The following is a 56,622-nucleotide window of genomic DNA, read 5'->3' on the forward strand; positions in this document are numbered from 1 at the left end:
ATCGACGCGCAGCTCACCGGCTGCGCCGTCGGGGGTCCGCTCGTCGACCCGTGCACGCTCGACGTCGCCTTCCTGACGCCGCTGGGCACCCTCGCCGGCGTGGAGCAGGTGGGCATCCCCGCCGGCACCACCTACCGGGTGAGCCTCACGCTCACCGTGCCGAGTGACCTCACACCTGCCTGGCCGCACCGCAACACCGCCGTCGACAACACGGCCACCGCGGACGCCGCCACCACCATGGTGCACAACGTGCAGGACACCGCCCGGGTGACGGTCGACGTGCCGATCACCGTGGATGTCGCGGCCAGCAAGAGCTGGTCGCCCGGCTCCCAGCTCTACAACCCCGGTCAGCACGCGACCTTCCAGATCGGTGCCCGCAACGTCTCCAACGTCGACGCCGAGACGCTCGTGCTGCAGGATCCCGTCGTCGCCCCCGACAACGCCGCCGGCGAGCTCGATGCGAACAACCCCTTCACCTTCGTCGACTTCGTCGGCCTGTGCACCCTCCGCGCTTCCGGCCGGGGCCGACCAGGTGCAGGTCGACCTCTACGTACGCGACAGCGCGAGCGGCCCGTGGCACTGGATCTCCGGCGTGCCCGCGGCGACCCCCACGCTGCCGACGCTCACCGACGAAGAGGTGGGCGGCATCCGCTTCACCTACTCCTCCAGCGCCACGGGTGCCCACATCGCGGCGAACGGCACCGGGGCCACCGAGTGCGTCGAGGTCGCGCAGCGCACCACCAACCGCAGCACCGGCGATGGCCTGGTGGCCACCGGTGCGACGGTCAACAACACCGTCGGCGCCACCGTGCGGGTTCCGGATGCGGCTCCCGTGAGCCGTACGGCGTCCGCGGCCCTGCAGATCGGGCCGCTCAACGTGCGCGTCACGCCCGGCAAGACCATCACGCCGGGTGAGGTTCCGGCCGGTGGCGAGTTCAGCGTCGCGCTTGCGGCCCGCAACGCCTCGAACGGGCCGCTCACCTCGCTCGTGATCGAGGAGCCGGGCTCCGGCGCGTTCCTCTCCGAGGAGCTGACTTTCGCCGGCTTCACCGGCTGGACCTGGCCGAGCGGCGCCACGGCGGGCACCGTCGTGTGGCACTTCGCCTCGGCATCCGACCAGACCGACCCGATCTCGGCGACCGGTGCACCGACCGCGCCGACCCCCGCATCCGGCGACTGGATCACGGGCTTCACGCTCAGCTACACCGGCGAGATCGCCGAGGGCACCACGGCAGGCGCGACCTTCACGGTGCAGACGGATCCCGGCATGATCGCTGATGCCGCCCCCTTCTATGAGGACGTCGCGAACGTCGTCGGCGTGACCGGCACGAACCCCGCCGGCACCGACACCGAGACGGCCAGCGACGACGTGCGGATCTACTTCCCCGAGGTCGCGCTCGAGCTCGAGAAGACCGTGCGGCCCGCGCTCGTGACGCCGGGGGCACGGTGCTCACCCAGCTCACGACGACGACCTCGTCCCAGTCGTCGCGCGTCGCGCCGACCCGCATCGTCGTCGAGGACGCCTGGGACCCCGCGGATGACGCCACCGCCTTCTGGGACGCCTTCCGCGCGCGCACGATCTCGTTCGTGGACATCCCCGCGGGTGCCACGATGACGGTCGAGTACCGCACCGGCAGCGCCCCGGGCACCTGGACGACGCTCGCGAGCGCCGTGCCGAGCGCGAGCGCCCCTACAGCGCCGACCTCGTCGTGCTGCTGGGTGCGGCCGGTGCCGACGACATCACGGGCCTGCGCTTCAGCTACGACAAGGCAGACGGATTCGCGCAGGGCACGATCGTGCGGCCGAACGTGGTCTTCGAGGCGGCCGGCACCCTGCGCAGCGGCGGCCCGACGACCGTGAGCGAGGAACTCCCGTGGCCTACGACAACACGGCGACCGCCGATGGTGAGGGCGTCTCCGGCGGCCTCACGGTCGAGGCCGACGAGGTCGACGACGCCCGCACCGTCAGCATCGTCGACTACGGCTCGGGACCGGGCACGCTGCTCGGCGGCAAGCGCTGGGTCACCGACAACTGGTCGAGCGACCTCACGACCCTGAACTCCCAGACCGGGTCGACCGCGCGCACGCTGCACAGCTGGGGCGTGACCGTTCCCGGCTATGACCGTGTTCACCTGAGCGACCCGCTGCCGGGTCAGGAGACGACCCCGGCCTCCACTGTCTTCCAGGCGTTCGACCTCACCGGCATCCGCGCGGTGAGCTACGGGCAGGACTCGCTCCTGCGCTGGGACATCGTGTCGCAGATCGAGCTGTTCGTGGGCGGCAGCTGGACCACCGTGCCGGCCCCCGGAGGCGGCTGGATGAACGGAACCGGCTTCGTCGGGTACAACCCGAGCGGCGCCGCCCTCGACACCCTGCGCAGCGCCACGGGCGTGCGCATCACGGTCGAGCCGAACGATGCTGCACGCGCCGCGAGCAGCGAGCCGGGCCGACCCGCCCCCGGCAGCGGCGTCGCCTCGAGTGCGACACCGCGCTCGCTCTGGCTGCAGTGGCAGCTGCGTAACGCCCTGCGGGTTCCGTCGGGTGCGGATGCCTGGGTCACCGGGTCGACGGCGTTCAACGCCGCCGATGACGGCGTCGTACGCAACGCCTTCCGGGTCGACGCCGATGGCACGACGCGCGACGCGAGCGACGACGTGACGCTGCTCGACACCCCGCCGGGCGTCGGCACCGCGAAGACGGTGACGCCGGCTAGCATCGTCGTGCCGTACCCGGGCGACGTCGCCGAGGGCGGCTACCCCAGCATCCGCTACACCGTCGACACCTGGAACACGGCCGCCGCGCGTGCCTCGTACCTGCGGGTCACCGACCCCGTGCCGTGCGGCACCCCGACCGACTGCGTGACGGCGGCGAGCGATCGCGACCCCGACGTGTTCACCGGCAACGCGTATGACGCCGCCTCGAACCCGTTCGAGCGCTTCACCATCACGAATGTCGACTTCACGGTCGCCGGCGGTGTGCCGGTGGACCAGGCGGCGACCCAGGTGGCGCTCTGGCACTACGACGACGCGACCGACACTGCGACGGTGACGACCACCACGATGGCGGCGCTCGCCGCGGCAGACGCCGCGACGCTCGCCGACGTCGTGGGCATCTCGGTCGTCTACCAGAGCACCGACCCCGAGACCACGGGCGGACTCATCCCGCGGGGAAGTGCCACCACCAACACGATCCGCATGACGATCGACGCCCAGCTGCGGATGCACCCCCGCAGTGAACCGCTCGCCCTCGTGGCAGGCGGAGTGCGCGTCGACAATGACACGCTCGCCCAGTCGTACGACCCCGTGCTGAGTGCGACGGCGCGGCCGAACGCGCTCGCATCCGCGGACGTGCAGCTGCGTGCGGCGGGCCTCGACGTCACGGCGTCGAAGGATGCCACGCCCTCGACGATCCTCGAGACCGATCCCGACGTGCCGCTCACGGTGACCCTGGGGGCGACTGACGGCGACTCGACCGCATCCGCCGAGGTCGTGACGATCAGCGACACGACAGCCGAGTTCTGGGACGCGTTCGCGTTCACCTCGCTCGGCACCGTGACACGCCCCGCGGGCGCCGATCGCGCACGGGTCGACGTGCAGCTCGACGGTGTCACCGCCTGGTTACTCGGGGATGCCGTGTCGGCCCCCGCGGCTCCCGCGCTGCCCGCGGCGGCCGCGTCGGAGCCGGAACGCATCACCGGCATCCGCGTGGTGTTCGACAACGCCGACGGTCGGCCGTTCTCGGCGACCGTGCCGGCCGCGGACTGGGCGGCGACCGTCACCTACACCGTGACGCTGCGCGCCGGCGCCGTGTTCCCCGGCGACGTCACCAACCAGGTCGACGTGCTCGCGGAGCACGACGGCCTGCCGGCCTCGGCCGCCGACACGGGCATCACGATCCTGCTCTCCACCGGCACCCCGCGCATCGACGTGCGCAAGGAGGTCGAGGCGGGAGGCATGAAGGAGGTGCAGCCGGGTGAGCCGTACCCGTGGACGCTGCAGGTGACCAACACGGGCACCTCGTTCATCGCGGTGAACGAGATCGTGGACGAGATGGGGCCCTCGCTGCGCTACGACGGCTCGGCGCCCAGCTACGACAACACCGCCGCACCGGGGATGCCCTCGTCGGGCATCACGGTGAGCCAGGCCTCGGCGAGCAACCTCACCTTCGCCTTCCCGGCGGATGCGGTGCTCGCGCCCGGTGACCGCTTCGTCATCACCGTCAACATGACGCTGCTGCCGGGGCTCACCGCGGGCCAGCGCGCCGTGAACACCTTCTGGGTCGACACCGATCAGGTGTTCGCCGCGGGAGCCTGCACGAACGTGTCCGGCAACGGGCAGGGCGTGCTGCCGGACCTCGAGGAGAACCAGTGCGGCACCTCGAACTTCGTGAGCCCGCAGGCCGGCCCGCTGCTGTACGCCGAGAAGGAGGTGCGCGGTGAGATCGACGGCACGCTCGTCGACGGCGCCACCAACATCAGCGACCCCGCCCTGCCGTGTGTCGCGACCGACGGTGGCTTCTACCGCTCGGTGTGTGTGCCCTCCACGGTGATCGGCGCAACCGATGAGTGGCGCCTCGGCGCCGCCAACACGGGCACGACGCCGTACACGCGCCTGACCTTCGTGGAGCCGCTGCCCGCACCGGGTGACCGGCTGCTCGCGACCGGCAGCGCGCGCGGGTCGGACTGGCGGCCGGTGTTCGACCTCGACTACGGAATCCAGGAGACCACGGTCGCCGGGTTCCCGGCCGAGGGTGCCGGCCGGAACGACCGTCACCTACGAGGTGACCACCTCGCCCGCGCCGTGTGTCGGAACCGGGGCCACTTCGAACTGGCCGAGCGACCTCGACTGCAGTGCCGATAGCTGGCAGCCGCTGGCCGACTACGCGGGCGACGCCGCCGAGATCACCGGCATCCGGGTGACGCTCGACTTCACCACCACCGCGGCGGGCACCTTCGCACCGGGGGCGAGCGTGCACTTCCAGTACCGCACGGTCAACGTGCCGTGGCAGCCGGGCGACGTGCCGACCGCCGATGCGGTCGTGCCGCGGCTGAACACGGGCCCGAGCGAGCGCGCCTGGAACCAGGTGGGCGTGACCGCGGTGCTCTCCACGGGTGGTTCGCTGCGGCGAGCACCCGAGAGGGTGGGCGTGCAGCTGCTCGTGGGCTCGGCCGCCGTCGAAAAGACGGTGAGCGGACTGCTCTCGCTCGCACCGAGCGAGGTCACCGCCGATGCGAGCTGCACCGTGCCGGCGGGCGACGGCGCCACACGGGTGCCGGTCGAGCTGGGCGCACTCGCCACGCTGACCGTTCCGCTTCCGGGCACCGCGCGACTCGACGGCATCCCGCTGGGTGCGCAGTGCGAGCTCGCCGAGAGCGGCGACGTGGGCGAGTTCGGCGAGGCGCGGCGTGACCCGGTCGGTGCGCAGCAGGTCGACATCCTGGTCGCCGGGTCGCCGAGCGATGCGGTGCCCGCCGCCCAGCTCGTGACGATGGAGAACCACTACGCGCCGCGGGTGCCGGCCACCGGGTCGCTCTCGTCGACGGGGGTCGACTCCGGTCAGCTCATCGGCTTCGGCTCGCTCGTGCTCGCGGCGTTCGCCGCGGGAGCGGCACTCCTGGCGATCGACCGTCGGCGCCGCGCGCGGGGTTGATCGAGGCGGCCCGGCCGGATTCTTCCCAGGTCCGGCCGGGCGCCGCGGTCGGCGGTCAGTCCGCTGAGCGCTGCAGCAGCACCATGACCTCGTAGTGGTCGGTCTGCGGGAACATGTCGAACACCCGGATGCGGCGCGGCCGCAGGCTCGGCATCGCGGCGAGATCGCGCGCGAGGCTCTCGGTGTTGCAGCTCGAGTAGACGACCGTGCCGACCGACGAGGTCTCGAGGGTCGCGCACAGCTCGGCGCCGAGCCCGCGCCGGGGCGGGTTGACGATCACCGCGTCGGGGGCGTCGATCCCCGTGATGGCGGTCGCGTCGCCCACCTCGAAGGTCGCGTCCACTCCGGCCTCGGTCGCCGACATCCGGGCCGACTCGATCGCGGGGGCGCTCACCTCGATGCCGCGCACTCGACGGCCGGGGGCCGCCACATGCAGCGCGAAGCCGCCGACGCCGCAGTACAGGTCCCACACGGATGCGGAGGCGAGCTCGTCGAGCCACTCGCGCGCCTGCCGGTAGAGACCGGCCGCGATCTCGGTGTTCGTCTGGAAGAAGCTGCCCGGCCGCAAGTGCAGTGTCACGTCGTCGAGCCGCATCGCGAGGGTCTCGTCGGCGGTGAGCGGCACCTCGAGCTCGCCCTCGAGCACGGCCTTGTGCTCCGGCAACAGGTTCGCGGTGACCACGGCGAGCTGCGGCAGCTCGGCGAGCAGGCCGGGCAGGTGCTTGCGGATGCGGGAGAGCGACTCGCTCGAGCGCAGCACGAAGCGCAGCATGAGACGGCCATCGGGCGATTCGGTGAGCAGCACGTTCTTGAGCTCGCCGCGGCGCGCGGGGATGTCGTACGGCGTCAGCTGCGCGCGCGTGATGAACGCCGCGATGGGCGGCAACGCGGCGCGCAGTCCCTCGGACAGCACACCGCATCCGCGTAGGTCGACACCGCGGCGGGCAGCGTCGAGGATGCCGAGGGTGGGGGCGTCGGCCGTGCCGCCGACCACCATCTTCGCCTTGTTGCGGAAGGCCTCGGGTCGGCTCGCGACGGGCGGGAGCCACTGCACCTGGGCCTCGGCGGCATCCGTCCACGGTGCGAGCAGCCGCTCGGCGTGCGCGACCTTGCCGGCGAGCTGGGCGTCGTAGTCGACCCCCATGAGCGTGCACGAGCGGCACACCGCCGCATCGAAGTAGTCGCACTGCACCCGGTCACGATACGCGCTGTGCCGTTGTCGAAAATGCAGGAGTCGCCGGGCGGAGCCGCGGAGGTGGCGGGGCTGTGTGCGCAGACACGCCCGAGTTCTCCTGCATTTTCGACATCGGATGCGGGTGTGCGGCGGGCCGTGCGTCGACCCCTTCGGCCCGCGTTCACGCCGAGACCGCTCATCGAACGCTCAAACGGCCTGTTTCGGCGTCGGATGCGCGGTCTCGCAGGACTTTCGCCCGCCGAATGCGGAGCGTGGGTTCGCTACCCTGGTCGCTTGTGACCACCGAGCCGACCCCCGCATCCGGGCGTCGGTGGATGCGGTGGCTCGTCGTCGGTATCGTGCTCGTGCTGCTCGCGGCCGCGGTCGTGCTGTTCGCGCGGTGGCTGCGCGGACTCGAGCCCGTCGCGGAGTTCATCGAGAGGTTCCCCGGCTCCTACCCCCTGCCGGATGACGCGCCCGTCGGACTGCCCGCGTGGCTCGGCTGGCAGCACTTCTTCAACCTCTTCCTGCTCGTGCTCATCGTGCGCACCGGCCTGACGTCACGCCTCGAAAAGCGGCCGCCCGCCCTCTGGACCTCGAAGCGTAACCGCAAGCGCCGCATGAGCATCACCGTGTGGCTCCACCTGAGCCTCGACGTGTTCTGGATCGCGAACGGCGTGATCTACGTCGTGCTGCTCTTCGCGACGGGGCAGTGGATGCGCATCGTGCCGACCAGCTGGGACGTCATCCCGAACGCCCTCTCGGCGGGGTTGCAGTACGCGTCCCTCGACTGGCCGCTCGAGAACAGCTGGGTGAACTACAACAGCCTGCAGCAGCTGAGCTACTTCACCACCGTGTTCGTGGCGGCTCCCCTCGCGATCGTGACGGGCGCGCGGATGTCGGCCTTCTGGCCGCGGCATGCCGATCGCCTGAACCGCGCCTACCCCTTCGCGGTGGCGCAGGCCGTGCACCTGCCGGTGATGATCTACTTCGTGGCGTTCGTGGTGGCGCACGTGACGCTCGTGCTGCTGACCGGCGCGCTGCGCAACCTCAACTACATGTTCGCCTCGCGGGATGCAGGGGATTGGATCGGGTTCGGCGTCTTCGCGCTGGCGCTGCTGGCGATCGCGGCGGGCTGGGCCCTCATCCGCCCCACGGTCATCGACCGGATCGCGGCCGCCTTCGGCGAGGTCCTGCGCCGCTGAGGCGGCGATGCAGCTGTCCGGCGGCGGCGGGGTGGTGACTCCGGAAGCTGCTGACCCCGGCGGGTCGGTGTGTGGCCTGGTGGGCGGGTGGCGGGACCCCAAGTGACGTCTCGGAGGGGTCGGGATACGCTGGCCGGCATGCACCGGATCTTCAGCAAGAGCGTCGCATCCGTCTACCCGTTCTATGTGGAGAAGGTGGAGAAGAAGGGGCGCACGCGCGCCGAGCTCGACGAGGTGATCGAGTGGCTCACGGGGTTCGATGAGGCCGAGCTGCAGCGGCATCTCGAGTCGGGCACGACGTTCGAGGAGTTCTTCGCACAGGCGCACATCAACCCGAACGCCTCGCTCATCACGGGCGTGATCTGCGGCGTGCGCGTCGAGCAGATCGACGACCCGCTCATGCAGAAGCTGCGCTACCTCGACAAGCTCGTCGACGAGCTCGCCCGCGGCAAGGCGATGGAGAAGGTGCTGCGCACGCCGTGACGGGCAGCGGCAACGGAGGGTCGAGTCGGTCGGCTTTACCGGCACCATGGTCTCGGCGAGCGCTCGGTGGGTCGATCGTCCTCGCCGTGGGTGCCAGTGTCGGAGTAGCGGCCTTCATCGATCTGCCTGCAGGGTGCGGCTCTTCCTCGCCGATGGGTGGGCGAGTCGGAGCAGCGCGGACGATCGTGGGGTGATCACCCTCGCGATCAGTTATGCGGTCCTCTTCGTGTCCGTTCTGGCCGGAAGCATCTGGCTCACCGGACCCTCGAGTGGCGCCGATGCACGGTTGCAGGGCCTACGTTCGGCAGCTGTGACCGCCACACTCGCTGGGCTCATCCTTGGTTTCGGCGTCTACCTCGTGATGGCGCTCGCCGGAGGCTGGCAAGACGGCAGCTGCGGTGGGCACGGCTCGTGGTTCTGGGCGGTCGTCGTGCTCGCGGCGCCGGTGAGTTGGTTCGCGGCGGTGGGGCTATGGGTTGCGTATCTGATCCGCCGCAAAGCGCTGGGGCCGCGTTCGCCAGCAACGGCTCGAGTGACGAGCCCTGTGGGGAGATGAGTTGGGTAGATCTCGATGGACCAGTTGAACGAGCTGGCCACACAGTGGTGGAGGTTTCATCGCCCCGAGCACCGCAAGGAACTCACGGACGCCGACCACGACCTGATGGATGCGGCGGACGAAGAGGTCGAAAGGCTCTCGCGGGAGGTGACGTCGTTGGCGCAGCTTGTCGCGGCGCTAGTTGAGCGTGCGCCCGACATCGAGTCGATCGCCTACGTCGGCACGTGGGTCCTGGAGGACGCTGAGATCTACGTGGGCGCGTCGGGTATCCGCCAGGTGCTGTCCACTCTCGATCCGGTCGCCGCTCAGCGGGTGGCATCCGGCTACCTACCCAATTACGGGCTCCCTGATCACACCTAGCTCGCCAGGGAACACTGACGATCCCTGCGGCCAGCGCGCGGTGATACCGTCGCGCACATGACCGAGCCGATCCTGTTCACCGTCGACCGGGGCCTCGCCCGCATCACCCTCAACCGGCCCGAGCGGCTCAACGCGTTCGACGATGCGACCGCGCACGCCTGGGCAGACATCACCGCCGAGGCGGTCGTGCGGGATGATGTGGCCGCGGTGCTCATCGACGCCAACGGCCCGGCGTTCTGCGCGGGCGGTGACGTGCGGGCGATGGTCGAGCTGGGGTCGGGAGAGGGCCTCACCGAGCTCGCCGGGGTGATCAACCGCGGCATCCTCGCGCTCGTCGAGTCGGAGCTGCCGGTGGCGGTCGCGGCGCACGGAACTACAGCGGGTGGCGGCCTCGGCATCCTGTTGTCGGGCGACTACGCGGTCGTGGGCGAGAGCTCGAAGCTCGGCAGCCTCTACGCCAACATGGGCCTCACGCCCGACTTGTCGGTGTCGGCGCAACTGGCGCGCGCGGTCGGCGAGCGACGGGCACTGCAGCTCGTGCTGACGCCGCGCATGCTGTCGGGTGCCGAGGCCGTCGAGTGGGGTCTTGCGGCAGAGGTCGTTGCGGATGCCGAGGTCGGCACCCGCGCGGAGGCCGTGGCGCGCGCGTGGATCGATGGTGCCGCATCCGCATACGGCCGCGCGAAACGACTCGTGCGGGACGCTGCCCACACGAGCCTGCGCGAGCAGCTCGACGCGGAGGCGCGCTCGATCGGGGCGGCGTACGAGACGCCCGAGGCGCGCCGGCTGACGGCGGCGTTCGCCGGCTCAGCGGGTTGAGGAGCCGCGAAGCGGCGTCTCGAAACCCCCGTCACCGCGGGGTGTCGACGCTGGTTTCGAGACGCGCCTGCGGCGCTCCTCAACCAGCTGAGTGGTGCGGACGGCGCTGAGCCGCCCCTCCCGCGAGCGCTACCGATATCCGCGAGCGCTACCGGTCCACGGGCAGCGCTCGCGGATTCGGGTAGCGCTCGCGGAGGGTCACCAGCGGTTGGCGACGTCCTCCGCGAAGCCGAAGAGGCCGCGCACCTCGATGCGCTCGCCGGCGACGCGCACCCAGCCGGTGAACTTGCCGAACACCTGGTTGCCGCGCGTGCCGATGATGCCGAGGTTGGTGCGGGATGCGTGGTCGTACTCGGGCGTGAGGGTCACGTCGACGTCGGTGCCGCTGATGCGCCACGGCTCGAGCGGCCGGTCGAGGTCGTACTCCCACACGAGCTGCTCTGAGATCTTGGTGACCCGGCCGTCCAGCATGAGCGCGTTCTCGGTCATGCCCGTGCCCTCCGTCCAGCGGGCACCGAACTGCATGCCGAGCAGGTGCCCGTCGGTGTGCCCGACGGCGGCGCCCCAGTTCCAGCGCACATCGTGGAACCACCGGCCGCGGCCGTGGTCGAGCACGGCCCAGGCATCCTGGAACTCGGTCGTGACACCGTCGACCGTCACCTGCCCGCGGGCCGGGCGCGTCACATCCTTCACGGTGTACTGGAAGCGCCGCTCGGTCCACGGAACGACGACCGCGAGCGACTCGTGGCCATCGGGCAGCTCGGCGAACACGTCGACGCTGAGCCCCTCGGCGCTCGCGCGCAGGCGGGTGCCGCCCGCCTCCTCGGTGATCGAGATCTCGAGCCCCCGCATCCGCGCGCTCGCCGGTCCCTCGCCGAGCGAGCCCGGCAGGGTTGCCGTCCACGGTCCGCCGACCCGGCCCCGGTCGATCGTCACCCCCGTGCGGCGGTCGCGCACCCAGAACCCGTGCACGCCCGCGAAGTCGAGCGACGACACCGTGAGCGACACGATGTGGGTGGGCGTGAGTACGGCCCAGTACTCCCAGCGCTTGTTGCGGCCCCGGTCACGGATGCCGCGCCCGATTCCCGAGGTGTCGTGCAGCGGGCGGCGGCTCCAGCCGACCGCCTCGCGGTTGAGGCTGCCGTTCGGCAGGCACAGGGCCACGGGCTCGGTGAGCTCGCGTTCGGTCATCGGGCGTCCTCCTCGGATGCGGGTGGGGGTGGGGGTGCGGATGCGGGCGCGAGCCCTGGCTCGGATGCAGGCGCGGGCCCCTGCTCGGGCACGCCGAGCTCGCCGCCCGTCGCCGCCGCGAACACCCGACGGAACTCGGCGTTGAGAGCCCGCACGACATCCGCGTCCGGCTTGACCGCCGTGCGATCGGCTGTCAGCAGGCCGTTCGACTCGTCTTCGACGTCGGCGAGTTGCGTGTACACGATGCCTGCGAGGCCGCGCGCGATCCCGGGCAGCACCTCGCGACGGTGCAGGCGTTCGTACGCGGCCGTGAGCTGCTCCCGCGTCGCGTAGCGGCGGTAGCCGAACTCCTTCGCCGGGTAGTCGTGCCCCGGCAGCCGCAGGCTGTAGCCGCCGAATTCGCTCACGACGAGGGCGCGCCCGTCGCGCCCCCACCACCTGGCAGGCCGGATCGGCTGGAAGTACACGTGCAGGCTGCGGATGTCGCTCGCGCCCTGGTCGTGCCACCCGCTCGCGTGGTCGATGAGCCGGTCGGGGTCGAGCGCCCGCACCCGCTCGGTGACGGCTGCGGCGTCGAACTGTCCCCAGCCCTCGTTGAACGGCACCCACGTCACGACCGACGGCACGTTGCGCAGCAGCTCGACCGTGGCGTCGACCTCGCGCAGGAACTCGGCGCGCCCCTCCGCATCCGCCCGCCCGAAAGCGCTGTAGCGGTTATCGCGCATGCGGATGTGCGGCGACACGACGGGTGCCGTGATCACCCACGGCCGGTAGCGCTCGCCGCCGTTCACCATGTCCTGCCACACGAGCATGCCGAGCCGGTCGGCGTGGTGGTACCAGCGCAGCGGCTCGATCTTGATGTGCTTGCGCAGCATCGTGAAGCCGAGGTCCTTCATCGCCTGGATGTCGCGCACGAGCGCCGCGTCGTCGGGCGCCGTGTACAGGGCGCCCGGCCAGTAGCCCTGATCGAGCACCCCGATGTGCGGGTAGGGCACGCCGTTGAGGTGCAGCCGTGGCACGCCGTGCGCGTCGGGTGCGAGCTCGACGGAGCGCAGCCCCACGTAGCTCGTCACGCGGTCGTCGCCGAGGCGGATGTCGAGGTCGTAGAGGAACGGATGCTCGGGGGTCCAGGTGCGCGGCTCGCGCAGCTCGATGCGCAGCGCCTCGCCCGTGACCCCCGCGGCCTCGGCAACGGTGACGCCGTCGTCGAGCACGATCACCGACACGGGGTGCGCGACCCCGTCGGCGGCATCGACCCGCAGTTCGAGCACCGCAGCATCCATCCCCTCGCGAACGCCGGGGGTGCGCATGCGCAGCGAGCCCACGTGCGCATCCGGAACCGTCTCGAGCCACACCGTCTGCCAGATGCCCGACTGCGCCGTGTACCAGATGCCGCCGCGCTCGAGGCGCTGCTTGCCTACCGAGTGGTGCGAGGTGTCGCTCACATCGCGCACTTCGACGGCGAGTTCGTGAGTGGTGCCGTCGCCGAGCGCCTCGGTGATGTCGGCCCAGAACGGCAGGTAACCCCCGACGTGGGTTGCCACCTCGATGCCGTTGACGAGCACGCGGCAGCTCTGATCGACGGCGCCGAAGTGCAGGATCGTGCGGAGGCCCGGCTGCGCCGTCACCTCGAGCGTGCGCCGGTAGTGCAGCGTCTCGTCGGGCTGCAGCTGACGGTTCACCCCGGATGCCGGGGTCTCCGGCGAGAACGGCACGAGGATGCGGCCGTCCCACCCGGCGGGCGCCGCGCCGACCGGCGTGATGGCGTAGTCCCACCACCCGTTGAGGATCGTGAAGTTCTTGCGACGCAGCTGCGGGCGCGGGTACTCCGGCAGCGGAATCGGCGCCTCGCTCATCGCGCCCCGCGCTCCACGCGCGCCCGCACGAGCGCCATCACCGGCACGAACACGAGCACGACCGCCGCCGCGATAAACATCTCCGGGCCCGGCACGGGCTTCACGACGCCGAGGTCGACGTAGGTCTGCCCGGCACCTGAGATCACCCAGGCGCCGATGAACGGGCCCACGATCATCGGCACCATGATCGCCGTCACCATGCGCAGTCCCTGCACCATGCCGGCCTCGCCCTCGGGCGTCTCGTCGCGCACGGTTGCCGAGATCGACGCGACGGCGAGCATCATGCCGCCGAGGGCGAGGGATGCGGCCACGATCACCGTCACCATGTCGCGCGCGAAGAACATCACCACGAGCCCGAGTGCGAAGAGTCCCGTGGCGGGCAGCAGCATCCGGCGCTTGCCCACGCGGTCCATGACGCGCCCGCCCAGGATGCTGATGAGCGACGCAGCGATGAGCGACGCGCCCAGCACGATGGCGTACGACTCGATCTGCAGCCAGCGCTGCAGGTAGATGATCACGTACGGCAGGAACACCTGGCTCGAGGTGCCGACGACGAGCCACAGCACGAGCGAGAGGTAGAGCGCCGGGTTCGCGCGCACGGTCGATGGGCGGAAGCCCCGCACCATGCGGGCGAGCGTCGACGGGCCGGATGCCGCTTCCGCTCGCCGGGGGACGTCGCGCACGAGGAACCACGCCACGATGCCCGTGACGCTCGTGACCGCGCCGACGATCGCGAAGAACAGCCGCCACTCGCCGGCCCGCGTGAGTCCGTCGAGGGCACCGAACACGACGAGCATGGCGATGAGGGGCATCACCGCGAGCACCCCGTCGACGCGACCGCGCATCCGCGGCGTCGTGGCATCCGTGACCCACGCGCTGAAGGCGGCGTCGTTCGCGCCGGAGCCGAAGATGCTCATGATGCAGTCGAGCACGATCACGCCGATCATCGCCGCCATCACGTAGGGCGCGGCGACGGCACCCTCGGCGGGCGCGAGCAGGCCGAAGCCCGCCGTGCAGAGGCCCCACGCGAGGTAGCCGAGCGCGACGAACACGCGGCGCTTGCCGATGCGATCCGACCAGGCGCCCACGACGATCGTGGCGAGCGTCGCGGCGATCGCGCTGAGCGCGACCATGGTGGCGATCGCGGCCGGCTCGGGCGTGATCTCCTCGTAGAGGAACACGTTGAGGTACATGTTCTCGACGGTCCAGGCGAGCTGGCCGACGAGGCCGACGATGATGACGGTCCACCAGATTCGCGCTCCCGGGCGTTCGCGGGGGCATCGTCGACGGTGGCCGCCGGGATGGATGCTGAGGGCTTCGGGCTTGACATCGTCGGCAATCCTGATTCGCTAGAGATGTTTCCACGTGGAAAGTACTGACACCATAACTCAGCGCTCGCATGGTGCACGAACGTGCATGACGGGCCGGGAGCGCGTGAGGCCGGAGCAGACTGCGAGCACGTCGTGGCGAGGAAGGAGTGCCCGTGAGGCAGGAGGAGATGCTCATCGGAGGCCGGTGGCGGCCGGCGGCCGATGGCGGCGTCGTCGAGGTCGACGATCCCGCGACGGGACGCGTCGTGGCGACGGTGCCGCGGGCGACGGACGGCGACCTCGACGAGGCGATCGCCGCCGCGGACCAGGGCTTCCGCATGTGGCGCCAGGCGGATGCATGGGAGCGCAGCCGTCGCCTGCGGGACGCGGCTGACCGCATCCGTGACGACCGCGAGGCGATCGCGGCCCTCCTCACCGAGGAGCAGGGCAAGCCGCTCGCCCAGTCGCTGGCCGAGGTCGACACGTGCGTCGACCAGTTCGAGTGGTACGCCGACGAGGCCCGTCGCGTCTACGGGCGCATCGTGCCGGGCATGACGAGCGACGTGCGGATCGAGGTGCGACGCGAGCCGGTGGGCCCCGTCGCGGCCTTCACACCATGGAACTTCCCCATCATGCTCGCGGCGCGCAAGCTGGCGCCGGCGCTCGCGGCGGGATGCAGCGTCGTGCTCAAGCCCGCCGAGGAGGCGCCCTCGGCGTGTCTGCGCATGGTGCGGGCGATCGCCTCGGCGGGCTTCCCCGACGGTGCGATCAACGCGGTGACGGGCGATCCCGCGGCCGTGAGCGAACGGCTCGTCGCCTCGCGCGTGATCCGCAAGATCAGCCTCACGGGCTCGATCCGTGTCGGCTCGCTGCTGCTGCGCCTGGCCGCCGACACCATCAAAGACGTCTCCATGGAGCTCGGGGGCCACGCGCCCGTCGTGGTGTGGTCGGACGTCGATGTCGAGAAGGTCGCGCGACTCGCCGCCGCCACGAAGTACCGCAACGCGGGGCAGGTGTGCATCTCGCCGACGCGGTTCCTCGTGCATGCCGACATCGCGGAGCGCTTCGCCGACGCCTTCGTCGAGGCCGCTCGGCACGTCGTCGTCGGCGACGGGCGCGATCCCTCGACGACGATGGGGCCGCTCGCCAGCAGACGACGTCTCGATGAGGTGAGTGCGCTCGTCGCCGATGCCGTCGACAACCACGGTGCGCGCCTGCTGACCGGCGGCGAGCCTCTTGCCGGCCTCGGGCCGGGCCACTTCTTCGCCCCGACCGTGCTCGCCGACGTGCCCGCCGACGTGCCGATCGCCACGGTCGAGCCCTTCGGACCGGTCGCCCTCATGAGCACGATCACCTCGCTCGACGAGGCCCTCCGTCTCGCCAACGCGACCGACTACGGACTCGCCGCCTACGCCTTCACGAACGACCTCGATCGCGGCCGTCGCCTCACCGAGGGGCTCGAGGCCGGCATGGTGGGCCTCAACAGCTTCGCGGTGAGCACGCCCGTCGCGCCGTTCTCGGGCGTCAAGTCGAGCGGCATCCGGGCGGAGAACGGCACGGAGGCCATGGACGCCTACCTCGTGTCGAAAACGGTCGTGACCGGGATCGGCTAGCGGCGGCAGTGCCGATGTCGGCCTTCCGCATGGCAACATGAGGGCTGCTTCCTACAGTCCGATGTCGAGGAGAGCCGTGGTCACACAGATGGACGTCGCGCGCCGCGCGGGCGTCGGGCGCCGCACGGTGTCGAACGTCGTCACGGGCTTCCCCTACGTGAGCAAGGACGTGCGCGAGCGGGTGCTGCGCGCGATCGAGGAGCTCGGCTACGTGCCCAATCGGGCCGCCCAGCAGCTGCGCACGGGTCGCAGCGGCGTCATCGCGCTGACCGTGCCCGAGGTGGGCGTCGGCTACTTCGGAGAGCTCGGCAATCTCGTGGTCGAGGAGGCTGCCGCGCGCGGGCTCGGCACGGTCGTCGCGCAGACGCGCGGCTCACGCGAGCGAGAGATCACCGAGATCGAGCGGCTGCTCGCTCTGCAACCCGATGGCGTGATCATGAGCCCTCTCGGGCTCACGGCCGAGGATCTCGCCGGCGTCTCCGCGCGCACCGAGGTCGCCCTCATCGGTGAGCACTTCGTCGGCAGCCCGATCCGCACGATCGCGATCGACAACGCGGCCGCCGCGGGCGACATCGTGACGCACCTCGTGCAGTCGGGTCGCGAGCACATCGCCTTCCTCGGGATGTCCGCGGCGTCGCCGAACTTCAACCAGCTGCGTCGACGGGGCTACCTCGAGGCGCTCGAACGCCACGGCATCGCACCCGTCGCCGCCGTCGAGGCGCGCGACTTCACCTCGGCAGACGGATACGACGCGGGCGCCGTGCTCGCCGCGCGGCTCGCCGAGGGTGCGCAGCTCGACGCGGTCTTCTGCGTGACCGACGAGGTGGCGATCGGCGCGATGCGCGCCCTGCACGACGCCGGTCTTCGCGTGCCCGACGACGTGGCCGTCGCGGGCTTCGACGACATCGTCGAGGGGCGGTATGCGAATCCGCGGCTGACGACCGTCTCGCCCGACAAGCGGGAGATCGCACGGCAGGCGGTCGCGGCCGTGCTCGGCGAGCCGGCCGACGACGCGCAGATCGCCTACCGCCTGGAGCTGCGCGAGAGCACGACGGGCATCGTGCAACCCGCCTGAGGGCTCACCAGCGGCGCTGCACCTCTTCCGTGTGGCCCTCGAGGCCGTCGACGCTGTGCCAGTTGCCATCCGCATCGCGCACCCGACCCCGCCAGATGCCGAACACCTGATCGCCGCGGTTGAGCACGATCACCCGGTTGAAGAGGTGATGGTCGTGCTTGTACGGCTCAAGGGTCACCTCGATGTCGCGTCCGCGGATGTGCCACGGCGCCATCCAGTTCTTCGGATCGTACTGCCAATCGAGGTGCTCGCTGATCTTCGTGAGACGCCCGTCGATGCGGATCCAGTTCTCGGTCGACGGTGTGCCGTCCGTCCACTTGCCTCCGAACTGCAGGCCGATCTCGTGGCCGTCGACGACGCCGCATCCGGCCGCCCAGTTCCAGAGTGTGAAGTAGGGCCACTTGCCGCGGCCGCGATCGTGCACGGCATAGGTGGGGTCGTCGGGCGTGATGGTGTGCGCGACGCCGTCGACCGTGAAGGTGCCCCGCACGCGCAGGCAGTTGTCCTTCTTCGTGTACTGGAAGCGGCGACTGCTCCACGGCACGACGACGCCCATCGAGTCGTGATCCTCGGGGATGAGCACCTGCAGGTCGATCTGCAGCCGCTCGCCGTCGCCGTAGAGCGACACGCCCTCCTCGTTCTCGGTGAGGCGCACGGTGAGCGGGCCGCGGCGCCCGACGAGGGCCCCCGGATGTGCCTCGTCCGAGAGGGGGCCGTGCGCGGGAACCAGATGTTGCCACCCTCCTGGATGAGCTCGCCCTCCGAACGCGACTGGTAGGCGATCGCGACGTTGGCCCGATAGTCGTGATGGGAGATGTTGAGCACGACGATGTAGTCGGGCCCGGTGACGGCCCAGTACTCGAAGCGCTTGGTGCGCCCCCATCCGCGCAGGTTCGTGGTGTGGAGCGCGCGACGCGTCCAGCCCACGGCGTCGGGGTTGAGCCGCCCGTTGGGCAGGCAGAGCTCGACGGGCTCTGTGATCTCGCGCTCGGTCATCGTGCGGGTGGTCATCTCGGTCATCCCTTCGTCGCTCCGTCGGCCAGGCCGCGGATGAGCCACTTCTGCACCGCGAGCGCGAGCAGGATCACGGGGAGCACGGAGAGCATCCCCACGGCGCTCAGCGCTCCCCAGTCGGCGCCCGTCTGGGTGTCGCTCGCCATGCCGACGATGGCGATCGAGATCGTCGTCGCATCCCTGCTCGTGAGCACGAGCGCGAACAGAAGCTCCTCCCACGCGAGGATGACGCTGAAGATGAGCGTCGCCGCGAAGCCGGGCAGCGAGATCGGCACGATGATGCGCCAGAACGCCCCGAAGCGGCTGCAGCCGTCGAGCATGGCCGACTCTTCGAGCTCCTTCGGCAGGGCGAGGAAGAAGCCCCGCATGAGCCACATGACGTAGGGGATGAGGAACGAGCAGTACGCGAGGATCACGGTCGCGTGCATGTCGGTCACGCCGATGGCGCGCGCCACGAGGAACATCGGCACCGCGAGGGCGATGGGCGGCACGCCGCGCGAGGCGAGGATGAGGGCACCCATCGTCGCCGCGCCTCGCAGCGGGATGCGCGCGAGCGCGTAGCCGGCCATGCCGCCGAGCAGGATCGAGACGAGGCCGCCGCCGACGGCGATGATCGCCGTGTTGAGCATGCGGGGGCCGATGTCGGCGCGTTGCAGGTTGCCGAGGTAGTTGTCGAGCGTGGGCTCGAAGAAGAAGACCGGCGGCACCGTCATGATGTCGCGTTGCTCCTTGAAGGAGTTCATGAGCATCCACACGATCGGCAGCAGGAAGAGGACGCAGATCACGACACCCGTGATGACGCGGGCACGGTGGGCGGTATGGCGTCGGCGGAGCGATCCGCTCGTCGTGGCGCTCAAAAGCGGTTCTCCAATCTGCGGCTGATCCCGAGGAACGCGAAGGTGAGGATCATGGTGATGATCAGGACGATGACGGCCATCGCGGCCGATTCGGGGAACTTCAGCGACTGGAACGCCTGCTGATAGATGTAGAGGTTCACGACGTTGGTGGACTGCCCCGGGCCGCCCTTGGTCGTGGCGACGACGATGTCGAACATCTTCACGGCGCCGAGCCAGCGCACGATGAAGGTCGCGGCGATGATGGGGGTCAGAAGCGGCAGGCTGATCGACCAGAGCTGCCGCCACCAGTTGGCGCCGTCCACCTGCGCGGCCTCGTAGATGTCCTTCGGCAGCGACAGCAGGGCGGCCGCGGCGATGAGCACGACGAAGGGCGTCGAGCGCCACGTGTCGATGAGGACGATCGACAGCATGGCCCACGCCGGGTCGCCGAACCAGTTGGGCGACGGGAGCCCCACGATGCTGAGCAGCCACGAGACGACGCCGAACAGCGGGTCGAGCAGCATCTTCCACGTGCCGCCCGACACGACGGGGATGATCACCATGGGGATGAGGAACAGGGCGCGCACGATGCCACGTCCGCGCCATTCCGCGTTGAGGAAGAAGGCGATCGCGAACCCCAGGATGATCTGGAGCGGCAGGGCGAGGATCAGGTAGATCCCCGTCGTGACCAGCGAGCGCATGAAGTTCTCGTTGCGGAACGCCTTCTCGTAGTTCTCGAACCCGACGAACTCGCCGGGCCCGAAGGTCGTGAGGTCCAACGTGGAGAAGCTGATCTGCAGCGCATAGAAGATCGGGTAGGCCAGCACGGCTGCGAGCACCAGTCCGGCCGGTGCGATGAACGACCAGCGTGAGACCAGGTCTCGGGCCCGACCGGGCCGCCTTCTCATCGTCGCGACAGGCATCAGCTTCTCCACGTCGGTGTTTCCTTACTTTCCGAGCAGTTCGCGGACCTGGTCCGCTCCCTTCGAGCGCTTCCTGCGCGGTGAGCTCGCCCGTGATGGCCTGCGAGGTCACGTCGGCGAGGATCTCCTGGATGGCGTTCGACTGCGGGTCGCGCGGGCGCCAGCCCTCCTGCTCACCGGCGGCGGCGAAGCCGTCGGCGATGGCCTTGAACACGGGCACGAGCCACTCGTTGCCGGAGTCCGGCGTCGAGCTGAGCGTCGACTGACGGGCGGGGAAGACGCCCAGGTTGTTCGCCGACCAGTGCTCGCCGTCCTTCGAGCTCATCCACTGGAGCAGGGCCCACGCCGCCTCGGCGTGCGCGCTGTTCTTGTTGATGGAGCCGCTCCAGACACCGCGGTGCGAGCTCGGACCCTCGGTGCCCGCCGGCATCGTCATGACGACGACCTGGTCAGGCGTGAGCGTCGTGGTCGAGGGGTCGACCGCACTGCCGTAGTAGACGCTGCCCCACTGGAACATGTTGGCGACCGTGCCGCCACGGAAGGCGGCGAGCGGCTCGTCGAAGTTGTGGGCCTCGGCTCCCGGAGGGGCGATCTGCATGAGGTCCTTGTGCATCTGGAGCGCCTCGACGCCGAGCTCGTCGTTGAACGTCGGGTTCATGTCGTCGTCGAAGAGCGCGCCGCCGTTCGAGTTGAGGATGGTCTGCCACACCGTCGGGGTGAGCGTGCCGCGCACCCACATCGTCGAGAGCGCCCACACATCGGGCGAGCCGTCGGCGTTGGTGTCGCGGACGAGCTTCTCGCCCTCCTCGAGGAACTCCTCCCAGGTCTGGTTCTCGTCGGGAACGGGAAGGCCGGCCTCTTCGTAGAGCGTCTTGTTCACGAACCGTGCGAGCAGGTTCGACCGCAGCGGCACGCCGTACTGAACGCCATCCCACTCGCTCGAGGCGAGGGGGCCGCGTAGAAGTCGTCCCAGTCGTAGTCCTCATCGGTCCAGGCCGCGACGGTGTCGCCCTGGAGGTCGAGGAGCGCCCCGGTCTGTGCGAGCTGGGGTGTCCACGGGTCGTCGGCGATGATGACGTCGTACTCGGGCTTCGCCGTAGTGAGGTCGAGCATCGACTTCGTGAGCAGCTCCTCGTAGGGAACGCCCTCGATCTCGACCTTGATGTTCGGGTACACCTTGTTGAACTCGGGAACGAGCTTCTCTTGCCACTGCTGGGAGAAGGACTGGTTGGCGATCATGGTGATCGTCACCGGGTTCTCCTCCGTGCCGAGTCCACCGCCGTCCGCCTTCTCGCCGCCGGGGGAACCGCAGGCGACGAGACCGACGCCGAGAAGCGCCGCCGTCCCCATCGTCATGCCTCGCTTGAGCCACGTGCTGTGGCCGCGTGAGCGCTTCATTGCAACTCCGATCTCTTGGTTTGCCACGCGGAAATATGTCCACGTGGCAAAGCCAGCGTAGACAGGCTTCCGCGACTGTCAAGTACGGTCGCCCGGCGCAGGGAACGGGTCGTCCGTGCGGCCAAGTCTGCGGATGGCGGGTCGCCATGTCGCGCATGCTGCACGAAATTGCAGCCGCAACACCCCGACGCACCGCACCCTCTCTGGGATGATGACCACGACCCCGCACCCCACACGGCCGAGGAGCCCGCATGCCGACGAACGCACCGCGCCCCACGCGCGTGCCGACGGCATCCGCGGTGCTCGCGGCCGAGCTGCGCTCGCGGATCATCCGCGAACGCCTTCCCGACGGCACCCCCATCGAGAGCGAGGGCGAGCTCATCGCCTCGAGCGGGCTGAGCCGCGCGAGCGTGCGCGAGGCCATCCGTCTGCTCGCGTCCGAGGGACTCATCACGACCCGCCGCGGGCCGGGCGGCGGCATCCGTGTCAGCAGCCCCGACCTGCACCTCTCGACGCGCTCGATCGCCATGATCCTGGCGCGCTCCGGCGCGCCGCTGCGCGAGCTCTTCGAGCTGCGCATCCTGCTCGAGGTGCGCGCCGCCGAGCTGTGTGCCGAGGCGGCCGACGACGAGCAGCTCGCCGCGATCTCGGGTGCGGTCGACGGCCACGGCAGCCGCCTTCCGGGCATGATGGGCTTCCACCCGCTCGTGGCCGCCGGGTCGTGCAACGAGTTCTTCGTCGTGATGCTCGAGATCGTGCATTCCCTCGCCGAATGGCACACACCCGATGAGGCGCTCGACGCCCGCACGCTCGAGCTCGCGGGCCGCGCTCATCGCAAGATCGCCGAGCGCCTGCACGCCCGCGACGCCGCAGGTGCGGGTCAGGCCATGCGGGTGCACCTCGAGGCGTTCCGCGACCGCCTCGAGGCGGCCGGGCGTCTCGACGAGCCCGTCATCCGCGCCGTGGACTGGGATCCTCGCGCGTGAGCGCCCAGACCGCATCGTCGGGGTCGAGGGCGCGCGCCGTCGTCTCGTCGACGATGAGGTCGGTCACGAGCCGTGCGTTGAGGGCGCCGCGCAGGCTTGCCTCCTTGCTCGGATCGGCGACGATGCACACCCGTCGGGGCGTGCCGCGCAGGGAATCGAAGGTCGGGCCGCTCGAGCGCCGGTTGAGCCGGATGCCGTCGGAGCTGCCGTCGCCGCGGTAGAACATCGTCGCGACGTCGCCGACGACCCCCTCCCGCGCGAGCTCGGCGCTGTCGTCTTCGGAGAGGTAGGCGCCGCGGTAGACGTGCCCGGGGACGGACGACAGGGGGTCGCCCACGCTGAAGAACGCCACATCCATGCGGGCCTGCATCTCGCGGATGCGCCGGATGCTGCGCTCGCGCCACATCGCCTCCCGCGTGAGCGGGTCGTCGAAGAACGCCGGCACCGGGAAGTGCTCGATCCGCGCCGAGAACGCGCCCGCGAACCGCTCGAGCAGCTCCGCCGCGTAGCCGATGCCGCTGCTCTCGGTGTAGGCGGCGCCGTTGAGCTGCACGACCGTGAGGTCTGCCACCGGCCGCAGGTGCACATGCCGTCCGACAGCCGACATCGTCGCCCCCCACGCGATGCCGATCGTCATGCCGGGATGCACGAAATGGTTGACGAGCTTGCCCGCGTACCGACCCACGCGCTCGAGCCGCTCGAGCGAGCTGAGGCCCACGGGGCACGGGATGATGTGGGCGTTGACGCCGTACGCGAGCTTCAGCTGCCACTGCAGCTTCGCGATGCCGTCGCTCGGCGCCTTGATGCGGATGTCGACGAGCCCCGATTGCCGCGCATAGCTGATGAGTCGCGACACCGAGGAGCGGCTCACGTGCAGCTGCTGCGCGATCGCATCCATCTTGCGGTCCTCGACGTAGTAGAGGTGCGCCGCGCGGAGGGCGTTGCGTGTGCGTTCGGAGGCGTCGGTCATGGCGGTTCCCGTGCTTCTAGAAGGCGCTGTGCCCTGTGAGCGCGCGCCCGATGATGAGCGCGTGGATGTCGTCGGTGCCCTCGTAGGTGCGCACCGCCTCGAGGTTGGCGAGGTGCCGCATGACGGGGTAGGCGGAGGTGATGCCGTCACCGCCGAGGAGCTGCCGGGCCGCCTGCGCGACGGCGACGGCGTCCTGCACGTTGTTGAGCTTGCCCACGCTGATCTGCACCGGATCGATCGGCCCCGCGGCCTTGAGGCGCGCGAGCTCGAGAGCCAGCAGCACGCTCGTCTCGTAGCGCACGAACATGCGCGCGAGCTTGTCCTGCGTGAGTTGCTTGGCCGCGAGCGCGTCGCCGAAGAGCCGGCGCTCTCGGGTGAACTCGACGGCGAGGTCGATGCACGCGCGTGCGATGCCCGTGACACCCCAGGCGATGCCGTAGCGCGCGTCCGTGAGACACGCGAAGGGGGCGCTCAGCCCGCTCGCCTCGGGAAGCGCCGCATCCGCGGGCAGGCGCACCCCGTCGAGCGTGATGTCGCACTGGATCGACGAGCGCATCGCGAACTTGCCCGTGATCGCGGTGGCCGTGAACCCGGGCGCGTCGGTCGGAACGAGGAAGCCGCGCACCCCCTCGTCGCGCGCCCAGATGACGGCGACGTCGGCGATCGTCGCGAGGCCGATCCACCGCTTCGTGCCGTCGATCACCCAGTCGGAGCCGTCGCGTCGCGCGTTCGTCGTCATCGCCGCCGGGTCGCTGCCGCCGGCAGGCTCCGTGAGGCCGAAGCATCCGATGACCTCGCCACGGGCCATGCGGGGCAGCAGCTCCTGCTTGTGCTGCTCGGAGCCGAACTTGGCGATCGCGCCCATGGCGAGGAGCCCTGCACCGAGAGCAGGGTGCGCCATCCGGAGTCGACCGCCTCGACCTCCTGGCACACGAGGCCGTAGGCGAGCGGGCTCGCTCCGGCACAGCCGTAGCCCGAGATGTGCAGCCCGAGCAGGCCCGCCTCCGCGAAGGCGGCGACGGTCTCGTGACGGAACCGGGCGAGCTCGGCGTCGTCGTCGATCGTGGCGCGCACGTGCTCGTCGACCACGCGGCGCGCACGCAGCGCCCATTCGGCATCCGCGGTCGGCACGCGGTCGAGCAGCGGGAACAGCGTCTCCGTGGGGCGGAGGTCAGACATCGGCGTCCTTTCGGGGAGGGGTGGCGGCGATCCATGCGCGAACGGCGGCGCCGTGCTCGCCGAGCGCGGGGGTGCGAGGCGGTAGCTCGGGGGCGTGCGCGAGTAGCGCACGGGATGTCGCACGGTCGGCTGCGCGTCGGGGCCGACGGTCGTGACGGGGTCGAGGCCGAGGCGGGCGGCGAACTGCACACCGCCGGCGATGTCGTTGAGCGGCGCCGCGGGCACGCCCGCCGCCGTGAGCACCGAGAACCAGTGATCGGCGTCGGCCGTCGCGAGCACGCCCTCCAGCTCGCGCCGCAGCTCGGCACGCGAGCGCGTGCGGTCGACGTTGTGCGCGAAGCGGGGTCGGCCGCGAGCTCGGGGCGGCCGAGCGCGGCGCACAGGCGTGCGAACTGCCGGTCGTTGCCCACCGCGATCACGAGCGGTCGGTCGCGCGCGGCGAACGGTGCGTAGGGGCGAGACTCGGATGCTCGTTGCCCATGCGAGTCGGCACGACATCGCCCGCGACGAAAGCGGTCGTCTGATTGACCATCGACGCGAGCGCGACGCTCATGAGGTCGAGCTCGACCAGCTGGCCCTCGCCGGTGCGGTCACGGTGATGGAGCGCCGCGAGGATGCCCGACACCGCGAACATCCCCGTCAGCACGTCGAACAGCGCGAAGCCCGCGCGCGCCGGCGCCGCATCCGTCTCCCCTTGGAGCGACATGAGACCCGAGAGCGCCTGCGCGCTCAAGTCGTAGCCCGGTATCTCGCGCCCGGCGCCCGTGCCGAACCCCGTGATGGAGGCGTAGATGAGGTCTGGGCGCCGCTCGGCGAGGCTCGCGTGGTCGAGGCCGAAGCGCGCGAGCGATCCCGGTCGGAAGTTCTCGACGACGATGTCGGCGCGGTCGACGATCGCGTGCGCCGTGGCGAGCTGCTCGGCGTCGGCGAAGTCGAGCACGATGCCCTGCTTGTTGCGGTTCGCCGAGAGGAAGTACGTGGCCTCGTCGTCGCGCACCGGGGGCGGAACCCGCGGGTCTCGTCGCCATCCGGATGCTCGACCTTGATGACCGTGGCGCCCAGGTCGCCGAGCAGCATGGCCGCGTAGGGCCCTGCGAGCACGCGCGAGAGATCCGCCACGACGATTCCGGCGAGCGGGCCGGACGAGGGGGCGGGTTCTGCGGCGCTGCGGGTCATGAGGTCTCCCGGGTGAAGAGGGTCAGGGTGACCGCGACGCACGCGGGCGCCTCGGCGCCCTCGAGCTCGAGGCGGTGCGCGAGGTGAGCGAGCACGCCACGGCCGTCGGCGCGCTCTTCGGCGCGCTCGATGCTCACATGGTCGCGCACGCGGCCGCCGGCTCGCACCGCCTGCGGGAATCGCACCCGGTCGATGCCGTAGTTGATGCGGGCCGCGGCGTCGTCGACCGTGAGCACCTCGGCCGCGAGACCGGGCAGCAGGGCGAGCAGCAGCAGCCCGTGCGCCACGGTGGAGCCGTACGGCCCTGCGGCCGCGCGGCCCGCGTCGACGTGGAGCCATTGGGTGTCGCCCGTCGCGTGGGCGAAGGCGTCGATGCGCGCCTGGTCGAGCGTCGTCCAGGCGCTCGTGCCCGCGACGAGCCCGGCGTGCGCGGGGAGGAGTCGAGCGCGAGTCGTCGCACGGGGGCTCCTTTCGCGCCGTCGCCAAATTTAGTATAAGAATTATGCCCTATGTGGTCACCTGATGCCTACCGTCTCGAGGAGCGCCTCTCCGACGCCGATCGCGCCCTCGTCGAGCGCGTGCGCGGCTTCGTCGAGCACGAGGTGCTGCCGGTCATCAACGACGCGTGGGAGGCCGCCCGCTTCCCCGAGCAGCTCATCCCCGCGATGGCACGGCTCGGCGTCGTCGGCGGCATGATCTCGGGGCACGACTGCCCCGGCTTCTCGGCCCTGCAGTACGGCCTCGTCTCGATGGAGCTCGCCCGCGGCGACGGAAGCGTCAACACCTTCCTCGGCGTGCACTCCGGGCTGGCGATGGGCACGATCGACCTCCTGGGCGACGAGCACCAGCGGGCTCGCTGGCTGCCCCCATGGCGCGCCTCGAACGCCTCGGCGCCTTCGCCCTCACCGAGGCCGCGCACGGCTCGGACGCCGTCGCGCTCGAGACCACGGCCGAGCGCGTCGGTGATCACTGGGTGCTCGAGGGGAGAAGCGCTGGATCGGCAACGCCCATCGCGCCGACGTCGTCGTCGTGTGGGCCCGCGACGTCGCGGATGCCGGCGTCAAGGCGTTCGTCGTCGAGCGCGACGCCGAGGGCGAGCTGCCGCGCGGATTCGAGCCGCGCGTCATCCGCGGCAAGGTCGGCAAGCGCGCGATCGAGCAGTCCGACATCCGCATCGACCGCGTGAGCATCCCCGCCGACAACCACCTCGCCCGATCCAGCTCGTTCCGCGACGCGGGGCGCGTGCTCGCCCGCACGCGCGGCGGCGCCGCGTGGGAGGCGCTCGGCCACGCGATGGCCGCCTACGAGATCGCCGCGGGCTATGTGCGAGAGCGCCGCCAGTTCGGACGTCCCGTCGCGGAGTACCAGCTCGTGCAGCATCGCCTCGCGAAGATGCTCGCCGAGATCACGGCGATGCAGCTCTACTGCCTGCGCATGGCGGAGCTCGCCGACGCGGGTCGCCTGGAAGGCGCGATGTCGTCGCTCGCGAAGATGTACACCGCCGAGCGCGCCCGCTGGGTGTGCACCGAGGCCCGCGAGCTGCTCGGCGGCAACGGGCTCCTGCTCGAGAACCACGTGGCCCGGCACCTCACCGACATGGAGGTCGTCTCGACGTACGAGGGCACCGACGCCATCCAGTCGCTCATCGTCGGCCGCGACATCGTCGGCGTGCAGGCCTTCTCGAGGGGGCCTGAGATGGATCGGCGCTTCACCGGCCGCACGGCCATCGTCACGGGAGCCGCCCGGGGTATCGGCGCGGCGACCGCGACCCGCCTCGCGAGAGAGGGCGCCGCGGTCGTCATCGTCGATCTCGACGAGGCGGCCGCTGCGGAGCAGGCGGCACTCGTCGCCGCGGATGCCGAGGTACGCGCTGCGGGAGGCGCGGCAGAGGCCGCGGTCGCCGACATGACCGACGCCGACGCAGTCGAGCGGCTCGTCGACAGGATCGCGGCAGCCCACGGCGGCATCCACGTGCTCGTCAACAACGCGGGGGCGACGCGCGACGACCTCATCCATCGCATGACGCCCGAGAGCTGGCGGCTCGTACTCGAGACCAACCTCACGACCGCCTTCGCGGGCATCCGCGCCGTGCAGCGGCACATGGTGCCCGCCCGCACGGGCAGCGTCGTGAACCTCAGCAGCCGCTCGGCGCTCGGCAATCGCGGCCAGGCCAACTACGCCGCGGCGAAGGCGGGCATCCAGGCGCTCACGGCCACGGCCGCACTCGAGCTCGGGCCCTTCGGCATCCGCGTGAACGCCGTGGCGCCCGGCTATATCGCGACCGCCATGACCGCGGCGACCGCCGAGCGCCTCGGCCTCACCCCGAGGAGCATCAGGCGATGGTCGCCGAGCGCACTCCGCTCGCACGCGTCGGGCGTGCGGAGGAGGTCGCCGCCGCGATCGCCTTCCTCGCGAGCGATGACGCCTCGTACGTCTCGGGCCAGACCCTCCACATCAACGGCGGCGCCCGCTGAGCCCGCGGCATCCGTTCGCGGGCTGAACGGATGTGCGCCGCGATTGCCTGCCTCCGAGCCTCCCTCGCACAATCGGTGGCGCCGGGCCTCAGCCGCGGCAGCGGAGGAGGGACCGAGTGGAGACCAGCGCGATCCGGGAGACGGTGGACGCCCTACGGACGCGTCCGACGGCGGATGTGCTCGTGATCGGGGGCGGGGTCAACGGTCTCGCGGTGCTGCGCGACCTCGCCCTGCAGGGTGTCGACGCCGCGCTCGTCGAGGCCGACGACTTCGCATCGGGTGCGTCGGGCGCCTCCAGCCACATGATCCACGGCGGCATCCGCTACCTCGAGAACGGCGAGTTCCGCCTCGTGCGCGAGTCGGTGCAGGAGCGCAACAGGCTGCTGCGCACCGCACCGCACCTCGTGACGCCGCTGCGCACGGTCGTGCCGATCGCGTCGTTCTGGTCGGGCCTCCTCGCGGCACCGATGCGGATGCTGACGCACGTGCAGCGCCGCCCGCGCGAACGCGGCGCCCTGCTGATCAAGGTGGGCCTCACGATCTACGACACCTTCTCGCGTGGCAACGGACTCGTTCCGCGTCACCGCTTCGCCGGCCGCGCCCGCACCCGCACCGAGTTCCCCGCGTTCCATGAGCGCGTGCGCTACTCGGCCCGCTACTTCGACGCGTCGATCCCCGATCCGGAGCGGCTGTGCCTCGACCTCGCGCACGACGCGATCGAGGCGGGTGCGCGGGCCGTCAACCACGTGCGCGCCGTCGGCTTCCGCGACGGCGAGGTCATGCTGCGCGACGAGGTGTCGGGTGCCGAGTTCGGCTTCACCGCACGTGTCGTGCTCAACGCCTCGGGGCCGTGGACCGACCTCACGAACGCCGCACTGGGCGCGCCATCGCGGCACATGGGCGGCACGAAGGGCTCGCACATCGTGCTCGACGACCCCGAGCTGCTCGCAGCGACCGACGGCTCAGAGATCTTCTTCGAGAACAGCGACGGCCGCGTCGTGCTCATCTACCCGCTCAAGGGTCGCGTCATGGTGGGCACGACCGACCTGGACGCCGATCCTCGGAGCCCGCCGTGTGCACGGAGGAGGAGATCGACTACTTCGCCGATCTCGTGGGCCTCGTGTTCCCCGGCATCCCGCTGCGCCGTGAGCGCATCGTCTACCGCTTCGCGGGCATCCGTCCCCTGCCGCGCCACGACGACCTCGAGCCGGGCTTCGTCTCGCGCGACTACCGAGTCGTCGCGGAGCAACGAGCGGGGGTCGTCGTGCTGAGCCTCGTCGGGGGCAAGCTCACGACCTTCCGGGCGCTCGCAGAGACGCTCGCGGGCGACATCATCCGGCGGCTCGGACGCAGCCGCGGCGTCGACATTCGCGACCGCCCGATCGGCGGCGGACGCGGCTATCCCGGCGACGCGCGGGCGCGCGAGAGGTGGGTGCGCGAGAACGCACACGGGCACGACGAGCGGCGTGTCGAGGAGCTCCTGGGGCGCTACGGAACGCGGTGCGCGCAGCTCCTGGTGGCGACCGCCGCGGAGACGCCGCTGCGGGGGCACCCGACTACAGCGTCGAGGAGCTCGGCTGGCTCGTGCGCACGGAGCAGGTCGTGTACCTCGCCGACCTCGTGCAGCGGCGCACGAGCCTCGCGCTCGAGGGCCGACTCACCCGCGCCGTGCTCGCTGAGCTCGCCGACGTCGCCGCCTCGGTGCTCGGCTGGATGGACGCCGAACGCGCCCAGCAGGTCGACCGCCTCGCCGCACTCCTGCGCGATCGGCATGGTGTCGCCGACCTCGTGGACGCGCGATGACGGGTGCGCCTGGGCGAGCCGCGATACTCGCCCTCGACCAGGGCACGACCTCGACCCGGGCCCTCGTCGTCGACGAGGCGGGGAGCATCGTGGCCGGTGCGCGGCGCGAGCACGCCCAGCATTTCCCGCGTCCGGGGTGGGTCGAGCATGATGCGCTCGAGATCTGGACGTGCGCTCGCGAGGTGCTCGCCGAGGCCGCACGGGCGGCATCCGACTTCGACATCGTCGCCCTCGGGGTGACCAACCAGCGCGAGACCACGGTGGTGTGGGATCCGACGACGGGCGAGCCCGTCGGCCCCGCGATCGTCTGGCAGGACGTGCGCGCGACCGCCGAGGTGGGCGAGGTCGCCGACCGTATCGCGCCCGAGCGGCTCAGGCTCATCACAGGGCTCCCGATGGACCCGTACTTCTCCGCCTACAAGCTGCGCTGGCTGCTGCGCCGCGATCCCGGGCTGAGCGTGCGCGCCGAGCGGGGCGAAGTGTGCGTCGGCACCATCGACTCCTGGCTGGTCTGGCGCCTCACGGGAGCGAACGCCGCCGGGATCCACGTGACGGACGTCACCAATGCCTCGCGTACAGGGCTCATGGACCTGCGCACGCTCGAGTGGTCGGAGGAGGCGCTCGAGGCCTTCGGCGTGCCCGCCGCGGTGCTGCCGCGGATCGTGCCGTCATCCGGCGTCGTCGGGCGTCTCGCTGCCGATGCCGTGCCCGAGCTCGCCGGCCTGCCCGTCGCGGGCATCCTCGGCGATCAGCAGGCGGCCGCGTTCGGCCAGGCCGTGTTCGCACCCGGGCAGTCGAAGTGCACCTACGGCACCGGCAGCTTCCTGCTGGCCAACACGGGCACCGAGCCCGTGCCCTCGACGAGCGGCCTCATCACGACGGTTGCCTATCAGCTGCGGGGTGAGCCGGCGCGTTACGCCCTCGAAGGCGCCGTCTCGGTCGCGGGATCGCTCGTGCAGTGGATGCGCGACACCCTCGGCATCATCGACCGCGCCGAGCAGATCGAGGCGCTCGCGGCATCCGTGCCCGACAACGGCGGAGTCGTGATCGTGCCCGCGTTCCAGGGGCTGCTCGCACCGCATTGGAGCCCGGACGCGACGGGCGCGATCATGGGCCTCACCCGGCACTCGGCGCGTGGCCACCTGGCACGCGCGGCGCTCGAGGCCGTCGCCCTCCAGACCTGCGACGTCGTCGCAGCCATGGCGAGGACCTCGCGGCCGACTCGCCCGCGCCGCGCATGCGCGAGCTGCGCGTCGACGGCGGCATGGCGCACAACCGGCTTCTGCTGCAGGTGCAGGCCGACCTGCTCGGGCATCCCGTCGTGCGCCCGCGCGAGGTCGAGACGACGGCGCTCGGAGCCGCCTTCGCCGCGGGACTCGCCGTGGGCCTATGGGGTTCCCTCGACCAGCTGGCGGCGCTGTGGCAGGCAGGCGAGCGGTTCGTGCCCGCCCTTGAGGAGGGCGAGCGGCAGGCGACGCATACGCTCTGGTCCTCGGCGATCTCGCGCATCGTCGAAAGACCGCTCGTCCACCGCGCGCCCTGAGGCGGATCAGCGCTCCAGCACGATTGCGAGGCCCTGGCCCACACCCACGCAGATCGCCACGACCGCGACGCCGCCGCCGCGTCGGCGCAGCTCGTGGGCGGCCCGGGCCACGAGCCGGCCACCTGAGGCACCGAGCGGATGCCCGATCGCGATCGCGCCGCCGTGCACGTTGACGATCGCCGGGTCGAGCTCGGGCCACAGGCGCAGGCACGCAAGGGCCTGCGCCGCGAACGCCTCGTTGAGCTCGACGAGGTCGACATCGGCCCAGCTGCGCCCCGCGCGTGCGAGCGCGCGCTCGGCCGCCACGACGGGCGCCACGCCGAAGAGCTCCGGATCGTTGCCGACGACGCCGCGCCCCGCGATGCGCGAGGGGCTCCGCATCGACGGCCGCTTCCGACGCCAGCAGGATCGCGGAGGCACCATCGTTGAGGGACGACGAGTTGCCCGCCGTGACGCTGCCGTCCGTGGCGAACAGCGAGGGAGCGCGGCGAGCCGCTCGAGCGAGGTGTCGTCGCGGATGCCCTCGTCACGGGCGAGCTCCACGCCCGCAACCTGCACGATCTCGTCGGCGAACACGCCGTCGGCCCACGCCGCGGCGGCGAGCTCGTGACTGCGCAGGGCGAAGACATCCTGCTCCTCGCGGGGGATGCCGTGGAGGCGGGCGAGTCGCTCGGTGACCTCGCCGTTCGACGCGGTCCACCGACCCGGCAGCGACGGATGCGTCATCCGCCAGCCGATCGCGGTGTTCCACATGGTCGGGTTGCCCGAGGCGGGCCACGCCCTCGCGGGCTTCTCGACCACGTACGGCGCGCGGCTCATCGACTCGACGCCGCCCGCCAGCACGATGCGAGCGTCCCCCGACTCGATCGCTCTCGACCCCTGCACGACGGCCTCGACCGAGGAACCGCACAGGCGGTTGACGGTCACACCCGACGGCGTGCGGACGGCGTCGACGACGAAGCTGTGCATGCAGCCGTTCTACGGGCTCGCAGGCGGGAGCGTGAGCTGCCTGGGAAAGCGTGCAGCCTAGGCGAGCGCGGCCGCGACGCGCGCGCGCAACGCCGGCACGACATCCGCTTCGAACCACGGGTTCTTGGCCTGCCAGCGGAAGTTGAGCGGCGAGGGGTGCACGATCGGCAGGAACTCGGGCAGGTAGTCCTCATAGGCACGCACCGTCTCGGTGAGCGAGCCGCGGCGGCCGCGCCCGAGGTAGTACGCCTGGGCATAGGTGCCGATGAGCAGCTTGAGCCGGATGTCGGGCATGAGCGCGAAGAGCGGCGGATGCCAGCGCGCCGCGAAGCCGCGCCGCGGGGGCAGGTCGCCTCCCGTGCCCCGGCCCGGGTAGTAGAAGTCCATCGGCACGAGGGCGAAGAGCGCGGGGTCGCGGAACTGCTGCTCGGTCACCCCGAGCCAGTCGCGCAGGCGCACGCCGCTCGCGTCGTCCCACGGCACGCCGCTCGCCTGCGCGAGGCGGCCGGGCGCCTGGCCGATCACGGCGATGCGTGCCGTGGCACCCGCCGTGTACAGGGGCGCGTAGCCGAGTTCGCGCATGGCCGCGTTCTCGGGGTCGTCGGCGATCGCGGCGCGGATCTGCTCGAAGCTCGCCAGTTCGGTCACGATGCGGGTGCCTCCTCGGGCGGGTAGGTGAGCACACCGTCGACGAGCACCATGGCGGGGTTCAGCTCGGCGCGTTCGACGTGGGTGGGCGACATGATGTGGAAGACCTCCGCGCCCGCGACGATCGCGGCATCCGTGATGAGCCGCCGGTGGCAGCGCCACGGCACGGCCTCGCTGCACATGATGGCGGGCACGGCGCTGTCGGCCAGTTCGAGCAGCGTCTCGAGCCCCGCGGCGAACTCGGGCGTGGCCATGTAGTCGGCGTAGTCGCGGAACGCGCGCACCCGCCACCAGCCGTTGGGGCTCTCGACGCCGGCGCGCGTGCGCCGCCTGCCGCCGAGGTCCTTCGCCCAGCGGTAGCCGATGCGCTCGGGCAGCTCGACCTCGATCGCCTCGCGGTCCCACTGCGGGAAGGCGCGTGAGCCGGGCAGCGAGCGCACGTCGACGAGCTCGGTCACGCCGTTTCGCTCGAGCATGTCGAGCACCTCGTCGAAGTCGCGCGTGGAATGCCCGATCGTGAAGATGCGGCGGCGGGCGGTGGTCATCTGAGCTTCGTGAGGGCTGCGCCCTTGTGCATGGCGACGTGGTCGGTCGTGTCGCTCTGGATCTCGTACTGCGGGTCGTCGGGTGTGCACCGCCGCATGTGGCCCTTGTACTCGGTGTCGCTCGTGTGCACGCGCGTGATCACGCCGGAGACGCGCCCAGCCTCGGAGTTCCAGCTCACGTGGTCGCCCACCGAGAACGTGGTCATGATCGCCGCCCTTCGTTCTCCGGTCTACCGGGTGGGCGGGCGGGTCGCAAGCCGGTTGTGTCGCAGATACAGGCTGAAACTGCCCGTCACGGCAGGTTGCGACACCTCAGGCTCGGGTTCGGCCTGTTTCTGCCACACGCAGCCGCCGTGACCTCAGGCCAGCACGACCTCGACGCCCGCGTCGCGCAGGCGCTGCAGCTCGTCGGGGTCGGCGGAGTCGTCGGTGATGAGGGTCGTGATGTCGGAGATCTCGGCCATCTTCGCGAGCGCCGCCCGTCCGATCTTCGAGCCGTCGGCCACCACGATCGTGCGCTGCGCCTTCGACACCATGGCGTGGTTGGTGCGCGCCTCGGTCTCGTCGTGCGTCGTGACGCCCGCGGATGCCGAAACCCCGTCGGCACCCAGGATGGCCGTGCCGACGTTGACGGCGCTGAAGGTGCCCTCGGCGAGCACCCCGACGAGCTCGAGCGACTGAGGCCGCAGGATGCCGCCCGTCATCACGACCTTGAGCCTCGGGTACGACGCCACGAGCGAGGCGATCGAGAGCGAGTTGGTGACGATCGTCAGGTCGGCGTGGTTCACGAGCTCGCGTGCGACGCCCGCGGTCGTCGTGCCGCCCGAGAGGGCGACGGCGTGCCGCTCGCGGGGGATGCGGATGGCGGCCGCGCGCGCGATGCGGCGCTTCGCATCCTGGAACCGGGTGTCGCGCAGCGCCACCGGCAGTTCGGCGAGCGAGCCGGCGGCCTTCGCGCCGCCGTGGGTGCGCACGATGAGCCCCTGGTCGGCGAGCACCGTGAGGTCGCGCCGCAGGGTCGCGGCGGAGCTCTGGAACAGCTCGGCGAGCTCGGTGAGCGACACCTCGCCGCGCTCGGCGATGGCGTCGAGGATGTCGGCCATGCGGCGGGAGCGTTTGGGGGAGCCGCCGAGCTCGGCGACGGTACTGGTGCTGTAGGCGGTGGCCATGGAAAGCGAGCATGACAGATGAGCGAATGCACGTCAATCCGCTCATTTGGTTGCGCGAGTCGCGCAGTCTCTCGACAATCGGAGCATGCCGACGATCGTCTTCCTGGGGGCCGGCAGTGTCGTGTTCACGCGCCAGCTGCTCACCGACCTGCTGCGCTTTCCCGACCTGCCCGTGCTCGACATCGCCCTGCACGACATCGACCCCGAGCGTCTCGAGGTCGCCCGCGGCACCGCCCTGAACGTCGCCAAGCAGCTGGGGCGCGAGGTGCGGGTCACCGCATCCGCCGACCGGCGCGAAGCGCTCGCCGGCGCCGACTTCGTGATCAACATGATCCAGGTGGGCGGCATCGCGGCCACCAAGATCGACCTCGAACTGCCCGCCCGCAAGGGCCTGCGCCAGACCATCGGCGACACGACCGGCGTCGGCGGCGTCTTCCGGGCGCTGCGCACCTTCCCGGTGCTCACCGGCATCGCGCGCGACATGCGCGAGCTCTGCCCCGACGCGTGGTTCCTCAACTACACGAACCCGATGGCCATGAACATCTGGTGGATGTCGCACGTCGCCCCCGAGATCAAGGCCGTCGGCCTCTGCCACAGCGTGTACTGGACCGTCAACGACCTGTGCGAGCTCGTGGGCGTGCCGCTCGAAGGCACCCACTACCGCGCGGCCGGCGTCAACCATCAGGCCTGGCTCACCGAGTGGAGCCGCGACGGCGAAGACCTCTACCCGCGCCTGCGCGAGAAGATCGCATCCGACCCCGAGCTGGAACGCCGGGTACGGGTCGAGATCTTCCGCCGCATCGGCTACTACCCCACCGAGACGAGCGAGCACTCCTCCGAGTACCTCGACTGGTTCCTGCGGGATGACGCCCAGATCGAGCGGTTCCGTCTCGAACCGCTGCAGTACATCGGCATCTCGGAAGAGAACGTGCACGAGTTCGACCAGGCCCGCGCGACGCTCGCCGCGGGCGGCGACGTGCCGCTGCACGAGGAGGGGATGCGGCCGAGTACGCGCCGCAGATCATCCACTCGATGCTCACCGGCACGGCGCGCGAGATCCATGTGAACGTGCCGAACCACGGCCTCATCGACAACCTGCAACAGGGCGCCGTCGTCGAGGTGCCCGCCACGGTCGACGGCTCGGGCGTGCACCCGATCGCCTGGGGCGAGGTGTGGCCGGCCGGGGCCGCGCTGGGCCGCACCTATCTCTCGGTCGCCGAGCTCACCATCCGTGCTGCCGCCGAGGGCGACCCCGAACTCGTGCGCCGCGCGGTGCTCGTCGACCCGAACGCGAGCTCGACGCTCACCCCGGCCGAGATCTGGCAGCTGTGCGACGAACTCACCGAGGCGCACGCCGCGCTGCTGCCCGTGGCGCTCGGCGGCACGCTCGACGAGGGCCGATGAGCCTCGTCGCCGCCGCGTCCCTCGTCGCGGGTGCCGCGGCCCGCGGGCGCGCGGTGCCCGCCTTCAACGTCATCACTCTCGAACAGGCGGAGGCCGTGGTCGGTGGGGCCGCGGATGCGGGCGTCGGCGCGCTGGTGCAGGTGAGTGAGAACGCGATCGGCTTCCGGGGCGGCTTCGCGCCCCTGCTCGCCGCCTGCCGCGAATTGGCACGCGAGGCGACGGTGCCCATCGGCATCCACCTCGACCATCTCGAAGATTCCGAACTGGCTGCGGCTCTCGTCGCTCGCGCTCCCGAACTCGGGGTCGGCTCGCTCATGTTCGATCGCGCGACCCTGCCCTATGACGAGAACGTGGCTCTGACGGCACGCGTGGCGGCGGACGCGCACGCGGCGGGGCTCTGGGTCGAGGGCGAGCTCGGCGAGGTGGGCGGCAAGAACGGCGCGCATGCGCCCGGCGTGCGCACCCATCCGGAGGAGGCCGTCGCGTTCGTCGCGGCCACCGGTGTCGACCTGCTCGCCGTCGCGGTCGGCTCGAGCCACGCGATGCGCGAGCGCACAGCCGCGATCGACCTCGACCTCGTGGCCCGGTTGGCATCCGCGGTTCCCGTGCCGCTCGTGCTGCACGGCAGCTCGGGCGTGGCGGATGCGGTGCTCGCGGACGCGGTCGCCGCCGGCATCCGCAAGGTCAACGTGGGCACCGTGCTCGGTGTCGTCGGAACGACGCGGCTGCGCGAGGAGCTCGCCGCGAACCCGGATGCCGTCGACCCGCGAAAGTACCTGCGCGGTGTGCGTGCGGCGACGCGCGACGAGGTCGCGCGCCTGGCGGCGCTCGTCGGCTGAGGCGCCTGCGGTGGCAGCGCGGCGCAGCGGTGATGCCCGCTTCTCCTGAGTTGCGAATCCGAGGCGTGACGTAAGTCAGGAACATCGCTGTGCTGCGGGCCGGATGGGGCGCGGATCGCCCGATGCTCCCGAGATGCGTAATGGAGGGGCGGCGGTTTCGAGACGCCCGCTGCGCGGGCTCCTCAACCACCTGGGTGCGCCCGCTGCGCGGACTCCTCCCCCATCGGTGTGCCTGTCGAGCTGGTTGAGGAGCGCCGGGCCGCAGGCCCGACGCGTCTCGAAACCAGCGGCCCCTACAGTCCCAGCACCCGCAGTGCGTTGGTGCGGTACACGCGCTCGAGCACGTCGGCGGGCAGGCCGAGGGCCGAGACGGTCCAGCGGCCCTGCGGCGGCACGGGCTCGCCCGGCGCGTACTCGAAGGCCTCGTCGCGCGTCTCGAGGAAGCGGAAGTGCAGGCGGAACTGCTCCGCGGATGCGGGGTAGATGTCGGTGCCGAACAGCACGCGGTCGGGGTGCCGCTCGAGCAGCCGGGTGAAGCGTCGCGGCTGGCGGCCGAGCTCGGCCATCCGTCCGCCGATGTCGACCGTGTAGTTCGGGCAGTCATCCAGCAGCGCCTCGACGAGGTAGAGGTCCTCGGCCGCGCCCCCGACGTGCGCCCCGATGAACCGCGTGCCGGGGCACGCCTCCACGAGCCGCCGATGGGTGAGCATGAGGCGGTCGAAGCTCGGGTGCACCGAGCGGTCGCCGAACCACCACTCCTTCATCTGCATGAGCTCGTCGATGCGCTCGTTGTGCGCGTCGAGCGGCTCGAAGAAGGCCTTCGGGTCGGCCGTGTGGATGAGCACCGGCAGCCCGAGCGAGCCCGCGTGCTGCAGCACCGCGATCACGCGCGGGTCGTCGGGCAGGATGAGCGCCCCGTCCGAGTCGCGGATGGTGAGGCCCAGGTTCTTCCACACCTTCACGCCTCGTGCGCCCCGCGTGGCGCTGTCGTCGAGCGAGGCACGCAGCCGCTCCACGCCGTCGTCGGATGCGAGCTCCGCCCAGTCGAGCTGGCAGAAGGTCAGAAAGCGTCCGGGGTACGCGCGGTCGTAGCGCTCGACGTTCGCGGTGACCTCCTCGCCCCACATGCCGTCGAGGTTGACGATCGTCTCGACGCCGCACGCGTCCATGATCGCGATTAGGGCATCCGGATCCTCGATCATCCACTCACCGTCGCTCAGCCAACGGCCGAGGTGGTTGTGCACGTCGATCGCCGGGAACGCGGCCCGCTCGACCTCGGTGGCCGGCAGCCGCAGCTGCGAGACGGGATGCCAGTCGAGCACCGGCAGGCGGCGCAACTGCTCCCAGGAGAGGGGCGGGGTGGCGTTCTCGGTCACGGGCGGCTCCTGTGCTCATCCGACGGGGTGCGCTCAGGTTATGGCGAGAATGCGCGTACGCAACGCAAGTGCACATCAGTAATGAGCGAATTGAGCAGTTTGCTTGGCAAACGATCATTCCGTCGTTCACCATTGAGCCACCCGCACGAGAGGACACAGCAATGCAACGACGCATCCCCTTGATCGCCCTCGCCGCCGCGACCACCATGGCCGCCGCAGCCCTCACCGGCTGCACCAGCGGTGGCGCGACCGAACTCGACACCGACGCCGACGTCACCATCACGTGGTGGACCGGTCAGAGCGACGAGGCCGAGAGCATCCTCGAAGGCCTCGCGGCCGAGTTCGAGGACCTGCACCCGAACGTCACGGTCGCCATCTCATCCGGCGCCTCCTCCACCGAGGAGCTGCTGCAGAAGCTGTCGGCCGGCTTCGCGAGCGACACCTATCCGAACATCTCCTACTCCTTCGGCTCGTGGGCCAGCGAGCTCGAGTCGTCGGGTCGCACGCTCGACCTGCGCGATCAGGTCGACGACCCGTCGTTCGGCTGGGACGAGTTCTCGGAGGCCGCCCGCGCGACGGTGCAGCCCACCGGCGAGAAGATCATCGGCTTCCCCGCCCTCGTCGACAACCTCTCGCTCATCTACAACAAGACGGTCTTCGACGCGGCCGGCCTCGACTACCCGACCGAGGAGTGGAGCTGGGACGACTTCCGCGACGCCGCAAAGCAGCTCACCGATCCCGCGACCGAGACCTACGGCTACGCCTACTCGGTGTCGGGCTCGGAGGAGACCACCTGGCAGTTCTGGCCGCACCTGTGGCAGAACGGCGGCGAGATCCTGAACGACGACGGCACCGCTGCCTTCGCGAGCGACGCGGGCGTGGAGGCCCTCGAGTTCCTGCGCCAGATGGCGGTGGACGACAAGAGCATCTACCTCGATCAGACCGACACGAAGTTCGCGCAGCTCTTCGCGGCCGACCGCATCGGCATGATGACCTCCGGTCCGTGGCAGCTGTACGACCTGAACACGGCGGGCACCCAGTACGGCGTGACTGTGCTGCCGGGCACCGACGGCGACCACCAGACCGTCTCGGGTCCCGACATCTGGGCGCTCTTCGATACGCAGGACGTCAACGAGAACTACTGGTCGGTCGAACTGCTCAAGTGGCTCACCGCGCCCGAGCAGGACCTGCGCTGGAACGTCGAGTTCGGCAACCTGCCGCTGCGCGCGAGCGAGATCGATAGCCCCGAGTTCCAGGCCCAGGTCGAGGCGCTTCCCGGCATCGACATCATGGCCGCCAACAACGAGAACGCGATCAAGTCGCGTCCCACGGTGGCGGGCTATGTCGGGCTCTCCGAGGCCATCGGGTCGGCCATCTCGAAGGTGCTGCAGGGTCAAGGCGACCCGAAGGACGCCCTCGAGGGTGCCGCCCAGAAGGCCGACGAAGCACTCTCCGACAACTGAACCACTCAGGTGGGGCGGTCACCCGACCGCCCCACCTCCACCCCGCAGCAGGAGCGCAGTCCCACATGAACATCACCTCCTCGAGATCGAGAGCCAGCCCGAGGTCTGGCGCCGGTCGCTCGAGCTCCTCGACGACGCCACCCGGGTGCTCACCCGGAGCGGTGAGCGCGTGCTCGTCATCGGATGCGGCACCTCCGCGTTCGTGGCCGAGTCGTTCGCCCTGCTGCGGGAGACCGCGGGCTTCGGCGAGACGGATGCGGCCTACGCATCCGAGCCGCGGCCGTGGCGGCCGTACGACGCGGTGATCGGCATCACGCGCTCGGGCACCACGACCGAGGTGCTGCAGGCGCTGCGCGCACTGCCCGAGGGAGTGCGCAAGGTCGTGGTGACGGGCGTCGCCGACTCGCCGGCGGCGGAACTCGCCGACGAAGTGCTCGTGCTCGACTTCGCCGACGAGAACTCGGTCGTGCAGACCCGGTTCCCGACGACCTTCCTCTTCCTCGCGCGTGCCGCGTTCGGCGAAGACGTCTCGGCGCTTCCCGAGCTCGCGGAACAGGCCATCGCGGCCGGTCCGCCCGAGGCGCCCGAGGGCTTCGACCACGTCGTGTACCTCGGTCGCGGCTGGACTTACGGTCTGGCGCAGGAGGCGGCCCTCAAGATCCGCGAGGCGGCGCAGGCGTGGGCGGAGTCGTATCCGCTGCTCGACTTCCGTCACGGCCCCCTCGCCGTGGCCCACCCCGGCTCGCTCGTCTGGCTGCTCGGCGTGCGCGACGACGAGCTCGCGCGCGACATCGAGGTGACGGGCGCGCGCGTCGTGCAGTCGGACGCCGACCCGCTCGTGCAGCTCGCCGTCGCGCAGCAGCTCGCGGTGCGCACCGCGGTCGCCCGCGGGCTCGACCCCGACCACCCCCGACACCTGACGCGGTCCATCGTTCTCGGCTGACGCCGAGAATGGTCGAGGAGGCGACGATGGCGACGATCACCGAGACACCGAGAACCCGAGGAGCGGAGGCCGGCGGCACCCCGCGCGGCTCGTCTCCCGACACCCGAGCGGGATCGCGCAAGCGCCGCGGCCTCGGCAACCTCACGGGGTGGGCCTTCGTAGCGCCCGCGATGGTCATCATCCTGGGGCTGTCGATCTTCCCCGCCGTGTGGGCGTTCATCCTGTCGCTGCAGAAATGGAACGGGTTCGCGCCGCCCAAGTTCGTGGGCGGCAACAACTACGGCAAGCTGCTGAGCGACGAGGAGTTCTGGGCGGCGGTATCGCACACCGGTCTCTACGTGCTGCTGTTCGTACCGGCCTCGGTGCTGCTCGGCCTGTTCCTCGCTGTCGCGCTCAACCGCGACATCCCACTCATCGGGCTCTACCGCACGGCCATCTTCGTGCCGTTCGTGGCGTCGGCGGCGGCCACCGGCATCCTCTCTACCTATCTGTTCAGCCCGCAGTTCGGCCTCGCCAACAATGTGCTGCGCTCGCTCGGGCTGCCAGCCCAGCACTGGCTCGAGGATCCGAACCAGGCCATGCTCGTGATCGCGATCATGTCGCTGTGGGGCCAGGCGGCGTTCACGACGGTTATCTACCTCGCGGCCCTGCAAGACGTGCCCACCGATCTGCTCGAGGCGGCGCGCATCGACGGAGCCAACCGCTGGCAGACCTTCTGGCGGATCGTGTGGCCGCAGCTGAGCCCGGTGACCGTGTTCGTGACGATCTGGCAGGTGATCGGCGCGCTGCAGCTCTTCGACCTCGTCTACACGACGACGCGCGGCGGCCCCCTGGATGCCACCAAGACGATCGTCTACTACCTGTGGGAGAAGGCGTTCAAGGCGCTCGACTTCGGCGGCGGGTCGGCGGCGGCCTATGTGCTGTTCGCGGTGACCCTGGTGATCACGATCGGCATGGTGCTCTACGCCCGCAGCCGGAAACTGGAGGCCTTCTGATGGCGATGACGGCCACTCGCGCCCTGCACACGGCGGGCACGCCCCAGCCCAAGCGGCGCTTCAGCATGTGGCACCTCGTGCTCGCACCGATCGCGCTGCTGTTCGTGATCCCGTTCGCGCAGATGCTCATGGCATCCCTGTCGCCGGCCGAGGAGCTCGTGAAGTTCCCGCCGCCGTTCATCCCCTCGCGCATCACCTTCGACGGCTTCGTGGCGCTCTTCACGACGACGGATGCGGTGCGCTGGCTCATGAACTCGACGATCGTCTCGGTCGTGTCGATCGTGGCGCACGTCGTGCTGTGCTCGCTCGCGGGCTACGGCTTCGCGCGCTTGCAGTTCCGAGGGCGCAATGTGGGCTTCTTCCTGATCGTCGCGACGATCATGATCCCGACGCAGCTGCTCATGATCCCGACCTACATCATGTTCTCCAAGCTCGGGCTCGTGAACACGCTGGCCGCGGCGTTCGTGCCGTGGCTGGCATCCGCGTTCGGCATCTTCCTGATGCGGCAGTTCTTCCTCTCGATCCCCGCCGAGGTGGAGGAGGCGGCGTCGCTGGACGGCGCGAACCGTCTGCAGATCTTCCTGCGGGTCGTGCTGCCGCTGGCCCGCCCCGCGATGGCGACGCTCGCGATCTTCACGCTCCTGAGCTCGTGGAACGACCTCATCTGGCCGCTCATCGCGATCAACGACGACAACTGGTTCACGGTGCAGCTCGGCATCGCCAACTTCCAGGGCACCCGGCGCACGCAGTGGAGCTGCTGATGGCCGGTAACGTCGTGGCGACGGCACCGCTCGTGCTGTTCTTCCTCTTCGCTCAGAAGCAGTTCGTGCAGACCATGACCATGTCGGGACTCAAGGGATGACGCGGGTGCTCGTCGCGGGCGACGCCAACCTCGATCTCGTGCTGCGTGGTGACGTCGTGCCGCGCTTCGGTCAGGCGGAGCAGCTTCTCAACGGCGCCGACCTCGTGCTCGGTTCGAGCGCCGGCATCTGCGCGGCCGGGCTCGCCCGGCTCGGCGTCGACACGGCGCTCGTCGCGCGCGTCGGGTCGGATGTCTTCGGCGATCGCACGCGCGAGCTGCTCGCCGATGCGGGGGTCGACACCGCGCCCCTCGCGGTCACCGAGGAGCCCACCGGTGTCTCGGTGATCCTCTCGGCGCCCGACGACCGGGCGATCCTCACCCTCACCGGCGCCCTCGCCTCGCTCACGGGGAGGACGTGCGCGCCGCCCTCGAGAGCACGGGCGCGACGCACCTGCACGTCGCCTCCTTCTTCCTCGTGCCGCAGCTCGCCCGCGAGCTGCCCGAGGTGCTGGCCCGGGCGCGCGAGCGCGGCGTCACGACGAGTCTCGACACCAATTGGGATCCCGCGGAGAGCTGGCACGGAGTTGCGGAGTGCCTGCCGCACCTCGACGTGCTGCTGCCGAACGCACAGGAGGCCGTCGCGCTCGCGCGCTCGCTCGGGGAGGATCCCGCGGATGCCGTGGCGGCATCCGTCGCGCTCGCCCGGCGCGGCCCGCTCGTCGTGGTGAAGGACGGCGTCGAGGGCGGCTTCGCCGTGCGCCCCGACGGTGCCGTGGTGCGCGCCGCGGGTCTCGTGCTCGACGTCCTCGACACGACGGGCGCGGGCGACAGCTTCGACGCCGGGTTCCTCGCGGCGTGGCTCGACGGGCTCTCGCTCGAGGAGGCTGTGCGCTGGGCCGCCGTCGCCGGATCGCTCTCCACGCGCGCCGCGGGGGCACGGGCGGCCAGGCCACGCACGCCGAGGTCGAGGCGCGGATCGCTGCGGAGCGCCGCGCGTGATCACCTGCCTCGGGCTCTCCCCGGCGCTCGATGTGACCTACGGCGTCGACGCGCTCGAACCGGGTGCCATCCACCGCCCCGCCTGGAAGGTCGCGCTTCCGGGCGGCAAGGCGCTCAACGTCGCGCGTGCCGTGCACGTGCTCGGCGGCCGGGTGCGCGCGATCGCACCACTCGGCGGCGCGATCGGCGACGGCATCCGGGCGGCCCTCGACGAGGCCGGCGTGCTCGTCGAGCCGGTGGTCGTGGCCGAGCCGACGCGCACGTGCGTGAGCGTCGTCGACGCGCGCGACGGCAGCATCACCGAGTTCTACGAGAACGTGCCCGAGCTCGACGACGCCGGCTGGGCGGCCGTCGCCGCGGGGCTCGCGCGCGTGCACACGGGCTGGCTCTCGGTGTCGGGCTCGGTGCCTGCCGCGCGAGCCGACGAACTCGCGGACGCGCTCGCCCAGGCGGCGGATCGCGGCGTGCGCCTCGCGCTCGACCTGCGCGGCGAGGCGCTCGCGGCGTGCCTCGCGCGCACGCGCCCTGCGCTCGTCAAGGTCAACCGGGTCGAGGCCGAGGAGACGGTCGGCCCGGGTGAGCTCACCGAGCTCGCGCGCGGGCTGCGAGAGCGCGGCGCCGCGATCGCGGTCGTGACGGATGGTGCGGCCGGTTCGCTCGGGATGGATGCCGAGGGTGCGTGGCGGGTGAGCTCGCCGCGCGTCGGCAGGTACACGGTCGGTGCGGGCGACTCGTTCCTGGCCGGCCTGCTGCTGAGTCTCGACAGCGGTGTGGCGCTGCCCGAGGCGCTGCGCACGGCATCCGCGGTCGCCGCCGCCAACACCCTGCAGCCCGGCGCCGCCGTGTTCGACCCGACCGAGATCGACGCGCTCGCGGCCCGCATCGAGGTGCGGTACGTGCCGGGCGTCGAGGTCGCCGCATCCGCCGACCCGGAGCCCGCGGATGCGTCGTGAGCGTGTGTGGCGGTTTCGGCGCGATGTGTGGGGCGCGCAGCCCACATCTCGCCGAAACCGCCACATTGCGCGGGCAGCGGCCGCGGTGCTCGCGCTCGCAGCCCTCGCGGGGTGCACGATGACGACACCCGAGCCGCTGCCGACGGCGGGCGGCGACGGCATCGACCTCGACGTAGGACCCCGACATCCCTTCGTCGATGCCGGGCCGACGGGCGTCACGATCACCGAGGGCGACGACTGGTCGCTGCCCGAGTGGGTGCGGCCCGCCGCGAACTCCGGCTACTTCTCGGAGGAGGCCGACCCATCCGAGCTCGTCGCCGTGCGCTCGATCGACGTGAGCTGGCGGCAGCTGCGCCCAACCGCCGAGAAGAGTCTCGACCGCACCTCATCGGGCAGCGCGCAGGGCATGAGCTTCGAGGCGCTCGACGCGCAACTCGCCCAGCCCGGCGACTTCTGGATGCGCATCTTCGCGAGCGGCGTCGACTGGGCGCCCGAGTGGGTCGCCGAGGACTGCGGCGTCACGAGCTTCGGCCCCGACTACGACGGCCAGCGGCACCTGCCGATCTGGAACGCCTGCGTGTGGGGCCACCTCATGGACACCTACCGGATGCTGTTCGTCGATCTCGGGCTCGCATCCGATCCGCGCCTGCGCTTCGTGTACGTGCCGGGCGCCTTCACGTGGGCCGAGTACGACTACGAGATGATCGCGGCGGCCGTGGATGCCGGCGAGCTGGACGAGGAGGCGTATCTCGCCTGGTACGACCACGCGTGGAGCGACCTCGTGGCCCTGTTCGGCGAGAACGCCGACAAGCTCGTCTTCACGGGCGAGGACTACCCGTGGGGGCCGTTCGGCGCCTCCGACGACCTGCTTGCGAAGCAGGCGGTCGATGCGGGCATAGGGATCCGTACCGGCATCACCGAGCTCTCGAACTTCCATCTGAGCGAGGCGCCCGCCTATGGCTCGCACATCCAGCCGAATGGGCACATGGTGGTCGACGAGTCGCTGCCCGTGCACTCGGGCCGCTTCGTCGTGGCCACCGAGAACGAGTGCTTCACCGACTGCGGCTACACGACCCCCGACGCCTACTACGCGGTGCGGCAGGCGAACCTCAAGGCGCTGCAGTTGCGCATGAACTGGATGTACGTCGTGCCGGGGCCCTCGTACATGGCCGAGTACCCCGAGCAGTGGGACTGGCTGCGGCTCTCGCTCGGCCAGACCGCGGCGAGCTCGGCGGATGCCTGGGCCGCCTTCCGCGACGCGGAGGACACCTTCTGGACCGACCCGGAATCGGGGCCGTTCGGCGACGAGGCCTCGTGGCCGACGCGCCCGTGGGTGCGCAACCTCGAGCGCTGGCTCGTGCAGCTCGACGAGCCGGGCTCCGTCGCGCATCGCAGCGACGCGGATGTGCACGCGCACGTCTTCGAGGAGGACAACGGCATCGCGCACGAGGGGCTCACCACGGATGTCGCATCCGGCGACACGGGATTCGTGCTCGAGGTGGATCCCCGGTTCGCGGCGGCCGCTGCCGACGGCACCGCGGTGCTCAAGGTGACCTACCTCGACGCGGGGTCGGGCGCGTTCGCGATCGACACCGCCGCCGGTTCCTCAGCGACGGTCGAGCGCACGGGATCGAACGCGTGGCGCACCGCGACGATCGCGCTGCCCGACGGGGCCCTCACCGCATCCGGTGCCGACGCCGTGCGGCTGCGCATCACCCTCGCGGACGGCGCCGACGACCTCGTCGTGCGTTTCGTAAGGCTCGTGCGGGGGAGGATGAACGGGGCGGCACTTAGCCGGCGTCGTACCGCTCGGTGCCTCTAGCGTTCGATCGTTCGCCGCTGGAAGCTGCGCATCGTTGACAAGCGCGAACTCCAAGCGATGCCCTGACGACCGTCAACACGAATCCCTTTGGTCGACAGCACAGGTTATGTGTACGAGGGCCAGCCGAGGGAAATGGAATGGGCGTTCGTGGGTGGCTCCACCGATGGCCAATGGGTGACCATGCGTGTCGACTTTGTTGTCACCGACGGGGGTCATGCGATGGCCGGGATGTCCCCAAGCCTGAGGGGCGCACGATCGGCAACACCCGATCGCGTCAACTGCTCGAGCCGAGCGAGCTGTCTACCGGTGAGGTAGCGGAAGCTCTGGGCCGGTTCAACGCCCAGCACCCGACGAAGTTCGTGAAGGTCCACTGGGCGTCGCCACAGCGCAGGTGTGTCGAGTTCGAGCACGGAGCAATCCCGCGCGCCATGTAAGTAGTCGGTGAGTTCCGACTGCTCCAGGCCGATTACGCCGCCATAGTTCCGCCAGATGTCTTCTGCGTTGCTACGGATGAGCCTCCGTGCGCGCATGGTTCCGAGGATCGCCTTCTCGGGTGAACTTGAGTAGATAACGACCGTCATGCTCTCGGGGACGTCGGGGAAACGACGTCGGATCTCGGCCGTCTTCGTACCGGCGAGGAGTGCGCGTGCGAAACGTGGACGAACAGAGAGGAGCAGTGCGCGGCTCATTCCGTAGGCCCACTGTCGGTCTGCAGGGACATGACATCATCGAACATTTGCGAGTCAACCTGCCGCATGCTCTGCACCCTGTCCTTCACATATCGCTTGAAGATCTCGTCGTGGCGCGACACCGATCGCCGGAGAAGTTCAGTGTCTTGGAAGCGTATGACATTGACCTTGCCGGCCTTGCCAGCGGCACCCTGTATCTCCGACTTTCGGAGAACCCCGACTCTGCCGAAGCGCTCGAGCGCTTCCTGCGCTGGCAAACGCGCGGCGTCAACCAGCATCGATCTCGCGACGATTCTCCTGGTCACGGTCGTCTTATCGCCGGTAACGTACCAAAGGATGCGTGCCGGAAGCTGCTTTGGCTCGATCTGTGATCCCGAGAAGTACACGAGCTCTCGCGAGAGACCAAGCCCTCGTCGCCTCAGCGAAATGAGCCCATCGTTCATGCCCAGCAAGTTCGCCGCCCATCGGGGCTGGATCGGAATGATGTACGTCGGCAGCTTGGCTCCGCGAACGAAGAGCGGCCACTGACGTCTCTCAGCGAGTGCGACTTCCGCTCCTGACGCGAGGCCGAGCGCTTCCGATGTTGCTTCCTCCGGGCCGAGCATCGCAGTGGGAGGTGATTCCCCGCCAAAACCGTCCGCTGCCATCGCGTCGGCGAGAGTCTCGGATATCGCCGTATCCGTGACTTGGAGGCGTGTGGCGCCATGATCCCAGGCGGTTCGCCTAAGGTGCCGCAAGAGTTGGAAAGCGATGGTGCCCCCACGTTCACCTCGAATTGCGCGGATGAGGGGGAGCCTGAGCGTTTCACCCTCGAGCTCCAATGCGATGAGGGCCCACAGGCCGCCTTGCTTGTCGACAAGCTTCTGCACTGTGGTGGTCTTGCGCTTCGCGAGAAGGTCACGAATCCTCTGGATGAAGACGCTCGGCTTCGCCTCGGTGCTGTAGACCCTGAACGCGGGCTCTAGCTCCGCTTCAGCGCTCGTGACCTCAAGCCATTCGAGGTCGCCGTCATCGACGAGGTTCGAACGGAAGTCAGTCAGAAAGGATTCGGGGCTAAGAGCAGAGATCAGTTCGTGAGGTCGGACTATTCGGATGCCGTGGTCCATCAAGTCCCATCCGGCGGCGGCCAGATGGATATTGCTGTCATTGGTCACGAAGTAGTCGGCGCCCGCGTGGATGGCGTCAGCCACATGAAGCACGTCGTGCTGGAGGCTGGGGTCCCGCCCCAGCAAGGAGGAGTCGGTTGCGGCGATCAGGGTTTCCTCGAGCGAACGATCGCCGGGCCGTAGCGTGCTCAAACGCGTCAAGTGTTGACTCGCCGCGCGGATGTGCGTGCGCGTCGCTTGATCCTTGTTCTTGCTGATCTCGTTGTCGACTTCGCCCGATACTGCGAAGCTCACAAGCGGTTGCAGCCAGTCCGACTGCAGTTCGGCGGTCTCTTCGCGGTGGCTACGAGGAATCTCGGACGGTGCGAAGAGATCCCCGATTATGTTCGTGTCCAACACGGCAATCGGTAGGCCGGATTCGAGTGATGCAGTTTCGAAGAGGTCCAGTCCTCCTCGACATTCACTCGCTTCACCCAGTTGACGAGGATCGACCCGCTGAGTGCCCTCCCTGGGCGCTCGGATGCGACGTGCATGCCCAGTGATTGCCAGAAACCGTCGATGCCGTAGTCGCTTCGGCAGGAGGCCGCGATCAAAGACCTCCGGGGGTGCAGGCTTACGGCAGTTTCGACCATCGCGCGGGCCAGTCCCGTGCCGCGCGCTGCTTGGTCCACGCATACATGGACCAGCTTGATCAGACTGCTTCGCGGAACGTCGTAGAGAACGTAACCGGCGAGGCCGCTATCGACGAAGCCGAGAAGTAAGCCTCGATGCTTTGCGCGATCACGAAAGGCGGTGTCCGGCATCGGACCGAGGCGAGCGCGGTTGGCCTTGTGAATCGTGAGGACTGCGCTCAGCTGCTCCTCTGCGTCGCTCAGTCCCGGATCCCAGGCGACGACGCTGATGGCCAACTATGCCTCCTCACCCCGACTATCCATCAGGTTTAGCGTGAGGTCCCGTCCAGGAGGCAACGACTCGCGGAAGTACCTTGATTGGTCCCCGTGTCGCAACCGCCGTGACTCCGCTCGACAGCACCATGGCGGGTTAGCGTTCTTCGTGCGCCTCGTCAGGCGGTGAATCCGCCCTCGACCGGCAGCACGGCGCCCGTCACGTGGCTCGCGCGGTCGCTCAGCAGCCAGGCTGCCGCGTTGCCGACCTCGGCTCCCGTGCCCATCTTGCGCAGCGGCATGGCCGCGATGCGGCGCGGGAGGGCCTCGGGGTCGTCGCGACGCATCGCGTCGAGCATGGCCGACTCGGTGGGGCCGGGCGCGACCGCGTTGACGCGTACGCCCTGCGGGCCGTTGTCGTGCGCGGCGGTGCGGGTGAGGCCGATCACCGCGTGCTTGGTCGCCTGGTAGGCGCCGAAGCCCGAGCTGCCCTTGTAGCCGCCGACGCTCGAGGTGTTGACGATCGATCCGCCGCCGGCCTCGCGCATCACGCGCAGCTCCTCGCGCAGGCACAGCCAGACGCCCTTGACGTTCACCTCGAAGAGCCGGTCGAAGTCGGCTTCGCTCACCTCGTGCAGCGGCCCGCTCTGCGTGATGCCGGCGTTGTTGAAGGCGCCGTCGAGCCGGCCGAACCGCTCGACGGCCGTGTCGACCATGCGGGCGACGTCGGATGCCGAGGTCACGTCGCCCGGAGCGGTCGCGACCTCGTGACCCGCAGTGGTGAGCTCGCCCGCGAGCCGGTCGAGGGCATCCGCCGACCGTGCCGCGAGCACGAGCGATGCGCCCTCCTGCGCGAAGACGCGGGCGGCCTCCGCGCCGATGCCGGTGCTCGCGCCGACCAGCAGCACGACCTTGCCCTCGAGAATCCCCATCGTCATCCGTCTCCTTCGACTCTCACATCATCCACGGTGCACCGACCTGCCCGCCTCGACGGCGGCCCGGGCGGCAGAGCCCAGCAGGCTCGCGTCATTGCTCATGAGCGTGAAGTCGAAGCCCGTCTCGAGCGACGCCTGCACGTGCGCCGCGCTCGCGCCGCCGGCGTTGCCGATGGGCTTTCCGACGGCGTGCACCGCGCGCACGGCTCCGGTGATCAACTCCACGACGGTGGGGTCGGACTCGGCGAGCCCCTCGCTCGTCGAGAGATCGGCGGCCCCCACGAGCAGCACGTCGACCCCGTCGACCGCAGCGATCTCGCGGGCGTTGCGTGCCGCCTCCGCGCTCTCGAGCTGCGGGATCAGCACGACCTCCTCGTTGCCGTAGCGCAGGTACTCGTCGCGCGAGACGGCCCCCAGGCGCCGGCGCGGCTCGTGCTGCCGACGCCGCGGGTGCCGAGCGGGGAAAGCGCACGGCGGCGACCGCGGCCCGTGCCTGCTCGACAGTGTCGACGTGCGGCAGCATGATGCCCTCGGCCCCCGCGTCGAGGATCCGTTGCGCGATGCCACCCTCGAGGCTCGGCACCCGCACGATCGGCGAGACGCCCGTGAGCAGGGCCGTTCCGATATGACGGAACGCGGTCTCGAGGTTCATCGCCGAGTGCTCGAGGTCGATCACCGCGAAGTCGAATCCGGCGAGCGCGACGAGTTCCATGCTCTCGGTCGCGGGCAGCTTCACCCAGGTGCCGAGCGGTACCCGGCCCGGATCCGCGAGCGCGGCGCGGAACAAGCTGCGCCCGAGCGGCAACGTGGGCACCGTCAGTTCCCCTCGGGGATGCCGCGGTCGGGCGGCGCCGGGTAGTCGGCGGCGTTGAGCACCCAGCCCGAGACCGAGAAGTCGACGCGCGGCGGCGAGAAGATGTCGATGAGCTGCTGGTGGGATCCCACGCCCTGAGTCGTATGCACCGTGGGCGGCGGGATGACGCAGATCGACGGCGTGGCGATCTGCCGGTGCTCGTCGGTGCGCCATGCGGCGGAGTCCGGCCCCCACGGGTACCGGATGTGGTGCACGAAGTCGCCCTTGACCGCGAGCGAGATCTGTTCGAAATCGTCGTGGTGGTGCGGTGAGAGCTTGTGTCGGTCCCGCGGGGCGGGTTCCTCGGCGAGGAAGTTCACCATGACGTTCGTGGTGCGGAAGATGCGCCCGAAGCGTCCGGGGGCGATCGGGGTCTCCGCGAGGCGGTACACCCGCAGGCGGAAGCCCCCACAGGCTCCGGCCACTCCCCGAGCGGCGCGCACCGCACATCCGGAACCTCGTACGCGTCGGCGTTGAGCGCCGCGTCGCGCAACTCGTCGGAGCGCACCGAGAACAGCCGGATGACGGGGCCGTCGCTCAGCACCTCGATGCGCGAGTCGCCGGGCGGCACCACGACGAACGCCTCCTCGTGCACGTCGGCGGTCTCGCCCGAGGCGACCACGCGGATGCGGGCGCTTTCGGAGTACTGCAGCACGCAGTACTCGTCGATCTGGCCCGGCCGCTCGAGCACGTCGCCCGCCCGGGCGCCGGCATACGACACGACGAGGTTCGAGGCGCGCGCGTTCCACACCCGGCTGCCGTGGGGCAGGGTCTGGCTCGGGTCGAGGTTCAGGAACTCGATCCACTGCGAGGGCTTGATCGGGGTCGACGGGTCGACCTCGACCGTCGGCGCGGTCGCCTGCAGGGTGGATCGGATGTCGTCCTTGGTGTAGCTCATCTGCGTCCGTTCTCTAGAGGGTGACGCCCGCGAGACCCTTGAGGCCGAGCATGCGGCGGGCGTCGTCGGGGGTGGCGATCGGGCGGCCGAGGTCTTCGATCACGCCGCGGATCTTCTCGACCTGCTGGGCGTTGCTCTCGGCGAGCCGGCCCTTGCCGATCCAGAGGCTGTCTTCGAGGCCGACGCGCACGTGGCCGCCGAGCCAGGCGGAGTGCGTGGCGAACTGCATCTGGTCACGGCCCGCTGCGAAGGCCGAGAACTGGTAGTCGTCGCCGAAGAGCTTGTCGGCGATGCGCACCATGTGCTCGAGATTGGCGTGGTCGGCGCCGATGCCGCCCAGGATGCCGAACACGCCCTGGATCATGAACGGCGGCTCGGCGAGGCCCTTGTCGACGAAGTAGGCGAGCGAGTACAGGTGCCCGATGTCGTAGCACTCGAACTCGAACCGGGTGCCGCGCTTCTCGCCCAGCTCCCGCAGCACGTACTCGATGCGGTCGAAGGAGTTGATGAACGGGTGGCTGTACGTGCCGCGCACGTACGGCTCCTCCCAGTCATGCTTCCAGTTCGTCACCTTGTCGGCGATGCCGGAGTACACGAAGTTCATCGACCCCATGTTGAGCGAGGCGAGCTCGGGGCTGAACCGGGTGGCACCCGCCAGGCGTTCGTCCATGGTCATCTGCGAGGAGCCGCCCGTGGAGATGTTGATGACCACGTCGACCTGCTCGAGGATCGGCGGGATGATCTGCTCGAACATGCCCGCCTCGAACGCCGGCCGGCCGTCGGGGTGGCGCGCGTGCAGGTGGATGATCGCCGAGCCGGCGGCCGCCGCCTCCACCGATGCGCGCACGACCTCCTCGGGAGAGAGCGGCAGGTAGTCGCTCTGCGACGGCACGTTGACGCTGCCGGTGACCGCGGTGCTGATGATCACCTTCTCTGCCGTGTGCATCATCCGGCCTTCGGCGAGTCCTCGAGACCGAGGAGGTAGGCGGTGTTGTGGCACATCATCTGCCGCACGTCCTTCTCGGAGATGCCGTGGTCGAGCAACTGCTGGGTGACGTAGAGGTAGCCGTCGACCGGCAGCGGGTTGCCCTCCTGGCCGAGGTCGGAGTCGATGACGGTGCGCTCGGGGCCGACCCGCTCGATCCAGTCGATGAGGCGGGTGATCGGCCACCCGGGCGCTGGGACGCCCGGGTGGTACATGGACATCTCGTGCTCCACGAACGCGCCGTAGGAGAGCAGCTCCTCGACGTCGTTCTCGGATGCGCCGACGATGAAGTCAGGGTGATGCAGGAGGATGCGGCGCACGCCGTTCTCCTTCGCGGTCGCGAAGAGCGCCTTCTGCGACTCGACGTCGAGGTGGCCGCCGCTCAGCATGATGTCGGCCTTCGCGATGAGCTGGGTGACGCGCACGGTCTCGGCCGAGACCTTGCCCGTGTCGTCGAAGACCGACTCGACCTTCTCCTCGAGGTCGGAGCCGGCGGTCGGGAAGCCGTCGTCGTGGCTGTGCGCGGCGATGTGCTGGGCCGCCGAGACGGTGGGTCCCCACACCGCGCGGCCGCCCATCTTGATGGCGACGGCGACGGCCGAGGGGTTGATGCCGCCGACCTCGGAGTTGAGGGCGACGCCGCCGTAGGCGGGCGTCGGCGCGTCCGCGAGCAGGTCGCGCATGGCCAGCAGGTCCATGACCGTGTTGTGGTGGTGCGACTTGATGAGGATGGCGCGCATGCCGATCCGTGCGGCGTCGTAGGAGGCCTCCACGTGGTTGATGCGTCGGGGGAACGGGCTCGGACCCGAGTGGGTGTGCAGGTCGACCGCCCCCGTGAGGACCTTGAGCAGTGCGGGTGACGGGGTGGCCCGATCGTCGACGGATGACATCCGACGAACCTCCTTGTGTTCGGATGGCGAAGTGCGTGTTCAGATTACGGATCACGCGGTGACATGTCTACACCGTCTCGCCCGGCTCTCCAAGCCCTAATTCCTGGATGTGCGCAGCGGATGCGCGATTCGGCCGCGCATATTGACGAACGTGGCATCCTGCTCTAGCGTTCGTATTCTGAAAACGCAGATTGCATTTCGAACATGACGACCTCAACGAGGAGGTGACGATGAGCACCGGATCTCCCACTCGCGACGCGACGTCCGAGGAGGATGCGCGCGAGTTGCTCGGGTTGCCGGAACTCGTGCTCGAGGGCGAACGCGGATCGATCCAATCGATCGAGCGGGCCGCTGCCGTGCTCGGCCTGTTCAACCAGCACACCCGCATGCTGACGCCCGGACTCGTCGCCGAGCGCCTCGGCCTCAACCGGTCGACAGCGCACCGCTACCTGCAGTCGTTGCAGAGCTCGGGCTTCCTCGACAGCTCCTACGGCCTCGGGCCCCTCTTCGATCAGCTCTCGGCCCTGCTCGCCGGCCGGCAGCAGCTGCTCGGCATCGCGCCCGCCATCATGCGCGAGCTCTCCGATCGCACCGGCCTCACCTGCGTGGTGAGCTTCCTCGGGCGCACGGGAGCCGTCGTGACCCTCGTCGAGGAGGCGAGCGCCGGCACGATCATCCTCACCGTGCGCACCGGCACGGTGCTCGAGGTGCGCGCCGCGCAGTCGCGCGTGCTGCTCGCCTTCCAGTCCGACCCCGCCGTCGTCGCCCGCGTGCACGCCGCCCTCACCGAGGAGGAGCGTCGCGTGGAGACCGCGGCGCTCGCGCGGGTGCGCCGAGACCGACTCGCGTGGGCCGACCTCGGCCGCATCGGGCTGGCATCCGTGGCCGCGCCGATCTTCGGTCCCCACGACATCCAGGCGGCGATCGCGCTGCTCGGCACGAGTCCCGTGCTGTCGCCCGACGACGTCGCCGGACGCGTCGAGCTGCTGCGCGAGGCCGCCGACAAGCTCAGCGTGATGCTCGCCTCGGAGGAAAGGACATCGTGACCGACCCGACAACCGATATCGCGACCGTTACGCGCGCCCAGCAGCGGCGGCGCATCAACGCGAACTGGATGCTGCTCGTGCCCGCGCTCGTGCTGCTCACGGCCGTGCTGCTCGTTCCGCTCGCGCAGAGCTTCATCCGCAGCATCGCGAGCCCCACCTGGACGCTCGAGCACTACATCGAGCTGTTCACCGACGGGGTCACCCTCACGGTGCTCGGACGCACGGCCACGACCGCGGCGCTCACGACGGTCGTGGCGTTCCTGCTCGGGTACCCCTACGCCTACTTCATGACGCGCGTGAGCGATCGCTCCCGCGCGATCCTGCTCGTCATCGTGCTCATCCCGTTCTGGACCTCGGTGATGGCCCGCAACTTCGCCTGGCTCGTGATCCTGCAGCGCGGCGGGCCCGTGCAGACCGCGCTCAGCTGGATCGGCCTCGGCGACATCCAGCTCGTCGGCTCGCAGATCGGCGTCACGATCGCCATGAGCCAGGTGCTGCTGCCGTTCATGGTGCTGCCGCTGTTCAGCTCGCTCTCGGCGATCGACCGTCGGCTGCTGCTCGCGGCGCGTGGCCTCGGATCGCCGCCCATCGTGGCGTTCTGGAAGGTCTACTGGCCGCTGTCGCGCGGCGGTGTCGTGGCCGGCCTCATCCTGGTGTTCACCCTGAGTCTCGGCTTCTATGTGACGCCCGCCCTGCTCGGTTCGCCGCAGCAGTCGCTCATCGCACAGCTGCTCGCGCAGCGCACGATGCAGCTGCTCGACTTCGAGGGCGCCGGCGCGCTCGGCATGGTCGTGCTCGTCATCACGCTGCTGCTCGTGGCCTGGGCCAACCGCGTCGGCGGCACGATCTCGGCGATCGGCGTCGTCGCGACCGGATCGGGGGCCCGCCGATGAGCTCGCTCGCCCAGGACACCCCGGAGCTGCTGGAGACCGCCGCCATCACGGCCGGACCGCGGGGCCGCCGTCGCCGTGACCGATCGGTCGACCCCATCCCCTGGTGGCTGGCCGTCGTGGGCATCGCGGTCGCGGTGTACTTCACGCTGCCGACGCTCGTCGTGATCCCGATGAGCTTCGGCGGCCAGGGCAGCTTCCAGTTCCCGCCGAAGGAGTTCACCTTCGAGCTCTACCGCAACTTCTTCACCAACCCGAAGTGGATCGGCTCGCTGCTGAACTCGCTGCTCGTCGCGGTGCTCGCCGCCATGATCGCGACGACCGTCGGCACCGCTGCCGCGCTCGGGTTGAACAACCTCACGAGCCGCTTCTCGCGCCTCGTGCGCACCCTGCTCATGGTGTCGATGGTGACGCCCGCGATCGTCATCGCCGTCGCCGTGTACATCTCCTTCCTGCAGTGGCACCTCGTGGGGTCGATGTGGGGCTACGTGTTCGCCCACGCGGCGATCGGCGTGCCGTTCGTGCTCGTCTCGGTGACGAGCGCTCTCGGCGGGTTCGACACCAAGCTGCTGCGCGCATCCGCATCCCTCGGCGCCTCGCCCGTGCGCACCTTCCTGCGGGTGACTCTGCCGCTCATCGGTCGCGGCGTCGCGACGGGTGCCGTGTTCGCCTTCGTGACCTCGCTCGACGAGGTCGTCATCGCGCTGTTCCTGCGCTCGCCCACCTTCCAGACCCTGCCCGTGCAGATGTACACGGCCGTCACCGTCGAGGTCGATCCGACGATCGCCGCGGCCTCCAGCCTCGTGGTCGTGACCGTGACCCTGCTGCTGCTCATCCCGATGCTCGCGCGACGCCCGAAGCGCCGATAGGAGAACCATGACCACCTCGACGACCGTGCGCGCCGACAGCGCCGCCGCCACCCCGACC

General features: G+C 70.3%; 51 protein-coding genes and 11 pseudogenes (1 of these 62 running past the window's edge). 32 read left to right on the top strand and 30 right to left on the bottom strand.

Features of this window, described 5'->3' with window-relative positions; genetic code table 11:
* The 4 genes from QQK29_RS06990 to QQK29_RS07005 all read left to right on the top strand — a co-directional run.
* Window positions 1-915, top strand: partial view of a COG1361 family protein gene (locus tag QQK29_RS06990; RefSeq protein WP_284298988.1) — the 3' portion only. 315 nt of this gene lie to the left of the window's left edge; the window shows 915 of its 1,230 coding nt (coding positions 316-1,230); its start codon lies off the left edge, out of view; the stop codon is at window positions 913-915.
* Window positions 833-1,615: a hypothetical protein gene (locus QQK29_RS06995; protein ID WP_284298990.1), complete on the top strand. Its 783-nt coding sequence runs from the start codon at window positions 833-835 to the stop codon at window positions 1,613-1,615. The genes QQK29_RS06990 and QQK29_RS06995 overlap by 83 nt, the downstream gene beginning before the upstream one ends.
* 258 nt (window positions 1,616-1,873) lie before the next feature.
* Window positions 1,874-4,858, top strand: a complete 2,985-nt coding sequence (locus QQK29_RS07000; protein ID WP_284298993.1) for a hypothetical protein — start codon at window positions 1,874-1,876, stop codon at window positions 4,856-4,858.
* Window positions 4,779-5,648: a DUF5979 domain-containing protein gene (locus tag QQK29_RS07005; protein WP_284298995.1), complete on the top strand. Its 870-nt coding sequence runs from the start codon at window positions 4,779-4,781 to the stop codon at window positions 5,646-5,648. The genes QQK29_RS07000 and QQK29_RS07005 overlap by 80 nt, the downstream gene beginning before the upstream one ends.
* Before the next feature lie 55 nt (window positions 5,649-5,703).
* Here QQK29_RS07005 and rlmC read toward each other — a convergent pair whose 3' ends face one another.
* Complete coding sequence (gene rlmC, locus QQK29_RS07010; RefSeq protein ID WP_284298997.1) at window positions 5,704-6,840, bottom strand: 23S rRNA (uracil(747)-C(5))-methyltransferase RlmC; 1,137 nt, start codon at window positions 6,838-6,840, stop codon at window positions 5,704-5,706.
* 278 nt (window positions 6,841-7,118) lie between these two features.
* Between rlmC and QQK29_RS07015 the strand changes: the two genes are divergently transcribed.
* The 5 genes from QQK29_RS07015 (at window position 7,119) to QQK29_RS07035 (ending at window position 10,245) form a co-directional block, all read left to right on the top strand.
* The gene (locus QQK29_RS07015) at window positions 7,119-8,027 is read left to right on the top strand and encodes a cytochrome b/b6 domain-containing protein (RefSeq protein ID WP_284298999.1); all 909 of its coding nucleotides are present in this window, start codon (window positions 7,119-7,121) and stop codon (window positions 8,025-8,027) included.
* Between the two features lie 138 nt (window positions 8,028-8,165).
* Window positions 8,166-8,510 carry a DUF2200 domain-containing protein gene (locus tag QQK29_RS07020; RefSeq protein WP_284299001.1) on the top strand — a complete coding sequence of 115 codons (345 nt, stop codon included), beginning with the start codon at window positions 8,166-8,168 and terminating at the stop codon, window positions 8,508-8,510.
* Between the two features lie 190 nt (window positions 8,511-8,700).
* Window positions 8,701-9,066: a hypothetical protein gene (locus tag QQK29_RS07025; protein WP_284299004.1), complete on the top strand. Its 366-nt coding sequence runs from the start codon at window positions 8,701-8,703 to the stop codon at window positions 9,064-9,066.
* Between the two features lie 15 nt (window positions 9,067-9,081).
* A complete protein-coding gene (locus QQK29_RS07030; protein ID WP_284299006.1) occupies window positions 9,082-9,426 on the top strand; it encodes a hypothetical protein in 345 nt (114 codons plus the stop codon).
* 57 nt (window positions 9,427-9,483) lie between these two features.
* Window positions 9,484-10,245, top strand: coding sequence for an enoyl-CoA hydratase/isomerase family protein (locus QQK29_RS07035; protein ID WP_284299007.1), 762 nt, complete (start codon window positions 9,484-9,486; stop codon window positions 10,243-10,245).
* Window positions 10,246-10,443: 198 nt separating this feature from the next.
* On the opposite strand, the gene QQK29_RS07040 is transcribed toward QQK29_RS07035, so the two are convergent.
* From QQK29_RS07040 to QQK29_RS07050, 3 genes are read right to left on the bottom strand one after another with little or no spacing between them, the layout of a single operon-like run.
* Window positions 10,444-11,436 carry a DUF2804 domain-containing protein gene (locus tag QQK29_RS07040; protein ID WP_284299009.1) on the bottom strand — a complete coding sequence of 331 codons (993 nt, stop codon included), beginning with the start codon at window positions 11,434-11,436 and terminating at the stop codon, window positions 10,444-10,446.
* Window positions 11,433-13,292, bottom strand: a complete 1,860-nt coding sequence (locus tag QQK29_RS07045) for a glycoside hydrolase family 2 protein (protein ID WP_284299011.1) — start codon at window positions 13,290-13,292, stop codon at window positions 11,433-11,435. Before QQK29_RS07045 ends, QQK29_RS07040 begins: the two co-directional genes overlap by 4 nt.
* Entirely contained in the window at window positions 13,289-14,638 is a 1,350-nt protein-coding gene (locus QQK29_RS07050) for an MFS transporter (RefSeq protein WP_431308780.1), read from the bottom strand. The genes QQK29_RS07045 and QQK29_RS07050 overlap by 4 nt, the downstream gene beginning before the upstream one ends.
* 137 nt (window positions 14,639-14,775) lie before the next feature.
* Between QQK29_RS07050 and QQK29_RS07055 the strand changes: the two genes are divergently transcribed.
* Both QQK29_RS07055 and QQK29_RS07060 read left to right on the top strand, forming a co-directional pair.
* Window positions 14,776-16,215 (top strand): NAD-dependent succinate-semialdehyde dehydrogenase, encoded by a 1,440-nt coding sequence (locus QQK29_RS07055; protein WP_284299013.1) that lies wholly within the window; start codon window positions 14,776-14,778, stop codon window positions 16,213-16,215.
* 76 nt (window positions 16,216-16,291) lie between these two features.
* Window positions 16,292-17,290, top strand: a complete 999-nt coding sequence (locus QQK29_RS07060; protein WP_284299015.1) for a LacI family DNA-binding transcriptional regulator — start codon at window positions 16,292-16,294, stop codon at window positions 17,288-17,290.
* A gap of 4 nt (window positions 17,291-17,294) precedes the next feature.
* Here the strand turns inward: QQK29_RS07060 and QQK29_RS07065 are convergent, their stop codons facing one another.
* The 4 genes and pseudogenes from QQK29_RS07065 to QQK29_RS07075 form a co-directional block, all read right to left on the bottom strand.
* Complete coding sequence (locus tag QQK29_RS07065; RefSeq protein WP_284299017.1) at window positions 17,295-17,945, bottom strand: DUF2804 domain-containing protein; 651 nt, start codon at window positions 17,943-17,945, stop codon at window positions 17,295-17,297.
* Between the two features lie 71 nt (window positions 17,946-18,016).
* A pseudogene (locus tag QQK29_RS18580) lies at window positions 18,017-18,310 on the bottom strand (DUF2804 family protein); the annotation flags it as partial.
* Window positions 18,307-19,089, bottom strand: a complete 783-nt coding sequence (locus tag QQK29_RS07070; RefSeq protein ID WP_284299019.1) for a carbohydrate ABC transporter permease — start codon at window positions 19,087-19,089, stop codon at window positions 18,307-18,309. The gene QQK29_RS07070 and the pseudogene QQK29_RS18580, both read right to left, overlap by 4 nt.
* A 68-nt stretch (window positions 19,090-19,157) precedes the next feature.
* Entirely contained in the window at window positions 19,158-20,075 is a 918-nt protein-coding gene (locus QQK29_RS07075) for a carbohydrate ABC transporter permease (protein ID WP_284299021.1), read from the bottom strand.
* 119 nt (window positions 20,076-20,194) lie between these two features.
* Between QQK29_RS07075 and QQK29_RS07080 the strand changes: the two genes are divergently transcribed.
* Window positions 20,195-20,329 carry a hypothetical protein gene (locus tag QQK29_RS07080; RefSeq protein WP_284299023.1) on the top strand — a complete coding sequence of 45 codons (135 nt, stop codon included), beginning with the start codon at window positions 20,195-20,197 and terminating at the stop codon, window positions 20,327-20,329.
* A gap of 47 nt (window positions 20,330-20,376) precedes the next feature.
* On the opposite strand, the pseudogene QQK29_RS18585 reads toward QQK29_RS07080, so the two are convergent.
* A pseudogene (locus QQK29_RS18585) lies at window positions 20,377-20,976 on the bottom strand (extracellular solute-binding protein); the annotation flags it as partial.
* On the bottom strand, window positions 20,940-21,419 hold the full coding sequence (locus QQK29_RS07090) for an ABC transporter substrate-binding protein (protein WP_284299026.1): 480 nt from the start codon (window positions 21,417-21,419) through the stop codon (window positions 20,940-20,942). The pseudogene QQK29_RS18585 and the gene QQK29_RS07090, both read right to left, overlap by 37 nt.
* 293 nt (window positions 21,420-21,712) lie before the next feature.
* Between QQK29_RS07090 and QQK29_RS07095 the strand changes: the two genes are divergently transcribed.
* Window positions 21,713-22,447, top strand: coding sequence for a FadR/GntR family transcriptional regulator (locus QQK29_RS07095; RefSeq protein WP_284299028.1), 735 nt, complete (start codon window positions 21,713-21,715; stop codon window positions 22,445-22,447).
* Here the strand turns inward: QQK29_RS07095 and QQK29_RS07100 are convergent.
* The 4 genes and pseudogenes from QQK29_RS07100 to QQK29_RS07115 all read right to left on the bottom strand — a co-directional run bounded on the left by QQK29_RS07100 (window position 22,413) and on the right by QQK29_RS07115 (window position 26,260).
* Window positions 22,413-23,417: a sugar-binding transcriptional regulator gene (locus QQK29_RS07100; protein ID WP_284299030.1), complete on the bottom strand. Its 1,005-nt coding sequence runs from the start codon at window positions 23,415-23,417 to the stop codon at window positions 22,413-22,415. The genes QQK29_RS07095 and QQK29_RS07100 overlap by 35 nt on opposite strands.
* Before the next feature lie 16 nt (window positions 23,418-23,433).
* Window positions 23,434-24,596: pseudogene (locus QQK29_RS07105) on the bottom strand (acyl-CoA dehydrogenase family protein).
* Between the two features lie 123 nt (window positions 24,597-24,719).
* Window positions 24,720-25,772, bottom strand: a pseudogene (locus QQK29_RS18590) (CaiB/BaiF CoA transferase family protein); the annotation flags it as partial.
* Window positions 25,769-26,260: a MaoC family dehydratase gene (locus QQK29_RS07115; RefSeq protein ID WP_284301919.1), complete on the bottom strand. Its 492-nt coding sequence runs from the start codon at window positions 26,258-26,260 to the stop codon at window positions 25,769-25,771. The pseudogene QQK29_RS18590 and the gene QQK29_RS07115, both read right to left, overlap by 4 nt.
* Before the next feature lie 21 nt (window positions 26,261-26,281).
* Here QQK29_RS07115 and QQK29_RS17885 point away from each other — a divergent pair.
* The 5 genes and pseudogenes from QQK29_RS17885 to glpK all read left to right on the top strand — a co-directional run.
* Window positions 26,282-26,581: pseudogene (locus tag QQK29_RS17885) on the top strand (acyl-CoA dehydrogenase family protein); the annotation flags it as partial.
* 220 nt (window positions 26,582-26,801) lie between these two features.
* Window positions 26,802-28,019 (top strand): annotated as a pseudogene (locus QQK29_RS17890) (SDR family NAD(P)-dependent oxidoreductase); the annotation flags it as partial.
* Between the two features lie 92 nt (window positions 28,020-28,111).
* On the top strand, window positions 28,112-28,246 hold the full coding sequence (locus QQK29_RS17895) for an SDR family oxidoreductase (protein WP_348533832.1): 135 nt from the start codon (window positions 28,112-28,114) through the stop codon (window positions 28,244-28,246).
* 131 nt (window positions 28,247-28,377) lie between these two features.
* Window positions 28,378-30,049 (top strand): annotated as a pseudogene (locus QQK29_RS07130) (glycerol-3-phosphate dehydrogenase/oxidase).
* Window positions 30,046-31,592, top strand: a pseudogene (glpK, locus tag QQK29_RS07140) (glycerol kinase GlpK). Before QQK29_RS07130 ends, glpK begins: the two co-directional pseudogenes overlap by 4 nt.
* Window positions 31,593-31,598: 6 nt before the next feature.
* Here glpK and QQK29_RS07145 read toward each other — a convergent pair.
* The 5 genes from QQK29_RS07145 to QQK29_RS07165 form a co-directional block, all read right to left on the bottom strand.
* Entirely contained in the window at window positions 31,599-32,561 is a 963-nt protein-coding gene (locus QQK29_RS07145; protein WP_284299037.1) for a thiolase family protein, read from the bottom strand.
* Window positions 32,562-32,618: 57 nt separating this feature from the next.
* The gene (locus QQK29_RS07150; RefSeq protein WP_284299039.1) at window positions 32,619-33,209 is read right to left on the bottom strand and encodes a uracil-DNA glycosylase family protein; all 591 of its coding nucleotides are present in this window, start codon (window positions 33,207-33,209) and stop codon (window positions 32,619-32,621) included.
* Complete coding sequence (locus QQK29_RS07155; protein ID WP_284299041.1) at window positions 33,206-33,754, bottom strand: DUF488 domain-containing protein; 549 nt, start codon at window positions 33,752-33,754, stop codon at window positions 33,206-33,208. Before QQK29_RS07155 ends, QQK29_RS07150 begins: the two co-directional genes overlap by 4 nt.
* Entirely contained in the window at window positions 33,751-33,960 is a 210-nt protein-coding gene (locus QQK29_RS07160) for a hypervirulence associated TUDOR domain-containing protein (RefSeq protein ID WP_284299043.1), read from the bottom strand. The genes QQK29_RS07155 and QQK29_RS07160 overlap by 4 nt, the downstream gene beginning before the upstream one ends.
* Window positions 33,961-34,113: 153 nt before the next feature.
* On the bottom strand, window positions 34,114-34,923 hold the full coding sequence (locus QQK29_RS07165; RefSeq protein ID WP_284299045.1) for a DeoR/GlpR family DNA-binding transcription regulator: 810 nt from the start codon (window positions 34,921-34,923) through the stop codon (window positions 34,114-34,116).
* An 85-nt stretch (window positions 34,924-35,008) separates the two neighbouring features.
* On the opposite strand from QQK29_RS07165, the gene QQK29_RS07170 reads away from it, so the two are divergent.
* Genes QQK29_RS07170 through QQK29_RS07180 form a run of 3 tightly spaced genes read left to right on the top strand, consistent with a single transcriptional unit; the run spans window position 35,009 to window position 37,166 of the window.
* Window positions 35,009-35,989, top strand: a complete 981-nt coding sequence (locus QQK29_RS07170; RefSeq protein ID WP_284299047.1) for a family 4 glycosyl hydrolase — start codon at window positions 35,009-35,011, stop codon at window positions 35,987-35,989.
* The gene (locus QQK29_RS07175; RefSeq protein ID WP_284299049.1) at window positions 35,956-36,327 is read left to right on the top strand and encodes a family 4 glycosyl hydrolase; all 372 of its coding nucleotides are present in this window, start codon (window positions 35,956-35,958) and stop codon (window positions 36,325-36,327) included. Before QQK29_RS07170 ends, QQK29_RS07175 begins: the two co-directional genes overlap by 34 nt.
* Entirely contained in the window at window positions 36,324-37,166 is an 843-nt protein-coding gene (locus QQK29_RS07180) for a class II fructose-bisphosphate aldolase (protein WP_284299051.1), read from the top strand. The genes QQK29_RS07175 and QQK29_RS07180 overlap by 4 nt, the downstream gene beginning before the upstream one ends.
* 293 nt (window positions 37,167-37,459) lie before the next feature.
* On the opposite strand, the gene QQK29_RS07185 is transcribed toward QQK29_RS07180, so the two are convergent.
* The gene (locus QQK29_RS07185; RefSeq protein ID WP_284299053.1) at window positions 37,460-38,542 is read right to left on the bottom strand and encodes an amidohydrolase family protein; all 1,083 of its coding nucleotides are present in this window, start codon (window positions 38,540-38,542) and stop codon (window positions 37,460-37,462) included.
* A gap of 161 nt (window positions 38,543-38,703) precedes the next feature.
* On the opposite strand from QQK29_RS07185, the gene QQK29_RS07190 reads away from it, so the two are divergent.
* The 8 genes and pseudogenes from QQK29_RS07190 (at window position 38,704) to QQK29_RS07225 (ending at window position 46,519) form a co-directional block, all read left to right on the top strand.
* Complete coding sequence (locus QQK29_RS07190; RefSeq protein ID WP_284299055.1) at window positions 38,704-40,005, top strand: ABC transporter substrate-binding protein; 1,302 nt, start codon at window positions 38,704-38,706, stop codon at window positions 40,003-40,005.
* 145 nt (window positions 40,006-40,150) lie between these two features.
* Window positions 40,151-40,948, top strand: a complete 798-nt coding sequence (locus QQK29_RS07195) for an SIS domain-containing protein (RefSeq protein WP_284299057.1) — start codon at window positions 40,151-40,153, stop codon at window positions 40,946-40,948.
* Window positions 40,949-40,974: 26 nt separating this feature from the next.
* Entirely contained in the window at window positions 40,975-41,943 is a 969-nt protein-coding gene (locus tag QQK29_RS07200; protein WP_284299059.1) for a carbohydrate ABC transporter permease, read from the top strand.
* A 5-nt stretch (window positions 41,944-41,948) separates the two neighbouring features.
* Window positions 41,949-42,704, top strand: coding sequence for a carbohydrate ABC transporter permease (locus QQK29_RS07205; RefSeq protein WP_284299061.1), 756 nt, complete (start codon window positions 41,949-41,951; stop codon window positions 42,702-42,704).
* Window positions 42,705-42,801: 97 nt separating this feature from the next.
* A pseudogene (locus QQK29_RS07210) lies at window positions 42,802-43,098 on the top strand (carbohydrate kinase family protein); the annotation flags it as partial.
* 122 nt (window positions 43,099-43,220) lie between these two features.
* Window positions 43,221-43,634, top strand: a pseudogene (locus tag QQK29_RS07215) (PfkB family carbohydrate kinase); the annotation flags it as partial.
* Window positions 43,635-43,740: 106 nt separating this feature from the next.
* Window positions 43,741-44,697: a 1-phosphofructokinase family hexose kinase gene (locus QQK29_RS07220; RefSeq protein ID WP_284299063.1), complete on the top strand. Its 957-nt coding sequence runs from the start codon at window positions 43,741-43,743 to the stop codon at window positions 44,695-44,697.
* An 85-nt stretch (window positions 44,698-44,782) separates the two neighbouring features.
* Window positions 44,783-46,519: a hypothetical protein gene (locus QQK29_RS07225; RefSeq protein WP_284299065.1), complete on the top strand. Its 1,737-nt coding sequence runs from the start codon at window positions 44,783-44,785 to the stop codon at window positions 46,517-46,519.
* A gap of 212 nt (window positions 46,520-46,731) precedes the next feature.
* Here the strand turns inward: QQK29_RS07225 and QQK29_RS07230 are convergent, their stop codons facing one another.
* The 10 genes and pseudogenes from QQK29_RS07230 to QQK29_RS07270 form a co-directional block, all read right to left on the bottom strand.
* Complete coding sequence (locus tag QQK29_RS07230; protein WP_284299068.1) at window positions 46,732-47,208, bottom strand: ASCH domain-containing protein; 477 nt, start codon at window positions 47,206-47,208, stop codon at window positions 46,732-46,734.
* Entirely contained in the window at window positions 47,205-48,713 is a 1,509-nt protein-coding gene (locus tag QQK29_RS07235; protein ID WP_284299070.1) for a PIN domain-containing protein, read from the bottom strand. Before QQK29_RS07235 ends, QQK29_RS07230 begins: the two co-directional genes overlap by 4 nt.
* Window positions 48,695-49,222 (bottom strand): GNAT family N-acetyltransferase, encoded by a 528-nt coding sequence (locus QQK29_RS07240; RefSeq protein ID WP_284299072.1) that lies wholly within the window; start codon window positions 49,220-49,222, stop codon window positions 48,695-48,697. The genes QQK29_RS07235 and QQK29_RS07240 overlap by 19 nt, the downstream gene beginning before the upstream one ends.
* Window positions 49,223-49,377: 155 nt before the next feature.
* Complete coding sequence (locus QQK29_RS07245; RefSeq protein WP_284299074.1) at window positions 49,378-50,136, bottom strand: SDR family NAD(P)-dependent oxidoreductase; 759 nt, start codon at window positions 50,134-50,136, stop codon at window positions 49,378-49,380.
* Window positions 50,137-50,157: 21 nt separating this feature from the next.
* On the bottom strand, window positions 50,158-50,700 hold the full coding sequence (locus QQK29_RS07250; RefSeq protein WP_284299077.1) for an aldolase/citrate lyase family protein: 543 nt from the start codon (window positions 50,698-50,700) through the stop codon (window positions 50,158-50,160).
* Window positions 50,603-50,947, bottom strand: a pseudogene (locus tag QQK29_RS18595) (aldolase/citrate lyase family protein); the annotation flags it as partial. The gene QQK29_RS07250 and the pseudogene QQK29_RS18595, both read right to left, overlap by 98 nt.
* 2 nt (window positions 50,948-50,949) lie before the next feature.
* On the bottom strand, window positions 50,950-51,309 hold the full coding sequence (locus tag QQK29_RS07255; protein ID WP_284299079.1) for a cupin domain-containing protein: 360 nt from the start codon (window positions 51,307-51,309) through the stop codon (window positions 50,950-50,952).
* The gene (locus QQK29_RS07260; RefSeq protein ID WP_284299081.1) at window positions 51,303-51,884 is read right to left on the bottom strand and encodes a hypothetical protein; all 582 of its coding nucleotides are present in this window, start codon (window positions 51,882-51,884) and stop codon (window positions 51,303-51,305) included. The genes QQK29_RS07255 and QQK29_RS07260 overlap by 7 nt, the downstream gene beginning before the upstream one ends.
* Before the next feature lie 13 nt (window positions 51,885-51,897).
* Window positions 51,898-52,833, bottom strand: coding sequence for a 3,5-dioxohexanoate:acetyl-CoA acetone transferase (gene kce / locus QQK29_RS07265; protein WP_284299083.1), 936 nt, complete (start codon window positions 52,831-52,833; stop codon window positions 51,898-51,900).
* Window positions 52,830-53,759 carry a DUF6282 family protein gene (locus QQK29_RS07270; RefSeq protein WP_284299085.1) on the bottom strand — a complete coding sequence of 310 codons (930 nt, stop codon included), beginning with the start codon at window positions 53,757-53,759 and terminating at the stop codon, window positions 52,830-52,832. The genes kce and QQK29_RS07270 overlap by 4 nt, the downstream gene beginning before the upstream one ends.
* 230 nt (window positions 53,760-53,989) lie before the next feature.
* Between QQK29_RS07270 and QQK29_RS07275 the strand changes: the two genes are divergently transcribed.
* From QQK29_RS07275 to QQK29_RS07285, 3 genes are read left to right on the top strand one after another with little or no spacing between them, the layout of a single operon-like run.
* A complete protein-coding gene (locus QQK29_RS07275) occupies window positions 53,990-54,805 on the top strand; it encodes an IclR family transcriptional regulator (protein WP_284299088.1) in 816 nt (271 codons plus the stop codon).
* Entirely contained in the window at window positions 54,802-55,698 is an 897-nt protein-coding gene (locus tag QQK29_RS07280) for an ABC transporter permease (RefSeq protein ID WP_284299090.1), read from the top strand. The genes QQK29_RS07275 and QQK29_RS07280 overlap by 4 nt, the downstream gene beginning before the upstream one ends.
* Complete coding sequence (locus QQK29_RS07285) at window positions 55,695-56,564, top strand: ABC transporter permease (RefSeq protein WP_284299092.1); 870 nt, start codon at window positions 55,695-55,697, stop codon at window positions 56,562-56,564. Before QQK29_RS07280 ends, QQK29_RS07285 begins: the two co-directional genes overlap by 4 nt.
* Window positions 56,565-56,622: the final 58 nt, after the last annotated feature.

Source organism: Homoserinibacter gongjuensis (assembly GCF_030161875.1).
GTDB classification, from domain to species: domain Bacteria; phylum Actinomycetota; class Actinomycetes; order Actinomycetales; family Microbacteriaceae; genus Homoserinibacter; species Homoserinibacter gongjuensis.

Coding starts and splice junctions, on each gene's coding strand:
- QQK29_RS07020 (WP_284299001.1), top strand. CDS start 8,166: ATGCACCGGATCTTCAGCAAGAGCGTCGCATCCGTCTACCCGTTCTAT.
- QQK29_RS07030 (WP_284299006.1), top strand. CDS start 9,082: ATGGACCAGTTGAACGAGCTGGCCACACAGTGGTGGAGGTTTCATCGC.
- QQK29_RS07035 (WP_284299007.1), top strand. CDS start 9,484: ATGACCGAGCCGATCCTGTTCACCGTCGACCGGGGCCTCGCCCGCATC.
- QQK29_RS07040 (WP_284299009.1), bottom strand. CDS start 11,436: ATGACCGAACGCGAGCTCACCGAGCCCGTGGCCCTGTGCCTGCCGAAC.
- QQK29_RS07045 (WP_284299011.1), bottom strand. CDS start 13,292: ATGAGCGAGGCGCCGATTCCGCTGCCGGAGTACCCGCGCCCGCAGCTG.
- QQK29_RS07080 (WP_284299023.1), top strand. CDS start 20,195: ATGGCGTTCGACTGCGGGTCGCGCGGGCGCCAGCCCTCCTGCTCACCG.
- QQK29_RS07090 (WP_284299026.1), bottom strand. CDS start 21,419: ATGACGATGGGGACGGCGGCGCTTCTCGGCGTCGGTCTCGTCGCCTGC.
- QQK29_RS07095 (WP_284299028.1), top strand. CDS start 21,713: ATGCCGACGAACGCACCGCGCCCCACGCGCGTGCCGACGGCATCCGCG.
- QQK29_RS07100 (WP_284299030.1), bottom strand. CDS start 23,417: ATGACCGACGCCTCCGAACGCACACGCAACGCCCTCCGCGCGGCGCAC.
- QQK29_RS17895 (WP_348533832.1), top strand. CDS start 28,112: ATGGTCGCCGAGCGCACTCCGCTCGCACGCGTCGGGCGTGCGGAGGAG.
- QQK29_RS07145 (WP_284299037.1), bottom strand. CDS start 32,561: ATGCACAGCTTCGTCGTCGACGCCGTCCGCACGCCGTCGGGTGTGACC.
- QQK29_RS07155 (WP_284299041.1), bottom strand. CDS start 33,754: ATGACCACCGCCCGCCGCCGCATCTTCACGATCGGGCATTCCACGCGC.
- QQK29_RS07160 (WP_284299043.1), bottom strand. CDS start 33,960: ATGACCACGTTCTCGGTGGGCGACCACGTGAGCTGGAACTCCGAGGCT.
- QQK29_RS07165 (WP_284299045.1), bottom strand. CDS start 34,923: ATGGCCACCGCCTACAGCACCAGTACCGTCGCCGAGCTCGGCGGCTCC.
- QQK29_RS07170 (WP_284299047.1), top strand. CDS start 35,009: ATGCCGACGATCGTCTTCCTGGGGGCCGGCAGTGTCGTGTTCACGCGC.
- QQK29_RS07175 (WP_284299049.1), top strand. CDS start 35,956: ATGCTCACCGGCACGGCGCGCGAGATCCATGTGAACGTGCCGAACCAC.
- QQK29_RS07180 (WP_284299051.1), top strand. CDS start 36,324: ATGAGCCTCGTCGCCGCCGCGTCCCTCGTCGCGGGTGCCGCGGCCCGC.
- QQK29_RS07190 (WP_284299055.1), top strand. CDS start 38,704: ATGCAACGACGCATCCCCTTGATCGCCCTCGCCGCCGCGACCACCATG.
- QQK29_RS07200 (WP_284299059.1), top strand. CDS start 40,975: ATGGCGACGATCACCGAGACACCGAGAACCCGAGGAGCGGAGGCCGGC.
- QQK29_RS07205 (WP_284299061.1), top strand. CDS start 41,949: ATGACGGCCACTCGCGCCCTGCACACGGCGGGCACGCCCCAGCCCAAG.
- QQK29_RS07230 (WP_284299068.1), bottom strand. CDS start 47,208: ATGAGCCGCGCACTGCTCCTCTCTGTTCGTCCACGTTTCGCACGCGCA.
- QQK29_RS07245 (WP_284299074.1), bottom strand. CDS start 50,136: ATGACGATGGGGATTCTCGAGGGCAAGGTCGTGCTGCTGGTCGGCGCG.
- QQK29_RS07255 (WP_284299079.1), bottom strand. CDS start 51,309: ATGGTGAACTTCCTCGCCGAGGAACCCGCCCCGCGGGACCGACACAAG.
- QQK29_RS07260 (WP_284299081.1), bottom strand. CDS start 51,884: ATGAGCTACACCAAGGACGACATCCGATCCACCCTGCAGGCGACCGCG.
- kce (WP_284299083.1), bottom strand. CDS start 52,833: ATGATGCACACGGCAGAGAAGGTGATCATCAGCACCGCGGTCACCGGC.
- QQK29_RS07270 (WP_284299085.1), bottom strand. CDS start 53,759: ATGTCATCCGTCGACGATCGGGCCACCCCGTCACCCGCACTGCTCAAG.
- QQK29_RS07275 (WP_284299088.1), top strand. CDS start 53,990: ATGAGCACCGGATCTCCCACTCGCGACGCGACGTCCGAGGAGGATGCG.
- QQK29_RS07285 (WP_284299092.1), top strand. CDS start 55,695: ATGAGCTCGCTCGCCCAGGACACCCCGGAGCTGCTGGAGACCGCCGCC.